The following is a 42,442-nucleotide window of genomic DNA, read 5'->3' on the forward strand; positions in this document are numbered from 1 at the left end:
AGCCCCTCCCATCACGCAAAAACAGCCCCTTCCTGAAATAGAGACAGTAATGAGGGCTTTTTATTTAACGATAGGGGGGTCAAAATTGGGTTATCGCAGGGGGTCAATTTTGGGTTGTCATTTCGAGATACTGAGGCGGCGGTTAAACACCCTGCCGCTGCCGGGGTGTTAAATATACTCCCAGGGTTCGGTAATTTCTATCTCGCTTCCGGAACAGACGAATCAAGTCAGTGGTTATACGGATTTCTTAACCTTTTAAGTTGGCCGGTTTCGGTCGTGTGGGGTATCCCGGAAGCGGCGATAGATGCCAATACCATAAATAAAAAAGAGACTGTGAATTATTACACTTTTGATATTAAAGGTAAGCAGGAATTTGAGCAATTACGCGCTAAAAATGAAGTAAGATCCAATTAAATATAGCCGGTTATCAGACCGTCTATCTATGATGCCCCCGCCCGCTAATCCGGCCGGGGGTTTTTGTTATAGCGTTGCGCACCCTATTTTTTCAAACGCTCTTATCAACCATTCGGCTCAATTTTTCCACAATCCAAACGTTGATACTCTTACCATCGGCAGCCGCGACAGTCGCTATTTTAGCGTGCAACTGTGTAGGGATTCTAAGATTAAATTTTCCGGAGAACTTTTTAACCGGGCCAACTCCCTTTTCCCGGCACATATCCAAAAAAACTTTCAACGAAATCTTCCCCTCCTTACGCAACCCCTTAATGTCTTTGGCGTAGAAATCCGCGCCTCCGTTTAATTCTATAAATTCACCCCTGAAGATTTCATTTTCAGAATCATATTGAATAACCGCTTTGTACCCATCTATTTCCATTATATTTTTCATGGAATTACCCCATTCTCTTGAAGCCATTTTCGGATACTTGACACAGCCCCTTTATCCGTATTCGGTGACGGATGGGGTCTATGGAACACCCTGATTTGTCCGAACAGAAAAACACCAATACGGGAACCCTCTCTTTCACTGACTTCTGCCCCCAGATCAATCAATAGGGCTTCAACGTCTGCCCATTTTATATTGGCGCTTACCGGTCTTGAAAAAATGAGATCCAACGTCTTTTGATGTTTCCGTTTCATAAATTTACAGTACCATATTCTGGTACTATGTCAACCCGATTCGCCAACCCGCTTTATCCCTCTCACCCGCGCCGTTTACCCGGACGGTACGATTACAATTTCGACAGAATAAACTTATTGACCGAAACACCCTCTTCTGCCGATCTGATAACAATCTCGCGATGCTTTTCAGCCGGAATCCTCAATGTTAAATGGCCACGAAAAGGTTTCATTCCAAATGGCACCGGCACGGGCTCCCCTTCCTCCAGTAGCCATTTAATCGTTTCGTTTACAACGAATTCTATTTCGCTTAAAGCCTTGGCCGGTGTATCGCCATGAGCCGATAAGGATGGAAACTCCAAGCATCTTGCGATATGGCTATTATCCTCCGCTGACCATACAATCCGGTAAGTGTATTTATCGAAATTATTCTCCATATTTCACCCCTAGTTTTTCAAGCGCCCGGATTACATCCCTCACCTGATAAGGCTTTGCATCCTTGCCATCTTTTTGAAGGTTAATCCTTGGGTCGCCTTTCCATGGCGTCTTAAAAATATGATGGCTGCCCTTAATTCTTGGCTCCCCGAAATGCCGCCGGCAAAGATTCAGCAAATCAACAAACGACACATTGGAGGCATTGCCCAAAATATTCTTTTTCATGAGCGCATGATAGCGCATACGCTATTACCTGTCAACTCTCACCCGCACCGACCCAATACGTTTGGCCGATGGAAGGCGGGGGCTCCCGACAAAAACCGATTTGGTTCATTTTATAAGTTGACAACATGAACCTTTTTGGTTTATATACCAACCATAAGCCCAACGCGAACCACTGGCAACCTTAATGGGCCGCGGTTCAACCGGGTAAAACAGCGACCTCCTGCGACAGTGCGGCGCACATCGGGGCGGTGGCAACTGTAAAGAAAAACTTGTCGGTTCGATTTATCGCCCCCGTCGCCCAGTTGATTGGGAGCCGGATTTGTAACTCGGTTGACGCAGGTTTGAATCCTGCCGGGGGCTCCAAACAAAGCACCCGGAAAACTTCACCGTTCTTGCCAGCGGCGGTCATAGTAGCCGATTTGTCCGGGTGTGCTTCCTCCATACCGAATCGGTGAAGAGCTGGCAAACTTAATCATTAACCGTGCAGCGATCAGTCCGAGAAGCGCACGGCATAGCCCCCGGGTTGGCCGGGGGCTTACTAAAAAAACACCTGGCAGGCGCAAGAATGCCCGAGTCGAGACACCCGAGTCTCGGCGGTGAGAGGGCGGGGTTTGTTCGGGAACATCCCCACGGTGCCGGTAAAAGTCGGTGTCCGGGGCGCATATCTTCGGATCTGAATCGCCCCGTCGCCGACCAAACCCATCCTTACGAAATTCCGGGATGAACACCAATAGGTGAGCTGCGTCCAGACGACGCCATGGGGGATAACTTATGCATTCAACTGGAATGACAACGAAAGAGCTGTTCGAGGATCTCGAACGAGAAATAGCTGAATACAACAAGATTATCGGAGGGGCGAATGCTGCAAAATTCAAAAAAATCAACTTTTGGGGCCGCGGTGGGAATTGCCGTGTCGTTGCTGTTGGCTATCGGAATCGTCATGGGAGTACTATTCGTTTCGACAACGATAGGCAACACACGGCCGCCAAGGCCCACATTTAATTATCCAGCGACGATCGACCGGTAAAATGTAAGCCGATTTTTCACAAATGTAACCTCTATTTTCACCCTCACACAAAGGAGTATGGCGATGTCCACCCCAAATGGAGTTTTTGAAACCCTTAATAAATACCGCGAAGGCAAGGCGAACGTCCTGGTCCCCTCTGTCCTTTTCGAGGACCCCCACGGAATATATGAGCCGGTCCTGGAAGTGATCCAACTTTCACCTGACGATAACGATAAGGATGTTTATAAAGGAACGACCGGCAAACGCCTGTCCTCTGTCGCTCTCGCCAAAATCGCCCAGTGCGGCGGCATCGAATGGAATGAGGCCGCCAGCAAGTACATGGAACTCGAACACGGCAAATACTGCACCTACAAGGCCGTTGGCGGCATCCGGAAAGCCGATGGCCGACTGATCCAATATGTCGGTTCTTATAATATTGATATGGCGATAGTCAGAGAAGAGATTGCCGCCCAACATGCAAAAAAAGAAAACCGGGATTATTTGATCGATCGAGACTTTAGGCAGAAGCGTAAATTCATGCTCCAACTGGCCGAGACCGGCGCGCGCAACCGGGTGATCCGGGCCATGTTCAGCCTCAAATCTGAATACTCGATCCAGGAGTTGTCAAAACCGTTCGTCATGTTGCGCTATCGCCTTCGCATTGATTACAGCGATCCGGAAATCCGTCGCATCGCTCAAACCGCAGCCATTCATCAGGCCCTTGGCATTTACGGCCCGCCAGCGGCTTCTCCGGCTCAACAGCTTCCAGCTCCGGAAGAACACCCGATCGATATTCCCGGCAATGACGATCTGACCGGGGCGTCATGCGCTGATCCGGCTGCAGACCCGGAATGTCCGTTTGGTGATCCGCCGAGCAACCGGGAGCTGTTCGAGGGGTTTGATTTCGAGACGCAATGCCAGTTGCTGCGGGATATGATTGCCCGGAAAAATTACACCGTAGAGGAATTATTGAAACCGGGGAAAACGATAGAGGGGCTTACAGCCGCTTACCGGCTGGCTTTCTATGACAAGGTGGAAGGGTTGCCGGTAAAGGAGGAGGTGGCGCATGCTTAAGGCCCTTCACACATCAGATTGGCACGTCCGCGACAAGGATTACGACGAATGCAGGAAGTGCCTCATGTATATGGCTCTCAACGCCCGGGAAGAGCGCCCGGACCTTATCCTAATAGCAGGGGATATCTTTGACTCCCGCGATGTCCGGCTCGACTCTCAATCAGCGAAGCTTGTTTTTGAGGTCATCTCTCGCCTGGCCGATGTTGCGCCTGTTGCCGTCTTAATTGGCACCCCGAGTCACGACGGCATGGCTGCGGAGGTTCTTTCCCACATCAGGGCGACATTCGATGTGATCGTTTCTTCCAGGCCCGAGCAAATCTATTTGACCACAACGAATCATTGGGAATCGGCGCCGGCCGCCGGTCAAGGAATTAAAGCGGTTCTCTCCATGGTGCCGACTCCAACGAAGCAGTTTTTTAAGACCGATGCCGGAATCGCTGAATCAAACGAGCAGATTGCTCAAGCCATGTCCGGGCTGTTTGCTGGTTTCGGCGCCCGGGCGGCCGCGTTTCCCTGCCCCCATATCATGGTCGGGCATTTTTCGGTAGGAGGCGCGTTTGTTTCCGAAACCCGGCAGTTGGTAGGCGTTGATATCGAAATGAACCGGGCTCAGATCGAACTCGCACAGGCCGATGTGTGCTGTTTAGGGCATATTCATCTCCGTCAGAAGATCGGATACAATATTTTTTACTCAGGCTCCATCTACAGGAAGGACTTCGGCGAGATAGGAGAACATGGTTTCTTCTACCATGAGATCAGCGAGAACCGGAAAGAGCTGGCACGTAGCCGGCCTGTCAACACCCCGACCCGCCTGCTACTCAAGATAGAAGCTGATTACACCAAAGACGGAACGGATATAACAGACCTCGATACCGTTCCCTCTCAGTACATCCCCGGGGAATTGAAGGGCGCCGTTGTCCGGGTTGAATTAAAGGTATGGCAGGAGGAAGCGGAAAAGATCGACCGGCAAAACCTGCTTGATTTATTCGGCACAACCGGCGCCGCCGATGTCGATATCCGAATCATCCGGGTGCCGCGCGAAACCGTCCGGTCCGAGCGGCTCTTGAAACTCCGCACCCTTCGGGAAAAGATTTTGGAAATGGCCACGATTAAAGGTGAGCCGGTATCAGAATCCATCCTTGCAAAGGCCGATCAACTGGAATCCACGCCGTCGGAACAAATCATCAAGACTATTGGGCTGGCAAATTGAGGGGGAAAAATGCAAATCACAAAGCTGAAACTAAAAGGGTTCTTGGGAATTAAGAAAGGCCTCGGCCTTGACGAAATAGAGTTGGACTTTGCCGGCCTTTCCGGCCTGGTCGCATTCTCCGGGCCAAATGGTCACGGCAAAACGAGTATTCTCGATAACTGCCACCCGTATCGCGCCCTTGCCTCGCGGTCCGGCGCACTTCAAAATCATTGCTTCCTTCGGGACAGCTCCAAAGAATTGTCCTTTATCCACCAGGGCGACACCTACCGCACCCTCGTCAAGGTGGATGCACAATTCGGCAAACAAGAAGGGTTTATCTGGAAAAACGATGAGCCCCAAGTAGACGGCAAGGTCAAGAATTATGACCAGTACATTGAAAACCTGTTCGGTTCCCCGGCGCTTTTTTTCAACTCAGTCTTTGCAGCTCAGGGCGGCCAAAAGCTCTCCGATTTGACGACCGGCGAACTCAAGAAACTGTTTTCCGAGTTCCTCCGGCTGGATAAACTCATCGAATACGAGGAGACGGCGAAAGCCGCTGCAAACCTGCTGGCCGGAAACATTCAAACAGTAACCCGCGACATCGACCGGGTAACAGATACGGTCAACGAACTCACCAAGTCGGCGGATCAATATTCGAAGAAAGCCGTTGAGTGCGAAATCATCAAGTCAGAAATCGACCGAACCACGGGCTGTCTAAGGGATGTCGAAAAAGAAGTGGCTACCCTTCGCGACCAGGCCGCAGCGGAAAATGCAACCAAGAAGCGTATTGCCGATATGAAAGCGGAAGCCGATCGCATCGAGGCCGAAATAACGGTCGAATGCAATCGGAACGAACAACAGCTTTTCGTTATAAATAAAAAGCTCGCCAGGACACGCCTCGAATTCGACTTCGAAAATAAGCTGTTTGCCGAAAAGGATTCCATCATCAAGGCGGAAAAACAAACGGTTGAAGCAGAGGAAAGGTTGTCTCAGGTACGGACTCAATTGACAACTGCACGGCAGGAACAAGCCGCAGCACAAACCGATGCCAAATATTACGCCCTGGAGCACCTGAAGCATATCAATATGCTTGAGCGGCTCGACAGCAATCCGGATATCGCTCAGCTTGAACAGGAAATAATCGTCAGCAAACGTGATAGCGCAGATTTGGCCCGGCGTGATCCGGCATGCCAAAGCTCCACCTGTTCGTTCATCGTTCGCGCCCTCGCAGCAAAAGATTCCCTCCCTGGGCTTGAGGGTAAACTGTCGGAACTCAAAGACAGAATCGCCAAAGAGGCAGCCGAGATCACCGGTATCACCCTGGAGCTTGGCCGGCAAAAGTCCACCGCCGGCGCGAAGCTGAAAGAGATGTCAGACCAAGTGTTTCAGCTTGAAAAAGAGGAACGACACCTGGGCGGTCTGATTGCTGCCCTGAAATCGACCGCCGATAAAGCGCCGAGGCTACGCATGGCCGAACGCAACATTGCGAAGCTTCATTCTGAGGTTACAGAAATAGAGGCTGAAATATCCCGGACCACCAATGACCATCAGAGAACGAAAACCGAAAAAACCGATCGGCTCTCCGGAATAACCAGGAAGATAGAGGCGCTGGCAAGCTCACTCGGGGACGTGGCGCAAAAGCTTGCCAAGGCAGAGAGCAACGCCGAAATGTTCCGGCAGGCCATCGAATCGAAACAAAAGTTTTTGACTGACCTCCTGGTCGAAAAGGCCGCGATCGAACGGGATATAAAAAGCCTCGATACGGCGAAAAAAGAAGTGGCTGGCCTCCAAACGCAAAAAATCGCCATGACGAACGAACAGGCCGAATGGCGCTACCTGCAACACGCTTGCTCGAAGGATGGCCTCCGGGCCCTAGAGATAGATTCGGTTGCACCCTCCATTTCCGGGTATGCCAACGATATCCTGGCAAAGACGTTCGGCCCGTCTCAGTCCGTCCGGTTTATCACCCAGGACCCGGAAACCGGCAGTGAGGTCCTCGATATTATGGTGATCCGAGAGGACGGTACCGAGACGCCGCTGGAGAATCTTTCCGGCGGGGAGAAGGTGTGGAGCCTCAAGGCGTTGCGGCTGGCGATGACCCTGATTGCCAAGGAGCGCTCCGGGCGCTCTTTCACATCCTCAATGGCAGATGAGGAAGATGGTCAGCTTGACGCCGAGAATGCACAGAACTTCATCAGGATGTATCAGGCCTTCATGTCATCCGGCGGATTCAATACCTGCTTTTTTATCTCACATAGGCCGGAGTGCGTTGCCATGGCGGATCATGTGGTCAGGTTTTCTAAGGGCGAGGTGACGGTGCAGTGAAAGGAATAAGGCCTTGGCAGATGCAGTTTGCGGGACATGTCATTATTTCGGGTGGAAAGGCTGCGTAAAGTGGTGCCGTCACCCAAAACACCCGGTTCAAATCAAGAAGTGGGGTATAGGTTGCCACGAATGGCGGGACATGTACGAGAAATACCTTCGGCCAGAAGACAAGCCAGTGCCGAGAGTAAAGATATAATACCAGCCAGCCAACACCCGGAGGGATCGACCTGAGGCCGCTCAATCGCCGGTCCGGCCAAGAACACCAAGCCGCGCTCGATTCCAAAGGGCCTTCCATATGGCGTTCGATTGCCGACAAGAAGCGCGGCAGACCGGCGGAATTTTTAATAACAAGGTGTGAAAAAATGCTGAGGAAGCATCAAGCAGAGTTTAGCGACATCATCACCCGGATTATATCAGGTTCACCAATCCGCCGTGCAATCCTGAAAGCTACCCCAGGCGGCGGGAAGAGCCTAATACCGATCGAGGCGTGCCGACTGATTGCCGCAGGCATGGCCGACGCACTGTGCTGGGTGGTCCCCCGTCAAGCACTCCAGGACCAAGGGGAGCGCGGTTTTTTGGATCCAAAATTTCGGAGCATGCTCGGACATCGGTTTACGATCCGGGCGGCGACGAACGATGCAAACCCCTGTCGGGGAACTCACGGCTTTATAACAACCTACCAGGCCCTCGGGGTGGATACCGGGAAAACCGTTCTGAATGATTTCGGGCGCCGCCGATATATCCTCATTCTCGATGAATTTCACCATTGCGAAGCGGATGGGGTATGGACAAAGGCCATAGCGCCATTGGTTGAAAGTGCCAAATTTGCGGTGCTCATGACTGGGACTCTCGAAAGAGGGGATGGCAAACAAATCGCCTTTATTGATTATGCGACCAACCGCGCCGGCCTGACACCGGATCTATCGACCGGGTCAGATACAGCCGTAATCGAATACACCCGCGCCGACGCCCTGGCAGAACAGGCCATCCTCCCCATCCATTTTAACATGCACGATGGCGCGGTCGAGTGGATGGATAACAGTGGGAACCGGATCAAGCGGGACTTGTCGAAGACGAACCGGAAAGACGCTTCGGCAGCGATTTACACCGCTCTGGCAACGGATTATTCAAAAGAGTTGTTGTCTTCAGGAATATCCCACTGGCAAAACACCATGGCGCTGACGGATTCGAAATGCCTGATTGTCACCGCCGATATCAGCCATGCCAGAGAGACCGTTAAAACTCTCCGTGGCCACGGCATTGAATGCGAAATTGCCACCAGTCACGAAAGCGCCGAGGCAAAAAAAGCTATCCATAAATTCAAATACACGCGATGCGACTGCCTGGTTACAATTGCAATGGCGTATGAAGGGCTCGATGTTCCGGCCATATCGCACCTGATTTGCCTCACCCGCATCCGCTCAACCCCCTGGATAGAACAAATGGTAGCCCGGGCCGTCAGGGTGGACCCAAACGCAGGCCCCTACGAAAACCAGATCGCTCACATTTTTTGCCCGGATGATCCGCTATTCCTGGAAATCGTGAAAAAGATCGAGCGAGAGCAGGCACCTTTCATAAAGCCAAAATTGGAGCATGAACCTCGCGCAAAACAACTCGGTTTGTTTGGAGGCGACGAGTTCGGTCCGATGGCGCCGGGTGGTATCACGCCTATAGCCTCCAGTCTCACAGGAAGTAGGGGAAAATTTCTAGGGCCAGTACCTTCCATTGCCCCGGTGATCCCAATCCAAACCGAGCGCGAAAAGGAGGAGGCGCTCCGCAAACAGATCGACCGGCATGTCAAAGCGTATGCCCGAAACAATCGATACAAGCCGCTGAAAATCAATTCGGAGCTGAAGGACTATTTCGGGAAAGCGCGCGAGGAGATGACGCGCCCGGAGCTGGAGCGACTCCAAGCGTACTTAAACCAGTATTACCGGCTTAACTCGTTCCGGGGGCACTCTGCGCCGGTACCCACCAAGGCGGTGCGGATATGACATCAAAAAACCGTGCTGAGAGATGCGTTACCCACCATTACGCCTGCGACTGCCGGGAATACCGATACGAACAAATGGAATCCGCGCTTAAGGTCATCAGCACATGGATGGACCTTGGCATCCAGAACGGAATGGTCGCGGCGGCGCCTGAACATATTTTGGCCTTGTGCAAACGCGCCCTTGGGATTGAAAAATAAAATGTTGAACCAGCCCCACCATACAATGTACCATCCCCACATAACCGAGGGGGTGTGCATGAAAGGATCAATCCATTTCAGGAAAGATTCGGGGTGGTGGTTCGTCAAGTGGTATGATGCCAAGCGCAAGAAATCGTTTTTCATTTCCCGGTATCGCGGGGAAAGGATGTACCACAAAAAGATTGCCGGTAAGCTGTTGGCGACCATGCAGGCTGACCAGGAAGCCGGTGTGTTCCGGATTGAAAAATTCACCGGCGAACAATTTACGGACGTTATCCCGTACCTGACCGAATGGCTAAATGCCGTCCGGCCAACACTCACACCGGCTACCGTCAAGGACTACAAAAATTCAATCCGGAATCACTTGGAGCCGTTTTTCCGGAAAAACAATTTTCAACTTCATGAAATCCAGTTTGACGTTCTGGTGATGCTGTTGAACTCGATCAACCGGACCGGGAAAGGCAAGCTGAATGTGATGTATTGCCTCCATGCTTGCCTTAAATACGCATGGAAGTCACGCCGCATCCCAGAAGTTCCGGCCTTTCCCGAAAAGCGCCTGTATCAGATTCAGGAACCAAGCATCACATGGTTGCCGGAGGAGCGGCAGATGGCGATCATTGATGCTATACCGGAAGAACATCAGCCTATATTTTTGTGGCTTAAATATCACCTTAGACGGCCCGCTGAGGCGTGCGTTTTAAAATGGGAAGATTGGGACCGTGAAAATGGAGTCTTTATTATCCGTCGATCAGAAAGCGCTCGCCAAATTGTTGAACGGACTAAAACCGGCGTCGAGCATATCATCCCGGCCCATTCTGAGTTTGTACGGTATTTCTCGGGGATTGAGCGAACGGTGGTCAGCCAATTCATGTTCGTCAATTCAAGGTCACGATCCGCCGGCAAGCGGTACACCAACGACGCCTTGAATTTGATCTGGCACAAAGCTTGCCGCGAGGTTGGGGAATCAATCGACCTCTATTCCGGCCTGAAACATTCGTCATGCAGCCAGTATATAAACGAAAAGGGCCTGTCAGTTTCAGACCTGCAACAGATCACCGACCATGCCAGACTTGAATCCGTCCGGAAATATGCCAAGATGGAAGTTGCCCGGAAACGAGAATTGATGGAGCGGGGGAAGGTGGTTAAGCTGGAAAGGGTTGAGAATGATAGGTGATTTTAAACTGGTTGAAAAGGTATTTAAAAACGGAAGGTGGTTTGCCGTTCTATCCGAGAGCCTTAATGGTACCCGTACTATACCATTCGCAAACTATGTTTGGTTGACCGGAAACCCATGCTTTGAAAGCATACCAAAGGGCTATGTAATTCACCATCTTGATTATGACCCAACAAACGACGATATTACGAATCTCGTCTTAATGCAAAAACATCATCACGCCGCGCACCATTGGAAAAATAAAACCATAAAACCAGAACTCAACGTCAAAATACAGTACGATTCCGTAAACAGGACCGGGTATTCACCAATAAGAAAACCCTCAATCCATAAACGGAAAGACGTTGAGCCGGAATGGTGGACAGTATCTTTCCGGGAAAACATCAACGGGAAAAACGAACGAACATTTGTCAGCAAAGATTTTGATGGAAAGAGATTCAGTAACCGAGAAGAAGCTGAAAAATTTGTCTGCGCAATATGGCGTGAATAGGGCCGCAACTGTATGGTAACCCAAAACAAACGCAACAGTCCCAACGATCTCGGCCGTAACTGTTACAAACAGCATAAAATTCATATTGAAATATTTAAGAAAAATTGAGTTAGCGGGTGGGTTCGATTCCCATGCGCTTCCGCCATAATTTATTGTAATTATTCAATAATTCATCCAACCTAATCCGGCGAAGCCGGAAGCTGAACGGCTGGACTGCTTGGCAGCCAACGACATTTTCCAAGAATACACGCTTTTTCGTGCCCATAGAAAGGCAGAGCGATCGGCTCCGCCTTTTTTCGTTTTTCAACCAAATATAATGATTCACATCCCCGATGGGCTTTTGCGCAAGGGATTTTGCGCACGGTTGAATGCAAGGGTAAAATATGTTAACGTGCCCATCGTGTGAGAAAATAACGACTTCGTAAAGTCCCATTTTTTGCATTCCGCCTGACCCCACGGTATCGCGGCCTATTTAGTATCCGCCTAGTTTCTCCGGGTTTGGTCGTCTTTTGCCCTCATTCACGGCTTGGGCGTTGTATTCATATTGCATTTTATGCGGGGGCATCCGAATTGTGGCTTTTTATATAAATAATAACATTGCGTTATATCTAACGCTGGCCAAATCCGTCGCATCTGCGCCGGCTGCGTGATCTTGGGATTATCTGTAGATTTCCTAAATCACCACGGAGGATAATGGAATAATGGAAAAAATTGCGAATCAGCTTGAGAATGTAGATCATGTAAAGATTTTCTTTACGGATTTGAACGGTAAGCTGATGAACTTGTCGGTTAATAAAAACAAATTAGGCAACGTGATTGAAAGCGGTGTCGGCTTTGACGGCAGCTCAATAGCCGGCCATGCAACCATTGAACACAGCGATCGATTGCTTTCCCCTGACCTGTCGACGTTAAAAAAGGTGAAACTAAACAACAAAACCATCGCTTTTTTCGTCGGGAATATTAACAATGAACAAGGCGGCGCGGCGGCTACGGATCCGCGGCATGTATTGCAACACATCGTGCAGACGGCCGAATCCGAATTCGGATTCAGATTTATTGTGGGACCCGAGCATGAATTTTTTTTACTGAACGGCGATGAGCTCGCTCTGACGGAAAAAAACGGATTTGACGGGCAGGTGCACTCGGACAAGGCTGGTTATTTCCACTCCACACCACACGATAAGGGTGAATTTGTTCGCCAGCGGATTGCCGAGGTTTTGTCGGAGTGCGGAATTGAATTCGAAAAATCGCACCATGAAGTCAGTCAATCCCAACATGAGATCAATCTGGAATGCACGGATGTTATAGAGGCGGCTGACAGAACGCTCCTTTTTACCTATGTCGCCCAAAAAGTCGCCGAGGAATACGGCTACTATATCACCTTTATGCCCAAGCCGTTCAAGGGTCAAAACCGGAATGCTTTTCATATCCATATTTCCGTTCAGGACGAACAGGGCCACAATCTTTTCTACAATAGCGATGAAGCGCAAAATTTGAGTAACCTCGCCAAACACTTCATCGGCGGGATTCTCAGATATGCACGGGAAACTTCCCTGGTAATGGCCTCTACGGTAAACTCTTATAAAGCCTACGTCGTAGAAAGGGAGGCACCCATCATAAGAGGCTGGGGTTTTAGAAATCGAAGCTCCATGCTGCGAATTCCTTATACCGCCTCCATGGAAGGCACTCGGATTGAGCTGCGCAGCCCCGATCCAGCCGGCAATGTGTATCTGCAAATGGCAACCCTCCTGGCTATGGGAATGCAGGGGATTCGGGAAAAGTTGCCCTGTGGAGAACCCGACAAGGGGAGCACTTATAAATGCGATTATGGTATCAAGGTTTGGGACGAGCGGTTTTTACCCCGCAGCTTTTTTGAAGCGCTGGTGGAAGCTGAAAAGAGCGAATTCCTAAAAACAGTTCTGGGCGCACGGCTCTATGAAAATTTTATGGCGTTAAAAATCAGGGAGTGGGAAGAAGATAGAACCCATATTACCTCGCGTGAAAGATGTAAGTACTTGGGTGTATAACATTGCATAGAGGCCTTTGGCCACCCCGATCCGCCATCTTGATAATCCATGAACGGGCCTGCCGGATTCAAACGAAGGAGGGTATAAAATGAACGACAACGATTATACGTTAGAGATTTTTATCAACGAAGCGGCGCCGCTTCTGGACCTGATACGAAATACGAGCTCACTGGGTAATGTGCGCCGCAAACTTTTCAACAAGGTGTCCAGCATTCAGTTTGAAGCGTTTTCGGAATCCCGAAAAGTGCCTTTTGACGAACGGCTTATCGTCCGGGATTGCGCTCGTGCATTTCGCGGCGTTTTAAAAGGAAATTCGGACAAAAAAGCCGGTTTCAGCGTCGCGCAGGCCATATGGGACATTGCCAGGGGCGTACCCCGCACAGATCTGTTGCCGGGTTTCTTCGCTGAAATGATTCACATTGTCCGGGGCATTCAGGGCCGCGCCGGCGCCATGACACCCACCGATGTGGACATAACGGAAAAGATGAAAGGCAGAAAGGCCGCACTCGCCCGCTCTGATGACCTGGACCGAATGTGGGAAAGAGTCACTTCCCTGATGGACCGATATGAGGACGGTCTTTCGGAAGAAGCCGTTAACAGGCGAGAAATAAGACGCAGTGCCATTTTAAGTGCCCTGAATGCCCTCCCCGCTGATTGGGAAAACTGGACCTGGCAGGCCAACCATGTGGTCAAAGAGCCGGGGCTCCTATCCCGAATGGTAATGCTTTCCGAGGAGGAAAATCGAAACGTGGCCCAAGCCAGGGACTTGGGAATCCCCTTCGGAATCACCCCCTATTACCTCTCCCTCATGGACGATATCGATGATATCGGTAACGACCGATGGGGCCGGGACCGGGCCGTACGGGCGCAGGTGCTTCCCCCGAAAAGCTATGTGTCGGAAATGGGCGCCGGACGTCTCGATAGGGCCAAAACCTTCGATTTTATGCTGGAACGCGATACCTCTCCGGTCGATCTCGTGACCCGCCGTTACCCGGCCATCGCCATTTTAAAGCCGTTCAACACCTGCCCGCAAATCTGTGTGTACTGCCAGAGAAACTGGGAAATCGACGAAGCCATGGCGCCCACGGCCATGGCTCACCCAAAGACACTGGAAAAGGCATACACCTATATCGAGCAGCATCCCGCCATTCGGGAAGTACTGGTAACGGGCGGAGATCCCCTCGTAATGTCCGACGACAAATTACATAATATCCTTTCCCGTATTGCCGGCATCAAAAGCGTGGATTTCATCCGTATCGGCAGCCGGACACCTGTCACCTTGCCGATGCGGATCACAAAGGATCTGGCAGCACTCCTGGGCTCCTTCCGAAAACCGGGCGTTCGAGAAGTCGCGTTGGTCACCCATGTGGAACACCCTTACGAAGTCACGCCGGAATTCGTGACGGCTGTGGACCGCTTGCGACGAGAGGGTATCGGTATCTATAATCAACATGTTTACACCTTTTTTGTTTCCCGCCGCTTCGAAGCCGCCTGTCTTCGCATGCTTCTGCGCCGTTGCGGCGTGGATCCTTATTACACCTTCGTGCCCAAGGGCAAAGAGGAAACCGCGGCATACCGGGTTCCGCTCGCCCGAATCCTTCAGGAGCAGAAAGAGGAAGCAAGACTTCTGCCCGGCACGCGCAGAACCGACGAAGCGGTCTATAACGTGCCGGGCCTGGGGAAAAACTACGTCCGCGCATTTCAGCACCGGGACATAATCTCGATTTTACCGGATGGATCCCGTGTTTATGAATTCCACCCGTGGGAGAAAATGATCGCTCGCCGAAAGCCGTATGTAGGCGTTGATGTCCCCATATTGGAATACCTGAAACGGCTTGCGACAATCGGTGAAACTATCACGGATTACGGCAGTATCTGGTACTATTACTGAAAACGTTTCGCTTCCGGCGTCTCCTTGTTAAGCAGACTTTTTTGGAACATGCTGAGCCGATTTCAATGCCGCTTGGCTCAATCCTCGCTCTCCCAAATTGCCGTAGCGATGATAATTACAACAGATGCTTTGCTGTCTCAAGTAGTGGAGAAGTTCGATGCGCCCTTCCATCAGGACCGGCGCCCGGGCGATATAGAATCCGGTTCGGGCGGCCGCGGCAAAGACTTCTTTCGGCACCCGGTTCGGCGCGGCATAGCGAATGCGATGAATCTGCGGCATCAAGTCGATCAGTGAGCCGTCATGCTGGGTCACTACGGGGGTATCTTCCAACAGAATCTTGCCGTCGGCGGTCTCGAGAAATTCCATTACCTCACCGGGCATGTCCGGCGGCGCACTGACGATACCGGCGCAACCGGAAATTTGAACAGCAGCGATTCTGGCCAACACCTCAAAGAGAGAATCCGACGGATGAAGGCGAATGAGCAGTTTTCCCACCGGCAAATACCGAAGGATATTATCCTGCCCACGCAGGTGAAAATAATCCAATTCTTTTGAGAAATGAGCTTCCATATGAAATAAATAACTTCTCACGGCGCTTGCCGCCTTCAAAATGTCCTCCTGGAACTTCGGCATTTTTCCCCAACGCACCTTCAGCTGCCAGGCATCAGCCAGTTTCAGCAGCTCGCTTTCCTTTTGCATAACGCCGACATTCGGATAGTGAAGGTCCTCAAAGTCCATGAACTGCGCCACATAATCCGGCCCGCCGGCTTTGAGTCCCGGCCCGAGGGCGGATTTTCCCATTCCCCCGAAGGGCTGGCGCAGCGTGATGGCGCCGGTGGTGCCCCGGTTGATATAGAGGTTTCCGGCCTGAATCTGCGCCTTCCATGCCGCCTGCTCCCGCTGGTCCAGGCTTTCAATGCCAGACGTAAGCCCATAACCGGTAGCGTTTACCAGCGATAGGGCGTGATTCAGATCTTCTGCGCACATCACCCCCAGCACCGGGCCGAAAAGCTCGGTCCTATGCATGAAGCTGCCGGGCCGCACGCCGTATTTGATGCCCGGTGTCCACAAACGGGGATTTCCGTTGATACAGGTCGGCGCCAGCGCCCAGGATTCTCCCGGAGCCGGCGTTGCCAGCGCCCGGGCCAGATCACCGGCGGGCGGACGAATCAGCGGTCCGACTTTATTCTGAAACTCCCACGCCGTGCCCACATGAAGACTTTTGGCCGCATCCACGAGCTGCTCCTTGAAGTGAGCATCGTCATAAACCGGTTTTTCCAGAATCAACAGAGAGGTGGCGCTGCATTTCTGGCCGCCGTTTCCAAACGCCGAATAGATCACGTTTTTGATGGCCTGATCCCGGTCCGCCATATCCGTTACGATGGTTGCGTTCTTGCCGCCGGTTTCAGCGGCCAGATACAGGCCCGGCGTCTTCTCCAACATGCAAAGCCCCGTATCCGTGCCGCCCGTTAAAATGACGAAATCAACATTGACATGCCCGGTTAAACGGGCGCCAACAGCACTGCCGTTGCAAGGCACAAATTGCAGTACGTTTCTGCTGACGCCGGCCCGCCAGAAACAGTTGCAAAGTTCCCAGGCCGTCAGCACCGCATCGGAGGCCGGTTTAAAAATGACAGTGTTGCCGGCAGCCAGCGCGACGGCAATTCCACCGCAGGGAATCGCCACCGGAAAATTCCAAGGAGCGATCACCACGCCCACCCCTTTTCCCCGTGCCGAAACCGACCCGATGGCATCAAAGGCTTTGGCAGAAAAAGGATAATACTCTGCAAAATCTATAGCTTCCGACACCTCCACATCGCTTTCCGTAAACACCTTGCCGGTGTCGGCGGCCGCAGCCCCGATCAGATTCCCCCTTGCAGCTCTTAGCTGCGCGGCCACCCGGGAAAGAATCTCATGACGTTGCCGAAGGCTCGTTTTCCGCCAGCCGTCCGGATCCAGCCGGGCCGCATTCACGGCGTCGTCAATGTCTTCTTCCGTGGCTGTTGCATACCGGGCCACCAGAATTTGATTCGGATACTGGTTCGGATCAAAACAGTCAACCATTCGACGACCGGAAACACGCGCTTCCCCGCCAATCACGATCGGAATCTCCACCGGCACATCAGGTTTCTCCTTTTTCCACTCACGCCGAATCGTCTCGGCCCATCTTCTGTTGGCGGCAAGGGACCAGTCCGTATCCGGCTCATTGGTGAACCTGTTGTCATAAAAGGTTCCCATCAGTAAAACGCTTTCATGTTGCCGATTCTGGGTCCGGTTGGGACCGAGGCGGGCTTTCTCCATAGCGTCACAGGAAAGAAGAAATTTTTCTTTTAAATACGCCCATTCTTCCGATTCAACCGTCAACTCCGGCGCATAGCGAAGAAAGTTCCCGGGCGTCGTATTCTCGTCCAGCCGCCGAATCAGATAGGCGATGGCGTTTATGAATTCTTCCCTGGCCGCCACTGGTGCATACAGAAGCACATCGGCCATCTCTTCGGATAGCGCCCTCCGGACATGATCCGCCATGCCTTCCAGCATTTCAAAATAAACGTATTTTTCCACCCGGTACGCCTTGGCCAGACAACCGGCGTACGCCAGCTCAAAAAGATTGTGCGAGGCGATTCCCAGATTCACCACTCCGATGTTCTCAGGCTGCATGCCATAGCAGACCATTCGCTTATAGTTGGCGTCCACTTCAAGCTTGTTGTCATAAGGGGCTTGCGGCCAGTTGAACAGCGAGGCTTCAAGCAGCTCCATTTCCATGTTCGCACCCTTGACGATGCGAAGCTTGATCGGGGCGCCGCCCGCAGCCACCCGCTCCCTGGCCCACGCGGTCATCTCCTTTTGAATGAGAAGAGAATCGGGCAAATAGGCCTGCAAAACGATACCGGCGGAATAGTCTTTGAATTTTTCCCGCGAAAGCGTTTGAGTAAAGGCACGGTAGGTGATCCAAAGATCGCGATACTCTTCCATGTCGAGATTGACGAATTTGGTGACTCGCTCGCCGTTGCGGCGGGTAAAGTAATTTTCTTTCGCCACCCGGTACAGCACGGCGAGACGATTCGACAACACTTCCACGGCGTGATCAAACGCAAAAGAGCTGATCTGTGAATAAATGGTGGAGATTTTTATCGAGATATACTCGATGGCCGGATCTTTCAGATCCCGAATGTAGGTCTCCAGCCGCTCCTTCGCTTCCGCCTCTCCCAACACGGCTTCGCCCAGGTGGTTGATGTTCATTCGAATGCCCTGAGCGCTTCTTTTTTGCAGGTGGGCATGCAGCGCATCGGGCTCTCCCGGAATAATCGCCCGGCTGCTGGTATGGCGCATGCGGTCAATCATTTTGGGCACCAGAAGATCGGGGAAAAAGCGCCCCAGCCCCTGAAACATCTGCATCAATAATTTTTCCACGCGGGAAAAAAAATCGGGCGCGCCGTAGTGCCGCAGCAACTCTTCGACCTGATCCGCCACCCGGCTGTTGGAATGAGACCGAAAGCTCTGATCGATCAGGCGGGTCAACACCACCTTATCCATCGGATGGCTTAAAAGTCGCTTCATCTGCTTTTGAATTGCTTTTTCCTCATGCGTCAGCAGCGCATTGGCCCGATTCAGCCAGGACGCCGCCTGAGCGACCGCTTCCGGTATAATGGCGTTTTCGTTTATCGTTTCCATTGGTTCGCTCCATTTTACAGCTTCGAACACCGGTGCTTTTAAAACTTTTCCCCTCAGAGGGGGCGGCATCTTGCTTTCCTGCCGAATATAACGGGTAAAATTAAGATTATCCTTGCCCCGCATGTCTGATACTACAAAGGATGACGAAACATTCTCAAGATAAATTTCATTCACATTATTTTTGTTTGACTTTTTAAACAAAAGGGACTCTGCAAACAACCCTACTTGCTTCAAAAAAATGTTATAAAACAGTCTATGGTTGTTCTGCTGAGCTCGAGTGACTCAAACTGATGCGGACGCTGAATTGCTGCCAGGCGCATCTCTTCCATACAGCAATTCAGTGATTACACATTGGGCCCCCATCCCAACCGCTAACAGCCGAATCCATTCATCAGACCCGTTCAGTTGTAATTCACCAAAACGGGGATGTACGCGTATTCCTCCGATATCGGGGACAGAGACGGTAATGCACACGAGGTGACAGTGGGAGACGCGCTCGGGTTCAAACAGGCCGAGGTCGTCGAAATCGAAAAAGCCGGATACCTCCCTCTTTTCCACGGCGAAAACCTCGGTCTTCGGGTAAACATATCCCCGGCGGATACTACCTTTACCGTGCCGGGGATATATAGAGTGATTGAAGAATTCTCGGCCTTCCCGTAAAAGTCGTCATGGCAGGGGGTGCCTATTGGCCATTTTGTTTATGAGATGCCCCTGAATGATGCAATATCACCGGAATATTGTAACAACTCAGGAATACGGAATAATGCACTAACCACCTGAATCTTCATTCAACTATATTAATCCGGCTGCCTTCAGTTGTTTTTATTCTGAATTCTGGATTCTGTCTCCTGGCTACCTATCAGTTACGGAATATTTATCTGAAAAAGGGTCGAAATTGTTTTGGCCATAAGCCAAAACGACAGCACCGGCAGCATCACCACTTGAATCAAAAAAATCCCGACATACAGAAAAGTCAGTTTGAGAAGATTTTCGATGATATCTCCCGCATTCTCAATCGCGGCGACAAGGGCATTTTTAAACTCAACGGATTTTCGTTTAAGAAATGAGGTGCTATTCTCGATAGTACCAAGCACGCCGGCAATTTCCGGAAGAGAGAAATCCTTTAATTTATCGATCTCAACCGTCCCGAGTGCCAGCGCCTTATTGGCTGCAGATATCTGCTCCGCAAAGAAATGGGTATGGACGAACGCATTTGCTGCAGCGGATATGGGTAGACAAAGGCGGGCAATGGCAACAAGCAACAAAAACCGAAGGATATTTCGCCGAAGGGGGGGTAATCTCTCATGCTCGAACCATAGCAAAATCGACCAGATGAAAAGAAAGACGGAAATGATCGGGGGTACAAGGGATACGCTGATTTCATATGCCAGTTTCTGAACCCCTAATGACGTGATCGCCGTTATGATCACATCGGACACCCGCTCTGTCATGTCATCAATCGGGTCCAATGCTTGCCCTATCGCCAATGATACACCTACCCCTGCGGGCTGCAGTTGCAAACTCGACGCCTTTAACATTGAAACAGAGGCATTGATCACCCGGCATGTCGCATAAGCGATGCCGGCTTTGCTGATGGCGACCCGAAAGTAATCGTCCGTCCGGGCATCTAAAAGCGGTAGCTTGATGCCGGAAGAAAAGAACAGCAGTATCGATATCAAAACACCGACACATGAGCTGATTGCCTTATGCATATTTGTTTTTTTCATTGTTTCACCAACTAACGCCGTCTCTATGATACGAGTTGTATTGTCATATATTGGCTCGGCCGAGCTGACCGCAAGCGGCACGAATATCAGCGCCTTTGGCGCTTCGCAAGCGTACAAAAACACCCTCTGCGACAAGGGCGCAATGAAAACGCGCCACATCCTCGGGGGTCGGCGCCAGGTAGGGTAGATTGGGTCCGGGATTGAATAAAATCAAATTAAGCTTGGCCGGAAGTCCCTTCAAATACGCGGATAGCTGCCCGGCATGCGCGGGCTGGTCGTTTTGCCCCTTAATCAGCACATATTCGAAAAACAAGGCATTGCCCCGCGCCAGGGGATAGTCCTGAAGTACCGATTTGAGTTGGGACAACGGAAAGCGATGATTGATCGGCATCAGCCGGTTTCGCACGTCATCATTGGGGGCGTTCAGGGAGACCGCCAGTTTAAGCTGGGGCCAGTTTTGCGCCGCCAGTTTCCGAATGCCTTCGACGAGGCCCACCGTGGAAACCGTCATATGGCGTTTGGCGATGTTCAACCCCCGCTGATCCTCCAAGATACGAATCGCCCGAATCAGCGCATCGAAATTATCCAGCGGTTCCCCCATGCCCATAAAGACCACATTGCGCACATTTAATCCCATCAAAACTTTCACCGCATAAACCTGTGCCACGATCTCATCAGCCCTCAGATTGCGCTGAAAGCCCATTTGCCCCGTCCGGCAAAACCGGCAACCCATACGGCAGCCGGCCTGGCTGGAAAGGCACAGGCTGGTGTGATTGGCCATGGGAACCACCACCGATTCGATTTCCAACCCATCGGCCAGGCGCAACACCAGTTTGGTCGTCCTTTCGCATGTCTCCTGCCGAACAACCTCCGGCAACCGAATGGACAAATCCGCCCCCACCTCTTCGGCCAGCCCCCCGGAAGCCGCAAACTCGGGCAGCTTGCCGATATCAAAGCAGGGGTCACGATAAAACGCCCGGTACACCGCCGCCGCATGAAAAAGGCCACGTCCATAGCGCCTGCGAAACATCTCTGTCAATTCGTCGCATGTAAGCCCAAGTAAATTCATAGCATTCGGAGATCGATTGCCGGATTTCAAAAAGGGATAACCGACACATAGCTTCCTTAAATCCACCTGATGGTTATTCGCGTTTAAGTTGCACAAGAATTTTTTCTTTTCCAAATGCTACCACATCACCCGAAACGATTTTTTTCCGTTTTCTGGTTTCAATTGTTCCATTAACGAAAACCCGCCCTTCAGAGATCACATATTTCGCCTCGCCGCCGCTATCGACCATATTTCCGAATTTCAATAGCTTATAGAGATCAATCGGCTCTTTGGATATTTCAATTTCTTTCATTCTGCAGAATACTCGGTTCAGAGGTTCGTTAACCACGCGCGCCACAATCCAGCTTCGCCGGGTTAGGCCTTTGTCAGAAACATACACGAAAAAGCATGGCTGATGGAAGGGGTAATATTGGATCACTCTTCCCGCGATTGTTTAGATACCTGTGTTTAAATCCACGCCCCCGCGCGGGGGGGGGGACCGTCACTTTCAAAATCCTTATTTTTCTCACCTTTCACGGCTATTTTTGCGAGCCTCCTTTTTGTATAAGGGTAATTTTCTAAAAACATAGGGGCGTATATAAAAAAGCTGTCCGCTTGGGGTTCGCGCAGGCCCATTCATACAATGAGTGGCCCTTCTTGATCGATATAGGGGTGCATGATCTTTTCCTGCTTGCGCTTTTGATAAGCGGTAAGCAGGTTTTTCCGGGTTTCGTCATCCATTACCACCGCACCGGTCTCCATCATTTTGAAGCTTTTGCGCGAATCTGGCCAAGATTAATGAGAGAAAGTGCCAATCGGTCGGCCAGAAACGGACGGAATTCTTCCATGATATCCAGTGCGAGCCCTCGCCTCCCCGGCCGATCCCGATGAAGAAAGCCAACCGACCGACCGCTTCCAGCGCCGCGTTCACATCATGCCTCAGCAGGGTGTAGCGAAAGGACAGCAAACAGTTGACCCGGTCAAGCGATGGTCGTCGGTTTCTTCCCGAAAACCGGAAATCTTCCTTCTGACCAACGATCAGATGATCGAAAACGCCAAAATAAACATTTGCCGCTTCACCTTCAAAACCACGGACCCTCTCAAGGGGCAGGTCAGTCTGCAGATGCATGAGGGTGGCGGTCACCACGGACCGGGCCACAAAAACGACAATAACTTTGCCCGAAAGGCGTAATCGGCACCTATTTTTCATCTTTCGGCGCCACTCTATACAGACATGCCGAAGGTGTGGAACGAAAAAAGTTGTACCGAGCTTCCGGACTCACACCGAAGTTCATCCTAAAAGCCCGAAATGGCCTTTTCGGGCTTTTCCTGTTTGTAAATGCCTGCGATGCTATTGTCCATCCCTGCTTTGAAATCGCAGGATTAAGGGGTGGGGTTTTCAGATTCTGTTGAGACGAAAAACGGCGGGATATGCGGGGTAAATTAAAAACTCGGGGGCGGGGTATGGCGGCGGGGTGAAAAGCGTTACACTATTTGAATCTTAACAAACGAGTCAGTTTATCAATCCGATTTTTAAAACCATATGCAAGAAGGTGGTTCGCAAAAGATTATATTTGCCTTATGATTTCGATAAAAACTGGAGGTGCATATGGGTGGACGTGGTTCCGGATGTTGGCGCCGGGAAATTTTTTCTATGCCGTCCCTGCTGTGACCTCGCATACGCCAGCCAGCAGGAAAGTGAGCTTGACCGACTTATGCGAAAAGCCTGGAAAATAAGGGATCGGTTGGGAGCAAGCGCCGATTTGACAAAACCCATCCTGTTCAAGCCGAAAAACATGCATCAAAAAACTTTCGATCGCCTGCGGCGGGAGGCTGATAATGCAAGCCATCGGTCATGGGTATAAATGGGGCAGTGGATAGGAATCAAAAAATAAAGACCCATTATCATTTTAAGATGTGCCCTATCCGTAATATTACAGACATATCAAAGGTTTCATGATGTGATTGATATTTAGGTTTTTTGAGTCGATATCTCAGGAATCGTCAGGCTTAAGATTATTAATCCACCACCGCCCCCGAAAATGTCCGCAGAATCGTGTCAAGGATCTTACGAGGCAAAAACATTATAGGAGAAGAAAATGAATCTGATTCAAATCAGTAACGACGGACCGGAGATCCTTTCGACAAACTATTGGGAAACCGAGCATGCCAAGAAAGGATTCCTTTACATGTCGATCAATGCCGGTGCCTTTCGGTTATTACCCCAATCCAGCGTCCCGAAAAAAACAACCTAGGATATGCGATCGCCCTGTGGTGTTTCCAATTTGAGATTGATTTTAAATCGAAACGATGAGAGCATCATTATTGACAAAAACCATTATCATTTGAACCCGATGTACCATATCGGCCGGTATGGCAACGGCTTGCCTAAACGAATGCAACGGTAGCGGCTTGCTTGCAACACAAAAGCGCATGGCGGTAATTTTTTTTCCTGCGTGAATAGGTCGCTGGGCATCGGGATAATCAGTCTGTTTTGCATTCCGATCCGATTTTAACGAATGCTATTGAATTGACGACACCATGTTTTATATTTTGCTCCAAACACGCGTTGCTATCGTATTCTTCATGTTTGGGTAACCAAGGTCGTTATACCTTATTGGAATCCACCGCAACACCGTTCAAATGAATTGAATGCGTGATCGGGTGGAAATCATCTAACCGCATACAAAGGGAGGCTACCATGGACGTGAAAGACTATTGCAAAGGCCTGGAAAACGAAATGACCGCTTGGAAAGCAAAGTTTTACGATGTGATACGCAAAGTGGATCGTTTGGGCAGTGCTGAAAAAGAACGTATTCTGCAAAATGTGGAAGATTTGCACATTTTATTGCAGGAGATGACAGATAGGGTTGAGCAGCTGCGAACGGAATGCCCTTCGGATTGGAGTCCGGTCAAGAAACAGATTGAGGAGGGCACGATCAATATGCGTGGTAAATACGAAGAAACCATTGAATACATTGGAAAATATGCACCTGTGTCGATTCCAGGATAATACCATCGGCGCATGGTCGGTTGCAAGCGGCTGATCGGTCTTTGATACCGATCGGCCGTTAATTTTCAGAACACATGTAATTCTAAGGAATTGTTTAATGGCGTAGGCCCATGTGCTGGTAACAGGAGCAACGGGATATGTCGGCGGACGCTTGATCCCTCGTTTTTTGGCTCTTGGTGTCGGACGTGGGGCAGCAATCCGCGAGTAATATTGGTTCAGGGAGATGTGCTGGATGAGAGCTCATTGCTACGCGCCGCCATGATTCTTGGATCGGGCAGCGCGTCGTTTGAGATACTACGCTATTTGGTTGAACGGCTACCTTGGATGATTACTCCGAGATGGGTCAATACCCTGACGCAGCCGATAGCTATTTCCAATGTTTTAGGGTACCTGATCGGTTGCTTGTGCAACACGGCCACTTATGGTCAGACTTTCTGATATCGGCGGCCCGGAAGTGGTCACCTATAGAGAGTTGATCCGCATTTTTGCTGACGAGGAGCGGTTGCTAAGACGCCGTATCATACCCCTGCTGGTATTGACACCCACATTAAGCGCACACTGGATCCAGTTGGTGACACCGGTGCCATCGGGCATTGCCTTGCCTTTGACACAGGGGTTTAGCATTCCGTGTTCTTCCGGCAGGCGTGCGCAATGAAATTTTTTTCAGTTATCGGGCGACCGTTTATAGAGCAGAGAGTCGAAATTACCGGCAGAAGCCAACAAGGCCGCTGCCGGTATGAAGGTTAGGGATGTTGAGGGTTATAATTCCAAGTTTCACGGTTTGTTGATGAATGAGATTGGATGACGCAACAGATGGAAGTCTTAAAAATAGATCAAACTCGAAACCCTGATCAGTTGCGACTTCCACAAGCCAAGGGAACATATGTCCTCATCTTGTACGCATCTCAGACCGTTGATCTGGGAATTGGTAAGCTGGGAATTTTTCGTTTCGCTTCCGGTTATTACGCCTACGTTGGGAGTGCCTTTGGTCCCGGTGGACTGGTTGCCCGTATCCGGCACCACTTGAAGCTATCAGATCGGCCCCATTGGCATATAGATTACCTCCGTGCTAAAACCCAAATTATTGAAATCTGGTATCACACTGAAAATGTAGAGCATATCTGGGCTGAGTTTCTTGGTCTTCTAAAAAAGGCGCAAACACCAGTGAAAGGCTTCGGCTGCTCTGACTGTCGATGTTCGTCCCATCTATTTCATTATCCGGATAAGCCCTCTTTTCGGGGTTTCAAAACAAAGGTGGGATAGAGATTTTCTGAATCAGCTCCGGCCCATTGTTTTTTACCGGATTTACGGCTTTTGAAACCGGATAGTATGTCATTTCCTGAACGGCGCCGCTTTGCAATATTCGCCTTAGTTCGCCGACATCCTCCAATTCGGGATTAAGCCAGGCATCATAATACCGAGGGTCCAGTATCAACGGCATTCTGGTGTGAATATGCTCTATGGCAATGCTTGCCGCTGTTGTTACGATCGTACATGAATCAAATGGCGAACTGTCAGGGGCTTCTTTGTCGGTCCAGCGCTCCCATAAACCGGCAAAGCCAAACAGCACCCCGGTAGTTGGCGTAATGAAATATGGCTGTTTATTCCCCTTATCCCCTTTCCATTCGTAATACCCATTTACTGGAATTAAACATCGCCGCTTCTTGAAAGCGTTTCGAAAACTCGGCTTCTCTGAAATGGTTTCAGATCGGGCGTTAATCATTCTCGTCGCCGCTGATTTATCTTTTGCCCATGAGGGCACCAGGCCCCAGTGCATTTTCGTCAGGATGTTTTTACCATTTTTATTACGTACCGCCGGGATATGTTGTGTCGGACAGACATTATAATTCGGTGTGATATCTCTATCCGTAAAATCAATCGCGAATGATTTTTTAATAAAATCATATGAGCTGGATATAACGAAGCGTCCGCACATAAGGTCCCTCCGATTTTCTGGAATATTGATCCCCCCAAAAATGTTGCGACGGGGCAACATCATGCTGTTCGCAGTTCATCTTTTTTGGCGAATCTCCGAATATTTCCAAAGAGCCTGATCGAGTTCTCTCATGCTCACGCCGGCTTTAAGTGCAAGGATCCGGCAAAAGCCGGCATAAGCTGACCAAAACGGATATGTATATTGTGTTGGCATCTCAATATTCAGAGACTGTAGCTCTCGGAAGTCTATAATTGGGTACATGTTCGGGAAGGCGAAATGGAGGAAGACGGACGCTGTCGGCCATTTAACGCCGGCAAGAAGTGTCCAGATCTGAATTCGCAATTGCTCTGAGGCCGTTGTTTTGGCGATAGCCGATATTTCCCAGATCAGGTCCTCATCGTTTGATTCACACAAAGGTTTTGAGCGTGATGTCTTCCACGAGCACACAGTGAGGAACTCATCTTTCCTGAGAAATCCCTTTTGCACATAGGAAGGAAACACCTTTTGCGTGATTATTTCAGTAAGGCCTCTGTCCCTCTCGCCCATCTCGCTGGTGTACTGGGCGGCCAAGCTGCGTATTTCAGACTCCGGAAAGCGCAGTTTCATCATTCATCATCTCTGTTGAGGGAACAATGGAAAAACCCGGTTTCCGGGTTTTCCGCCTGTAGCCGTTGTTTTTCGATTTGTTATGCCGAAATAGTCGACAAACCCAAAAAACTAAAATATTTGACCTGTTAGCTGCTTAAATACTTTTTAACTTTTTAATTTGCAACAACCCAATATCACGTATTATTCTCGTATGGCAGCTTTTGCATATTTTATGGTATCTTTACAAGTACCCAAAAATTGGAGGATATTTTATGGCCCTATCGGTGGTCGATCTTTATGCAAAGGTCCTTCCGCGCACCAACTGCGGCGATTGCGGCTACCCGAGCTGCTTGGCATTCGCCAGTATGGTCGTCTCTCAAAAACTGCCCCTCGCCGGTTGCCCCCATCTCTCGGCAGACACCCTGACGCGTTGCCAACCCGAACTTGATGCTCAGCATGCGGCTGGCAAATGGACTCGCCGCGACCTGGCCGCCGATGCACTTCTCTGGGCCAAACAGCGGGCCGCCTCTATGGACTTGAAGGACCTCCCGGCGCGCATTGGCGGTGAGCTGGCCGTCATTAACGGCGAGACGGTTCTGGTTCTGCCCTATTTTGATTCCGCAATTCACATTCGTCCCGAGTCCATCCGCCACGCCGACGGGAGGGAACTCGGCCGCTGGGAACAGGTTTTTATCTTCAATCACATGGCCCATGGCGGTTCAAAAACACCCACCGGGCGATGGAAGTCCCTTCAGGATTTTCCAAATACCGTCTCCAAAATCAAGTCCATGCGGAACCATGTGGAAGCGCCCCTGAAGGATCATTTCGCCGGCCGTCCCGAGGAACTGACTGCTGCGGCCATTCGAATCGGTGGCAAAAATGTTACAGCTGAAAACCAGTCGGCCGATCGGGCCTTTCGCTTTTCCCCCCTCCCCCGAATCCCGGTAATGCTGTTTTTCTGGGACGGTGACAGCAGTTCCGGGCTTGATGCGGAAATCAAACTGGCTTTTGACGAAACGATAACAGAACACCTGGATATCGAATCCATCATGTTTTTGAGCGAACACCTCGCCAAACTGCTGCTTGAATAATAAACCACCGCATCAATGGGTGCAGCTGATAGAAAATTTCCCCATAGGGAGGACGATCAGACAACCCAATTCAAGGAAAGCGGTAAGCCGCCTTCACGGACATGCCCGGCGGAGACCAGCTTTGCCCTCGCCTTTCAAGTGGGGATTTCTGTTTAAATAAAATGGTGCCCTTTTAGCATGATTTTATTCTCTCATATTAAAAGTTCATATAAAGCCGTGAACTCCATGAGCAATCACAGTTTTTTGGATTCCCCGCTCCACACCCCAACCTGATGAGTGGGCTGCACCAAATAAAGCGTGGAATAGGTTTGCCAGTCTTCCTTTTTAACCCATTAATATCAAGAAAGAATGATAGCCACATTATTGCACTGGCCTGTTTTTAGGCGCACCATAACATGTTGTAACCATTGAGTTTGTTTTTATTTCTCAAACAGTGACGGTTGAAGTATCCTTTTGAGCAGCCCTTAACATATGATTTTTCAGCGAGGTGGAATGACAAAGGCAGAGCGAATGAACGGCTCTGCCTCATGGTGTTTCAAATATTTTGCCGGATTATTTTTTCATTTTCTTTCTGGCAACGCCGGCAAGCCCGACTAAACCAAAACCGAGAAGAATCATGGTTGAGGGTTCGGGGACTGGGTTGTTTCCGTTCACTTCGAAAGGAAACGAATAATAGCTACCGAATACATTTCCCACTTGATCGAGCAAAACGTTCCCAGCAACTGCGAGATATACATGCCCCCCATTATCCAAGCCATCTCCAAAGGTATCCCCCATCTCAAGCAGGTAATCACCTGCACTCAAATCCCAGTTGAAAGTGTAATTGGTGTACGATGCCATGGTTCCTGTGGCCATCCCCGCTGACCAGGACCCGCCTGTTAACTGATCGATGGCCCATGATGTTTCATAGCCAAATCCACCAGCATTGATCTCAAAATCCACTGGTGTTGCATACACTGATGCGGAGATAAAACATAATAAAAACAATCCTCCAAAAACCAATAATAATTTTTTCATTTCACTGCTCTCCCTAAATAGACTGTCTCAAAATGTGATTATTTCAGTTCATGACAAGTTTTCCATTTAAAAAATTGGGGGCACCTCCTTCCTCCAAGATTGGAAAAATACGGCAAGCTGGTTCCTTATGTTTTTGAATTTCATTGGTATGTCCGGAGCAAGGCCCATAATGATATAAAACATATGGCTGCTGGATATAGTTTATCGAAAGCAATCAACAGAAAAGCAACAAGTGTGCCAGAACCACATAATATTTAAAGATAAAATATTAGCTGTTTGTTATCAACGTATTGTAATGTGTTATCAAGAGTTGGCAATTTTGTTATATGAAACATTTCTTAAATATTGTTACCTGTTCTTCATAAATATTGTTACTTATTTTACATAGTGTCCATTCATTAATCGGCCATTTTTGTCTTTCAGCCAGCCTTAACCGAATCCAGTTTTGCCTGTCAATTTTCCTATTGCCGTTTTCAGTTGCCGTGGGGGTCAGCTCCAAGTGGTCATTTCTTCTTGGTTTTCCCTAGCTTCAAGCAAGACTGTATCCGCCAGGCCACACAGCCAGAAAAATCGCAATAGTCCATTTCCGCAATCTATCTCCGGCTTGGTCCTATACGCATTCCAAAATGTTCTATTTCAGGTTTTTTTTAACCCATCCTGCTTAAGCATAACTATCCATTAAGTTTGGTGAAATCATTATTTGGCTTCCAGGCTCCCTGTCCAGTCAACGATCGCCTTTCGTTCCTGGCCGCTACCCTCGAAATATAGATTTGCCTTCTTCTTCTGTTTTGGGAAAAGCAGCATGATTTTAATTTCAGAAATAAAGGTGACGGTCACCGGGTGTCCGTTGGCACCGGAAAATTCAGGATCAAATTTGATCTCTTCTAAATTCAAGGTCAACGCTTCAGTCGTCATGGGCAACATTACCAGTAATCCTTTTCTCCCGATTCGAAGACGGCGGATATTCAGAAGATCCGTGATGACCTGATATTTATATGGAAACTGTTGGGCAGTCCTAAGGGGTTCCCTTTTTATGCGGTTGTGTTACCCCTCTCTCAGACAGTGGCTTTCAATAAGATTGCGACACTCCCGAAAAGGAAAGAGGCAATGGCCAATGCTGTGTGAAACGCATTTTTAAACGAAGCGCTCTTTAATTTTTAAAAGCATGAATTACAGTAAAATGATATTCTGCGGATCGGTAGCAATGATTCCGTGGCCCGTTTCGTAGGTGATGAGGGCGCTGTCCAGCCATCTTCTTGAATCGTGAATTTTGATCCTGACTATAGCGAATGCTACAAGCGGCTCTTGACCGAGGCTATGCTGGCACGTGTTTTCCGGCATTAGACAGAACAATTCAAAGTGCCTAATGTCCCCTGAGCTGGGCTCTGTGTTTATCCGAAAGAATGAGGATTATCGCTTAACACAACTGCTGGATTGTAATGCTCTGGTAAAAACCGCCTGCTGGCCTTCTTTCAAAACCTTCAGCCATTAAACGGCATTGGGGCTGCGTGGACTCCCATCGATAATCTTCTAAAAGCCGGCGACCGGCGAGGAAAATCGATGCCGAAAAGATTTTTAGGAATTTTCGGCCTGTCCGGAACGAGTAGAACTTAAACGGCCTGATTCGCTTCCCCGATCTGAATATTCAAGGTCCAGTAATCGTAAACGATGCCCACCAGAAAGAGTCCGCCGGACAAAAGGTAAATGACCCCGGTGAACCATTTTCCGAGATAAAATCGGTGGATACCGAGTAACCCGAGGAAGGTCAGAAGTACCCACGCAATGTTATAATCCTTGGGCCCGGGGGTGTATTTGATGCTCGCCTCGCGATCCATGGAAGGAATTAAAAAAAGATCTACAATCCAGCCGATGAAAAGTAACCCCAGCGTGAAAAAATAGAGGGTGCCGCTTACCGGCCGGCCGTAGTAAAACCGATGAGCCCCCATAAAGCCGAATATCCATAATAAATACCCGATTGCCTTGCTGTGCATATCCATTTGCCCCTTGTCATTTTTCCAGCAGTGAAAACTTCCCTACCGCCGCTGCGGCCCAAATTGCGTTACGAACCGATCACCCTCGGCAACATGCTTGCCGCAGTCTTTCAACCACAAATATCAACAGAATGACCCAGACTGCAACTGCCGGTCGTTAGTTTTTAAATGAATGGCAGTTACCGCATAGGGTGGTCTGAAGCGGATTGATAATCTGAATGTCATACGATTCCTGAGAAATCAATTCAAAAACTGCCATCTCCAAAAACCTATGATATGTCTTTAATATTTTTGCTTATATGATCGAGTTTTTTAAAGCTCACCCCTTCAACGGGTGGAATGAGAAAGCAACCGCTACAGGAGCCATTGTCGTTTGTCTTCTTTCCGCCGCGTCAGGATTTGCAATTGGGCTGGGTGCTCGAACGATAATCAATCTGTTCCGATAAAGGAGGCCCATATGATTGAATGGGTTGTTACCGCCCTCAGCATCATCGGAGCCATCCTCAACGCCCGCTGCAAAGTCAGCGGGTTTTATTTTTGGACCATCGCAAATCTCAGCTGGGTCGTTATCGATTTCAACCGCGGCCCACACGCCCAGGCGGCTCTGTTTCTGTTTTATTTTGCCACTTGTCTTTATGGAATTTATTCCTGGAAAAATAGATCCTGAAGTCAGAATCTCACAGAATCCGAAATTTTACCTAATAATTAGTGTGATGGATTGATACCGGGGTTCGTACATCGGGTATTCATTTTTTTCAATCACAAGCCTATTTCGCTATGTGATCCAAGACGGACCAAATCAAGGTGCTCGTTGTCGGGCTTGCGGTATATGAGAATCAGATCTGGTTTAATATGACAATCCCGATAATCCGACCATTCGCCGGAAAGCGGGTGGTCAAATTTATTTCGAGGTAATGGGGAGTCGCTGGAAAGAACTGTTACAACTTCTTTCAAGGCGGTATCTAATACTTTACCGTGTCGCCCTGATTTTTCCCGTTTATAATCACGTTTAAAACGACTGGTATGCCTAATCGTCCGCATTTAGCGTCGCCAATAGGTTGTCAATCTTCCCAACTGTGATAAGTTCGCCGCGTCTGGCCGCTGTCATTGCTTCGATGGTTTCCTTGTTGGGGATAAGCGGTTCAAAGGGCAATGCCTTTTCCGCCGCTATCCGCATCATCATCATTCTGAAAGCATCGGAAACGGTAAGCCCGATAGAGGCAAGCACGGCCTCGGCTTCACTCTTGGTTCGCCCGTCAATCCGGGCGCGAACAACAGTTTTTTGAGTCGCAATCATAATTTTTTCTCCTTTGAGCCACAAAGTAGCCCAATATGTGTTTGGTGTCAATGGCCATACTTTAAAAAGGCGCCAGCCGGGGTACTTTTGATTCAAAAATGCCAAAACGTAGCCGAGCGCCTTTATATCCTTGGTTTTAGCGGGGTTTTGTAGGTATCGAACCGGGGGTATCTCGGAAATATAATTTTTGGCGGGTTTTTCGGCATGCTGATTGTCGATCCCGCCACCGGCGCCATGTGGAAGTTGCCGGAAAGTATTGATACCAGTCTATACCCGACCGTAGTAAAATAGCAGGATATTCGCCCCACCCCTTCTCCCGGGTGGTGCACTTTTTTTGTGTCCAATCTGCAATGCTTTTTCCTTGCATTCCTGCCAAAAAGAAGTAATATTTTATCGAAAAAATGAGAAAGGAATCGCATATGGCTGCCTCACAGTACACGCTTTCCCCCGCTGAAGTTAGAAAACTCATATTCAACTGCGAAACCCTTCGGGAGCGAATCATCATCCGATTGATGGTCCATTGCGGCTTGCGCCGGGAGGAAGTGGCTCGGCTCCTTATCGACAAGATCGACTGGGAGCGAAACCGAATATCCTTCATCGGCAAAGGTCGGCAGGCCGGCATGGATATCGAGACCGTGCAAGGGCTGGTCCGTCACAAGAGCTTCAAAACCACCTACGACCTTTATGGGACATTAGGCTTCGATGAAATCCAAAAAAGCTACGAGAAAAAATTCCTTGATCGCAACTAATTTTATGATTGACATGGGGCCGCCGGTAAGAGTCCGGTGTAACCGATGCAAGGGCTGGTGCGAGAGCATCGAGCTGACGGACTTCACCATGTTTTTCTGCACCAATCACCTTTGCGTCAACGTGCATGAGCTGCGGCATATGACTGATGGTTCGTGGACGACGCATGATTATGGGACGGTGGTGGAAGCGCCAGAGGTGATGCAGGAGTTTAAGGCGTTATTGATGAAGCCGAGGCCAACCTATCCGAAGTTATCCGTAATAAAATGAACCTTTGGGGCTGAACCCAGCTTTTCCTCATGCCTTTTCGATTTCGACCTTGATTTCAAAGCCGGAACCATCTATAAGCAATCGAAAGCGAATTGAAAAACGGTCACACAAGAGTTGCTGTACCTGTTAAGAATGATTGCTGGACGGGTCAAAATCATCAGACCGCCGTTTTTATGATAGCTTCACATCATAACACCCCAACTTTACGGCGAAAAGAACCAAAACGCCCTTTTCAGCATCATTCCCTGTTCCACAAGATAATTTGAAGTATGGGTGAGTGTTTCATTCACAGCGCAATTATCACCGCCCGTTTTGGCTCTTAGAAAAAGATGTATGGACAGGGCTTATTACATGCCAATATCAAAATAGCCGGGAAAATTGACATTGATCTCATAATATCTGGACGATTGTGGCCGAAAATAGCTTTATTATCAATTTTTCAGGTCAAATTGACCTGATAAGCGATTTTCGCACGTGAATCGATGGCGAGCCGAAATCGGCCACAAAGGCCACCAGATCCAGATAGCTGACTTTTTTAATGGAATGGCATTTTTCCTGTTTCAAATAGGCGCTCAATTCCTTCAGGCGGGCAGATAGCGCCTGAATGGAGCGACCGGAAAAATTGGCCATCCGGCAATTGTCTAAAAATTGGTCGATAAGGTCGATAAGCTGGTGAAGCCATGCGAGCACCTCCCTTGTTGCCGGTTACATCATGCCTCATTACCAATAGCCTAATTTTTCAACCAAATTGCGCTAACCGCGGGGTTTGGCGGCTATGTGAAGACTGAAGAGTTGTAGAAAATGATTACTGGAAATGTATTCGTAGAAATAGCCGCGATTTTAGGACTTGCGACGCTGACTGGAATCATAGGGCAGAAATTACGACAGCCCTTAATCATCATGTTTCTGGCAACGGGCATTCTGGCCGGTCCGTCGTTTTTTGGCATCATACACAGCTATGAGCAGATTGAACTTCTGGCCCATATCGGCATAGCCCTTCTGTTGTTTATCGTTGGGCTTAAACTCGATCTGAATCTGATTCGAACTACCGGTCCGGTTGCCTTGGCAACTGGCCTCGGACAGATCGTGTTTACGTCGCTTATCGGGTTTGTCATTGCCATTGCCATGGACATGTCATATATCAGTGCGGCTTATGTTTCGGTTGCGCTTACTTTTTCAAGTACGATCATCATCGTAAAGCTCCTGTCCGACAAAAAAGAAATCGACTCTCTCCATGGCCAGATTGCTCTTGGCTTTCTAATCGTTCAGGATATCGCCGCCATTTTGGCTTTGGTCGGCCTGACGACATTGGGGTCATCTGTTACCGGGGACGCGCCCAGGTATTTCTCGGTTTTGATTATTGTCGCAAAAGGGTTGGGACTGTTGGGCGCGGTTGCCCTGCTGATGAAATATGTCATTCCTTACCTGACGCAGCGTCTCGCGCATTCGCTGGAACTGTTGACGCTATTCGCAATCGCATGGGCGGTCCTTCTCGGAGCGGGCAGTGAGCTGTTGGGATTCAGTAAGGAGGTCGGCGCATTTCTGGCCGGTGTCTCACTGGCCTCCACTGCCTTCAGGGATTCGATTGGCGCGCGGCTTACAGGCCTTCGGGATTTTCTCCTTCTGTTTTTCTTCATCGATCTTGGCGCACGACTGGATTGGTCCATGGTGAGCTCACAATTGGGCGCATCGTTAGTTTTTTCCATCTTTGTGCTTGTCGGCAACCCGCTCATTGTTCTGATGATCATGGGCGTCATGGGATATCGCCGTCGCACCGGTTTTCTCGCCGGTCTCACGGTGGCCCAAATCAGCGAGTTTTCGCTTATTGTAGCGGCCTTGGGGCTGAGTATCGGCCACATTACCAAAGAAACGATGGGGCTGATCACCCTGGTGGGGGTGGTGACCATATTCCTGTCCACCTACATGATCCTCTATTCCTACCCGCTTTATCGTTTTCTATCCTCCCCCTTGAAAATTTTCGAAAGGCGTAATCCTTACCGGGAGGCGGCCATAGACACCTTCGCGGATACCGGCGCAGTCGACGTCATTTTAGTGGGTTTAGGTAATTATGGCAGCGGGCTGATGGAACATCTTCTCCGGCGAAAAAATGCCATAGTGGGGATCGACTTCGATCCCAGCACTTTAGAGAAGTGGCGCAAGAGAGGGGTGCCTGTTCTTTACGGGGATATGGCGGACCCGGAGATGCATGAGCTATTGCCGTTGAAAAAGGCGCGATGGGTTATCAGCACCGTTCGTTCCAAAGAGATGAATTTGGCACTAATCCATAATCTCAAGAAGGACGGTTATATTGGAAAGTCGGCCTTGACGGCGACAAACAGCCAAGAAGCTGCTGAGTTCGAAAAAGCCGGCGCCAATTTGGTATTTCGGCCTTTTAAGGATGCAACGGAACTAGCGGCCGACGCGTTAGCTTATGCGATGGACTTCCTTCCGGATAGCGTTGATTGGCCTCTCTCCTTTCTCGATTTACGTATTCGTTCGGATGCTTCAGCCGCCGGACAGACCATAAAAGAACTCCCGTTATCGGTTTTGGGAATATCTATTCTGGCGGTCAGTCGAGGAGGACGCATTTTTCATGAGCCGAAGCCGGATTTCAGGATTTTCCCGGCCGACCGGCTACTCCTTATGGGACATCCGGCTGGCTTGAAAGATGCTGAAAGCATACTGAATCATCTTGAGGCGCAGGAAGACGCAGGGGGCACAGACCGCTTTGAAATCGCCGAACTCAAGGTGTCAGAGGAATCGGACCTTTTAGACAAGTCTTTGGCGGAGCTTCATTTTCGGCAAAAGTTCGGCGCCACTCTGGTCGGCATACGCAGAGGCCAGGATCAGATTACGACGATCAACCCTGCGGAGCGCCTTCAGGGAGGGGATTGCCTGATCGTTATCGGCAAGTCGAGCACTATCCAAGAGCTCAAAAACCTCGCCCCTGTTTAGCGGCTCGAATATGACACACGAGGTGATCCATGAAGCGTTTCAAAAACATCCTTTACCTAAACGAACCGACCGTGGACCAGGAATCGGCGATTGCGCGTGCTGTTTCGCTGGCGGCAAACAATCAGGCCAACCTGACAATTGTCGATGTAATCCCGTCTCAGGTCGTCACAGCAGGTATTGGTCTGCCGCCGGAAGGACCGATATCCGACGAGCTGCGAGCCGCCGTAGAATCCGATCATCGCAAGGCGATGGAATCTATGGTTCAATCCTTCAAAGAACGCCTGCAAATCCGGCTGGAAGTATTGGTTGGAAAGACCTACCTTGAGGCGATTCGAGCCGTATTGAAAAATGGGTATGATCTGCTCATCAAACCAGCGGAAAACCCGACTTGGACGAATAGGCTGTTCGGCAGTGACGATCTGCATCTTCTTCGGAAATGTCCATGTCCGGTTTGGCTTATGAAACCGCCTGAAAAACACAATTACAGTCGCATTTTAGCAGCCGTTGATTTTAATCCATTAAATCCCACGGCACTAGAGCAAGCCCTCAACACGGAGATTGTGGAGCTTGCCGGTTCGCTCGCGCTGACCGACTCTGCCTTCTTGCATCTGGTCCATGCCTGGGAGGCGTTTGCCGAAAGGGCCATGCTTTCGAGAGGCGACATTTCACATGATGGCATTGAAGCGCATGTCGAAAAACAATACTCGCTCCACCAAAAAGGACTGTACCAACTGGGTGATGCGCTACGAGACCGGATCGGCCCCGAGGCGTATGATCGAATATCCCCGCGCTTTCAACTGCTCAAGGGACCGGCAAAGAAGGTTATTGCAAACTTGGCGGCAGAGCTGCAGGCGGACATTGTCGTCATGGGGACGGTCGCCCGTACCGGTATTTCAGGGCTGATCATCGGCAACACCGCCGAAGCCATTCTCGATCAGCTTTCATGTTCGGTGCTTGCCATAAAGCCTCCTGGGTTTAAAACGCCGGTGAAATTTGATGAATGACGCTTTTTGTGGATTCTGTTGTGGCTATCATAAAGTCAGAATGACCACATAACCCCCTGAACCGGAGCGGTATATAGTGCGGCTCTTCGCAAAAGCACCGCACGCCACCCGGTTAGGGCAACGTTAGCTTGCTTAGGAGAACTATTCTAAGTGGATGCAAGAAAGGCTCATAGACAATCATGCAGCAAATGTAAGGAGGCGATATATCAGATACTGGTAGAGGCTTTCGGTTCTTGTAATATTCGCCAGCAATATCGCCTTGGCATCCTCAGTACTCTGCAAGGATACAAAGAACACCCTAATTTCTCGACCCTTGAGATGATCGAGTCGGATTTGAAAACGTATCGGGGCTTCAGGCAGTTTGTGTCACGGCGCAGCTTGCCCCCTGTCGATTATTTTGTGACTTCAGTCGGCCTAATCGTGGAGTTCGATGAGGCACAGCATTTCACCAGACCGCGAGCACTCACTCTTGAGCGGTATCCTGCATCACTCCAAGTGGGGTTTAGCCGTCAGTATTGGCTTCAGCAATGTGCGAAGCTCAATCGGCATGACAATTCACCTCCATACCGGGACTAGCAGAGAGCCTGGTTTGACACATTGAGAGATTTTGCCCCTGCGTATCTTGGTCTTCAGCCGATTGTGCGCATTTATGCAGGGGCTGCTGTATGGTGCCGCTTAGATCTCAGCAGGGGCATGGAAGCGGTAATGTCCTATGTCCCACAACTGGCTCAAATCGTCGGTACCAGCAATCAAAACATTCAATCAGAGAGCAAAAAGCGTGCGCCCGCTGAAGAGCGGAGATAGCAACATCAACCTTCTTCGGAGGCAACTATGAACAAAAACTGCAGCCCTTTTTTTTACCGCTACTTTTATCTCTGCTCCTGGTGACCCCATCTACATTCGCAGATTCAAATCCAGTTGACGGAACATATGATGCTCGTGTCAAGACTGACAGCGGAACATATCGAGTTCCCGTAGAAGTAGAAGATGAAGAAGTTACATCCATCCGCTGGCATAATGGTGGCCGCATGAAGCTTATTGGTGCGGAAATCGAAAACGGTGAGGCTGTGGGTCTTAGTTCTGACGGCGACAGATTAAGAATCGAAATTGATGACATAGAATGTGAGAACCTCGAAGAAACGGAATATGAGTAGGATTGAAATGCCCAAGAAATAAGGATCGATCGCAAGAGCGCAGCGATTCACGATCTTTTCCTATGGTTGGACCCGCCGGCAATTTTGCGGTGTCCTTAATATATGCTAATACCTTTTTCGAGGATGAGGTTCCAAAGCGGCTCATCCTTAACGTTTTGCCAGAGGGTAGAAAGACAAATAGACCATATGCAAAAACAGGGTAATGTCGAAATAGCACCAAGCCATCTAATCATCGTTCCGGGCCACGCCATCTACATTGGTACGGACCGCAGCCAGGTGTATTTCACAGGCCCACGGAATTGGGTCGGCACCTACACGGGTTACCGGTACGAGGATGAAGTCCCTTTGTATGTTGACCACATCCGCAGGGGTGTCGTGGAGGCCAGTTTCGATCCTGCGTCAGTCCTCGTTTTCTCAGGCGGGCATACCAGAGCCCTTGATTTGGTTCCAGCGGGAACATCTCCAGTTTCGGAAGCGCAAGGATACTGGAACCTTGCCGAGCAATGCAATTGGTTCAACTGCATGCCGGTGAAGGCCAGGACCAAGACGGAGGAGTTCGCCCGTGACTCCTACGAAAACCTGCTCTTCAGTTGGTGCCTTTTCAGGCAGGAATTTCGCGTTAATCCAGAGAAGGTTACGGTGTGCGGGCTCATGTTCAAGAAAGCGCGGTACGAACACCACGCTGCTGTGATCCGACGGGACCTGGATGTTGGGTCATTTCGCTTCAACTACTTATCCGTCAACGACCCTCCGGAGTATGTCCTTGACGCCGGCTCACGGTTGGGCGAGATGGAGACGATGGCAGCCTTCCAGGCAGACCACCATGGAGAGGGTGACTTTCTTGATGGAACGCGGAAGGGTCGCGACAAGGTCCTGCGCCCCTTTGCATACCAACTGCCCCAGAAGAAAAAGGCCAAGCAAGTCGTTGCAGAACTATGCTTGGATTAGCAAATGGTAGTGGGAGACCGGATAAATATCAGAGTGGATATCTGACACTGACAACCGGGCTTTCGTCCTCGGACGTAGCAATTATCAAGCGTGAGCTGGGGACGGCGAGGAGCATGCCGCCCCAGATACGCGGCGTTATGACTCAGTAGAATCGAGGGTAAGCATATAATATGGCATGGACTTATTTAATAGTAGCTGGTTTGTTCGAATGTTTTTGGGCAATCGGTCTTAAATATACGGATGGGTTTACTAAACTCATTCCGTCACTTCTCACTGTATCAGCTATGACGATTAGTTTTTTATTGCTGTCTGTTGCCATGAAAACAATTCCAGTGGGCACAGCCTATGCGGTTTGGACAGGGACTGGGGCCATCGGGGTTGCAATTATGGGCATGATACTGTTCGGCGAATCACGGGATATTCTGAGAATAATGTGTTTGTTATTAATCGTAGCTGGAATAGTTGGCCTTAAATTGGTTTCTTCTTCGCAAGGCGCCTCATAACCATGCCTTCCAGCGGACACAAAAAACCGCGCAGTTGATTAGGTTAAGCGTCGCGGGAGGAACCAACGTTGCCGTATCAAGCTCTCGCAGACACGGTCTTGCTGCTCCACTTCGGAGTCGTTTTGTTCGTCGTTGCGGGGCCTCCGGTCATTCTTGTTGGCAAAAAGTTCGGCTCGTCCTGGATAAACAGCCTTTGGTGGCGGTTGGCTCACCTCGCGGCCATCGGTGTAGTGGTCCTTCAGGCAAGGCTGGGCCAACACTGCGCGCTCACAAAGCCTGAATCCGCCCTGCGGGAGCGAGCAGGGCAAGCCGGGTACGAACGCAGTTTCGTCGAGCACTGGGTACAGCGTGTCCTGTACTACGAGGCGCCAATGTGGATCTTTGCTCTGGTGTACACTGGATTTGGGCTATTTGTCGTCTGGACATGGTGGCGCTTCCCGCCCCGGGTGGGCAATGGCAAGAACAGCGATGCCTAACAAATAAGGATAGATCGTGAGAGCGAAGCGATCCAAAAATTGATTCGTTTCGGCCTGATTCATGGCATACCTTTTTTTGGGTTTAATGGTGCCCGGAATTGGGCAATACCTGGAGTTATAGACAGTTATGAGGTTTTTTCCGCGCGGAACGGCTTTGTCCAACCTCCCATTGGAGGGGATGCAAATAACTTGCGGTCTTCGTAGGGTGCACTGTACGCGAACCCCTTCATTTTAAGTTATGACTTAGAACTGGAGAAAAAAATGAATGCATGCCTAATCTTGATTGACCTTCAAAACGACTATTTTGCTGGTGGTAATATGGAGCTTGTCCATATCAAAAAAGCTGCTGCAAATGCACAACAGCTATTGGAGAAATTTCGAAACAAGAAATTGCAGATAAGAGCGTTGTATTCCACATTGTCAGTAACGATTCTGGATTCAACGGCCTTGTCAACCATCTTAAAAAGATCGGGCGAACCAGCAAAAAAGTATTAACAAAGGCAGTATCGCCGAACCAGCCGGTCTTGCCCGCGCTTTCTGAAAACGCATCAATGGTTGTTTCCAAGCTTAAACAGCTTGACGGGAGAAAGCGTCCAAGGAAGATGGCCAGCTTTCTTAACTGGATCAAGTCGCAGTGCAAAGGGCTGCCGAATTCAGCATCACCAGAATCAGTTTTTCAGGAACTTTTAAAGGCAAAATTGGTGCGGGAATCTGGGTTGGATATTTCTTATGAAATCGAGCGCTAACGCTGCGCTCAACCGGCCCTGCGTAAACGGCCACACAGTCCGGTTAGCTTTACGTTAGGCCGTGACCGAATCTATTCACACCCATAAGGGGATTTCCCGAAATGGACATTCCACGGATCTTCAACATCACCGAAAGTGCTCACCGCATCCATAACCCGTTCACACCCGAAAAGCTCGCCACTCTCGGCGCGGCGCTGCGTCTGGAAACGGGAACCCGAGTGCTCGACCTCGGCTGCGGTTCGGGGGAGATGCTGTGCACCTGGGCACGCGATTACGGAGTCATCGGCACCGGCATCGACATGAGCCGGTTGTTCACCGAGCAAGCGAAACTCCGCGCTGCAGAACTCGGCGTCGCCGATCAAGTCAAGTTCATCCATGGCGATGCTGCGGGTTACGTCTCGGACGAAAAGGCCGGTGTGGCAGCTTGTGTCGGCGCCACGTGGATCGCTGGGGGAGTCGTCGGCACGATCGAGCTTCTGGCGCAGAGCCTCCGCCCCGGAGGGATCATCCTCATCGGCGAGCCCTACTGGCGGCAGTTACCGCCGACGGAAGATGTCGCCAGGGGGTGTCTTGCCGGCGCAATCTCCGACCTTCTCCTGCTTCCAGAACTTCTCGCGTCTTTCGGCCACCTCGGCTACGACGTCGTGGAAATGGTTTTGGCAGACCAAGACAGCTGGGACAGATACGAGGCGGCCAAGTGGCTCACCATGCGCCGATGGCTTGAAGCCAATCCCGACGACGAGTTCGCGAAAGATGTTCGAGCCAAACTAACCTTGGAACCCGAGCGCTACGCCGCTTACACGCGTGAATACCTGGGCTGGGGCGTGTTCGCGCTGATGACGCGGTGATGAGGGGATTGCCGGGCGACTCAGAAAGTGGGGAAAATCCAATCATGCCTAACCAGCAAAATGCAGCGGACCCGTCAGTCCGTGGGCAGTCGAAAGACAGTGGCGAAAATAGCGAGTCCGTGCAGTCTCAGGCGGTCCGCTGATTTTGGTCGTTGGACCGGTCAAAACCACTGCCGTAGACTCAATGCCGTTTCCTTAACAATTTGTTTTGTATTCATAGAAAAATCGATGTTGTTTGACCCTGTGTCGCCTTGGAAATTTTCTGTTGGGTCTCACGGATTCTGTCGTCTGAATGAATATGGTTCTT

Annotated in this window: 45 protein-coding genes, 1 tRNA gene and 1 pseudogene; 29 read left to right on the top strand and 18 right to left on the bottom strand. The window is 50.0% G+C overall.

Annotation, left to right across the window (positions count from 1 at the left end; all coding sequences use genetic code 11):
- Nucleotides 1-114: 114 nt before the first annotated feature.
- On the top strand, nt 115-414 hold the full coding sequence (locus tag RBT11_19205; GenBank protein MDX9788912.1) for a hypothetical protein: 300 nt from the start codon (nt 115-117) through the stop codon (nt 412-414).
- Between the two features lie 91 nt (nt 415-505).
- On the opposite strand, the gene RBT11_19210 is transcribed toward RBT11_19205, so the two are convergent.
- The 3 genes from RBT11_19210 to RBT11_19220 all read right to left on the bottom strand — a co-directional run bounded on the left by RBT11_19210 (nt 506) and on the right by RBT11_19220 (nt 1,755).
- Entirely contained in the window at nt 506-874 is a 369-nt protein-coding gene (locus RBT11_19210) for a type II toxin-antitoxin system HicB family antitoxin (protein ID MDX9788913.1), read from the bottom strand.
- A 316-nt stretch (nt 875-1,190) separates the two neighbouring features.
- Entirely contained in the window at nt 1,191-1,514 is a 324-nt protein-coding gene (locus tag RBT11_19215; GenBank protein ID MDX9788914.1) for a toxin-antitoxin system HicB family antitoxin, read from the bottom strand.
- Nucleotides 1,504-1,755 carry a type II toxin-antitoxin system HicA family toxin gene (locus RBT11_19220; GenBank protein MDX9788915.1) on the bottom strand — a complete coding sequence of 84 codons (252 nt, stop codon included), beginning with the start codon at nt 1,753-1,755 and terminating at the stop codon, nt 1,504-1,506. Before RBT11_19220 ends, RBT11_19215 begins: the two co-directional genes overlap by 11 nt.
- A gap of 269 nt (nt 1,756-2,024) precedes the next feature.
- Between RBT11_19220 and RBT11_19225 the strand changes: the two genes are divergently transcribed.
- The 11 genes from RBT11_19225 (at nt 2,025) to RBT11_19275 (ending at nt 15,104) form a co-directional block, all read left to right on the top strand.
- Nucleotides 2,025-2,100: transfer RNA gene (locus RBT11_19225), tRNA-Thr, on the top strand.
- Nucleotides 2,101-2,508: 408 nt separating this feature from the next.
- A complete protein-coding gene (locus RBT11_19230; GenBank protein MDX9788916.1) occupies nt 2,509-2,739 on the top strand; it encodes a hypothetical protein in 231 nt (76 codons plus the stop codon).
- Between the two features lie 88 nt (nt 2,740-2,827).
- Nucleotides 2,828-3,817: a hypothetical protein gene (locus RBT11_19235; GenBank protein MDX9788917.1), complete on the top strand. Its 990-nt coding sequence runs from the start codon at nt 2,828-2,830 to the stop codon at nt 3,815-3,817.
- The gene (locus RBT11_19240; protein MDX9788918.1) at nt 3,810-5,027 is read left to right on the top strand and encodes a metallophosphoesterase; all 1,218 of its coding nucleotides are present in this window, start codon (nt 3,810-3,812) and stop codon (nt 5,025-5,027) included. The genes RBT11_19235 and RBT11_19240 overlap by 8 nt, the downstream gene beginning before the upstream one ends.
- Nucleotides 5,028-5,036: 9 nt before the next feature.
- Entirely contained in the window at nt 5,037-7,331 is a 2,295-nt protein-coding gene (locus RBT11_19245) for an AAA family ATPase (GenBank protein ID MDX9788919.1), read from the top strand.
- Nucleotides 7,332-7,693: 362 nt separating this feature from the next.
- Nucleotides 7,694-9,325, top strand: a complete 1,632-nt coding sequence (locus tag RBT11_19250; protein MDX9788920.1) for a DEAD/DEAH box helicase family protein — start codon at nt 7,694-7,696, stop codon at nt 9,323-9,325.
- Entirely contained in the window at nt 9,322-9,522 is a 201-nt protein-coding gene (locus RBT11_19255; protein MDX9788921.1) for a hypothetical protein, read from the top strand. The genes RBT11_19250 and RBT11_19255 overlap by 4 nt, the downstream gene beginning before the upstream one ends.
- 58 nt (nt 9,523-9,580) lie before the next feature.
- Nucleotides 9,581-10,696, top strand: coding sequence for a tyrosine-type recombinase/integrase (locus tag RBT11_19260; GenBank protein MDX9788922.1), 1,116 nt, complete (start codon nt 9,581-9,583; stop codon nt 10,694-10,696).
- Complete coding sequence (locus RBT11_19265; protein ID MDX9788923.1) at nt 10,686-11,186, top strand: HNH endonuclease; 501 nt, start codon at nt 10,686-10,688, stop codon at nt 11,184-11,186. Before RBT11_19260 ends, RBT11_19265 begins: the two co-directional genes overlap by 11 nt.
- 701 nt (nt 11,187-11,887) lie before the next feature.
- Nucleotides 11,888-13,213: a glutamine synthetase family protein gene (locus RBT11_19270; protein ID MDX9788924.1), complete on the top strand. Its 1,326-nt coding sequence runs from the start codon at nt 11,888-11,890 to the stop codon at nt 13,211-13,213.
- 88 nt (nt 13,214-13,301) lie between these two features.
- Entirely contained in the window at nt 13,302-15,104 is a 1,803-nt protein-coding gene (locus RBT11_19275) for a KamA family radical SAM protein (protein ID MDX9788925.1), read from the top strand.
- A 27-nt stretch (nt 15,105-15,131) separates the two neighbouring features.
- Here RBT11_19275 and RBT11_19280 read toward each other — a convergent pair whose 3' ends face one another.
- On the bottom strand, nt 15,132-18,776 hold the full coding sequence (locus RBT11_19280; protein ID MDX9788926.1) for a bifunctional proline dehydrogenase/L-glutamate gamma-semialdehyde dehydrogenase: 3,645 nt from the start codon (nt 18,774-18,776) through the stop codon (nt 15,132-15,134).
- Between the two features lie 426 nt (nt 18,777-19,202).
- On the opposite strand from RBT11_19280, the gene RBT11_19285 reads away from it, so the two are divergent.
- On the top strand, nt 19,203-19,436 hold the full coding sequence (locus tag RBT11_19285; protein MDX9788927.1) for a hypothetical protein: 234 nt from the start codon (nt 19,203-19,205) through the stop codon (nt 19,434-19,436).
- Nucleotides 19,437-19,639: 203 nt separating this feature from the next.
- Here RBT11_19285 and RBT11_19290 read toward each other — a convergent pair whose 3' ends face one another.
- The 6 genes and pseudogenes from RBT11_19290 to RBT11_19315 all read right to left on the bottom strand — a co-directional run bounded on the left by RBT11_19290 (nt 19,640) and on the right by RBT11_19315 (nt 22,761).
- Nucleotides 19,640-20,503, bottom strand: coding sequence for a hypothetical protein (locus RBT11_19290; protein ID MDX9788928.1), 864 nt, complete (start codon nt 20,501-20,503; stop codon nt 19,640-19,642).
- Nucleotides 20,504-20,546: 43 nt separating this feature from the next.
- On the bottom strand, nt 20,547-21,572 hold the full coding sequence (gene rlmN / locus RBT11_19295) for a 23S rRNA (adenine(2503)-C(2))-methyltransferase RlmN (protein ID MDX9788929.1): 1,026 nt from the start codon (nt 21,570-21,572) through the stop codon (nt 20,547-20,549).
- 73 nt (nt 21,573-21,645) lie between these two features.
- Nucleotides 21,646-21,864 carry an RNA-binding S4 domain-containing protein gene (locus tag RBT11_19300; GenBank protein ID MDX9788930.1) on the bottom strand — a complete coding sequence of 73 codons (219 nt, stop codon included), beginning with the start codon at nt 21,862-21,864 and terminating at the stop codon, nt 21,646-21,648.
- Nucleotides 21,865-22,187: 323 nt separating this feature from the next.
- The gene (locus tag RBT11_19305) at nt 22,188-22,316 is read right to left on the bottom strand and encodes a hypothetical protein (protein MDX9788931.1); all 129 of its coding nucleotides are present in this window, start codon (nt 22,314-22,316) and stop codon (nt 22,188-22,190) included.
- A complete protein-coding gene (locus RBT11_19310) occupies nt 22,313-22,399 on the bottom strand; it encodes a CRISPR-associated endonuclease Cas1 (GenBank protein MDX9788932.1) in 87 nt (28 codons plus the stop codon). The genes RBT11_19305 and RBT11_19310 overlap by 4 nt, the downstream gene beginning before the upstream one ends.
- Nucleotides 22,400-22,515: 116 nt before the next feature.
- Nucleotides 22,516-22,761, bottom strand: a pseudogene (locus RBT11_19315) (CRISPR-associated endonuclease Cas1).
- 889 nt (nt 22,762-23,650) lie between these two features.
- Between RBT11_19315 and RBT11_19320 the strand changes: the two are divergent.
- From RBT11_19320 to RBT11_19335, 4 genes are all read left to right on the top strand, one after another.
- Nucleotides 23,651-23,806 (top strand): hypothetical protein, encoded by a 156-nt coding sequence (locus RBT11_19320; protein ID MDX9788933.1) that lies wholly within the window; start codon nt 23,651-23,653, stop codon nt 23,804-23,806.
- A 446-nt stretch (nt 23,807-24,252) separates the two neighbouring features.
- Nucleotides 24,253-24,564, top strand: coding sequence for a hypothetical protein (locus RBT11_19325; GenBank protein MDX9788934.1), 312 nt, complete (start codon nt 24,253-24,255; stop codon nt 24,562-24,564).
- 421 nt (nt 24,565-24,985) lie between these two features.
- Nucleotides 24,986-25,219: a hypothetical protein gene (locus RBT11_19330; GenBank protein ID MDX9788935.1), complete on the top strand. Its 234-nt coding sequence runs from the start codon at nt 24,986-24,988 to the stop codon at nt 25,217-25,219.
- Nucleotides 25,220-25,365: 146 nt separating this feature from the next.
- Nucleotides 25,366-25,827, top strand: coding sequence for a GIY-YIG nuclease family protein (locus RBT11_19335; protein ID MDX9788936.1), 462 nt, complete (start codon nt 25,366-25,368; stop codon nt 25,825-25,827).
- On the opposite strand, the gene RBT11_19340 is transcribed toward RBT11_19335, so the two are convergent.
- A complete protein-coding gene (locus RBT11_19340; protein MDX9788937.1) occupies nt 25,808-26,563 on the bottom strand; it encodes an SOS response-associated peptidase in 756 nt (251 codons plus the stop codon). The genes RBT11_19335 and RBT11_19340 overlap by 20 nt on opposite strands.
- A 12-nt stretch (nt 26,564-26,575) precedes the next feature.
- Nucleotides 26,576-27,109, bottom strand: a complete 534-nt coding sequence (locus RBT11_19345; GenBank protein ID MDX9788938.1) for a hypothetical protein — start codon at nt 27,107-27,109, stop codon at nt 26,576-26,578.
- Between the two features lie 251 nt (nt 27,110-27,360).
- Here RBT11_19345 and RBT11_19350 point away from each other — a divergent pair, with 251 nt between their 5' ends.
- On the top strand, nt 27,361-28,179 hold the full coding sequence (locus RBT11_19350) for a DUF3786 domain-containing protein (protein MDX9788939.1): 819 nt from the start codon (nt 27,361-27,363) through the stop codon (nt 28,177-28,179).
- 552 nt (nt 28,180-28,731) lie between these two features.
- On the opposite strand, the gene RBT11_19355 is transcribed toward RBT11_19350, so the two are convergent.
- The 3 genes from RBT11_19355 to RBT11_19365 all read right to left on the bottom strand — a co-directional run bounded on the left by RBT11_19355 (nt 28,732) and on the right by RBT11_19365 (nt 31,187).
- Nucleotides 28,732-29,196 (bottom strand): PEP-CTERM sorting domain-containing protein, encoded by a 465-nt coding sequence (locus RBT11_19355; protein ID MDX9788940.1) that lies wholly within the window; start codon nt 29,194-29,196, stop codon nt 28,732-28,734.
- A 696-nt stretch (nt 29,197-29,892) separates the two neighbouring features.
- Nucleotides 29,893-30,120, bottom strand: coding sequence for a hypothetical protein (locus RBT11_19360; GenBank protein ID MDX9788941.1), 228 nt, complete (start codon nt 30,118-30,120; stop codon nt 29,893-29,895).
- Between the two features lie 686 nt (nt 30,121-30,806).
- Nucleotides 30,807-31,187, bottom strand: coding sequence for a TM2 domain-containing protein (locus RBT11_19365; protein ID MDX9788942.1), 381 nt, complete (start codon nt 31,185-31,187; stop codon nt 30,807-30,809).
- Nucleotides 31,188-31,644: 457 nt separating this feature from the next.
- On the opposite strand from RBT11_19365, the gene RBT11_19370 reads away from it, so the two are divergent.
- The gene (locus RBT11_19370; GenBank protein MDX9788943.1) at nt 31,645-31,854 is read left to right on the top strand and encodes a nicotinamide mononucleotide transporter; all 210 of its coding nucleotides are present in this window, start codon (nt 31,645-31,647) and stop codon (nt 31,852-31,854) included.
- Nucleotides 31,855-31,946: 92 nt separating this feature from the next.
- Here the strand turns inward: RBT11_19370 and RBT11_19375 are convergent, their stop codons facing one another.
- Together RBT11_19375 and RBT11_19380 are read right to left on the bottom strand one after the other, a co-directional pair.
- On the bottom strand, nt 31,947-32,228 hold the full coding sequence (locus RBT11_19375; protein MDX9788944.1) for a type II toxin-antitoxin system YafQ family toxin: 282 nt from the start codon (nt 32,226-32,228) through the stop codon (nt 31,947-31,949).
- Complete coding sequence (locus tag RBT11_19380) at nt 32,215-32,484, bottom strand: type II toxin-antitoxin system RelB/DinJ family antitoxin (GenBank protein ID MDX9788945.1); 270 nt, start codon at nt 32,482-32,484, stop codon at nt 32,215-32,217. Before RBT11_19380 ends, RBT11_19375 begins: the two co-directional genes overlap by 14 nt.
- Nucleotides 32,485-32,903: 419 nt before the next feature.
- Here RBT11_19380 and RBT11_19385 point away from each other — a divergent pair, with 419 nt between their 5' ends.
- A complete protein-coding gene (locus tag RBT11_19385; protein MDX9788946.1) occupies nt 32,904-33,233 on the top strand; it encodes a tyrosine-type recombinase/integrase in 330 nt (109 codons plus the stop codon).
- Nucleotides 33,220-33,501, top strand: a complete 282-nt coding sequence (locus tag RBT11_19390) for a hypothetical protein (GenBank protein ID MDX9788947.1) — start codon at nt 33,220-33,222, stop codon at nt 33,499-33,501. The genes RBT11_19385 and RBT11_19390 overlap by 14 nt, the downstream gene beginning before the upstream one ends.
- A 444-nt stretch (nt 33,502-33,945) precedes the next feature.
- Here RBT11_19390 and RBT11_19395 read toward each other — a convergent pair whose 3' ends face one another.
- On the bottom strand, nt 33,946-34,191 hold the full coding sequence (locus RBT11_19395; GenBank protein ID MDX9788948.1) for a hypothetical protein: 246 nt from the start codon (nt 34,189-34,191) through the stop codon (nt 33,946-33,948).
- Between the two features lie 111 nt (nt 34,192-34,302).
- Between RBT11_19395 and RBT11_19400 the strand changes: the two genes are divergently transcribed.
- From RBT11_19400 to RBT11_19435, 8 genes are all read left to right on the top strand, one after another.
- The gene (locus RBT11_19400; protein ID MDX9788949.1) at nt 34,303-36,456 is read left to right on the top strand and encodes a cation:proton antiporter; all 2,154 of its coding nucleotides are present in this window, start codon (nt 34,303-34,305) and stop codon (nt 36,454-36,456) included.
- A 29-nt stretch (nt 36,457-36,485) separates the two neighbouring features.
- Nucleotides 36,486-37,460, top strand: coding sequence for a universal stress protein (locus RBT11_19405; GenBank protein MDX9788950.1), 975 nt, complete (start codon nt 36,486-36,488; stop codon nt 37,458-37,460).
- Between the two features lie 1,028 nt (nt 37,461-38,488).
- The gene (locus RBT11_19410) at nt 38,489-38,614 is read left to right on the top strand and encodes a hypothetical protein (GenBank protein ID MDX9788951.1); all 126 of its coding nucleotides are present in this window, start codon (nt 38,489-38,491) and stop codon (nt 38,612-38,614) included.
- Nucleotides 38,615-38,800: 186 nt separating this feature from the next.
- The gene (locus RBT11_19415) at nt 38,801-39,562 is read left to right on the top strand and encodes a hypothetical protein (protein ID MDX9788952.1); all 762 of its coding nucleotides are present in this window, start codon (nt 38,801-38,803) and stop codon (nt 39,560-39,562) included.
- Nucleotides 39,563-39,732: 170 nt separating this feature from the next.
- Nucleotides 39,733-40,065 (top strand): quaternary ammonium compound efflux SMR transporter SugE, encoded by a 333-nt coding sequence (gene sugE, locus RBT11_19420; protein ID MDX9788953.1) that lies wholly within the window; start codon nt 39,733-39,735, stop codon nt 40,063-40,065.
- 68 nt (nt 40,066-40,133) lie between these two features.
- Nucleotides 40,134-40,541 carry a DUF2784 domain-containing protein gene (locus tag RBT11_19425; protein ID MDX9788954.1) on the top strand — a complete coding sequence of 136 codons (408 nt, stop codon included), beginning with the start codon at nt 40,134-40,136 and terminating at the stop codon, nt 40,539-40,541.
- Nucleotides 40,542-40,802: 261 nt separating this feature from the next.
- Nucleotides 40,803-41,036 (top strand): isochorismatase family protein, encoded by a 234-nt coding sequence (locus RBT11_19430; protein ID MDX9788955.1) that lies wholly within the window; start codon nt 40,803-40,805, stop codon nt 41,034-41,036.
- A gap of 352 nt (nt 41,037-41,388) precedes the next feature.
- Complete coding sequence (locus RBT11_19435) at nt 41,389-42,135, top strand: class I SAM-dependent methyltransferase (GenBank protein MDX9788956.1); 747 nt, start codon at nt 41,389-41,391, stop codon at nt 42,133-42,135.
- The last annotated feature ends 307 nt before the right edge of the window (nt 42,136-42,442 follow it).

The sequence above is a fragment of the Desulfobacterales bacterium genome, assembly GCA_034003325.1.
Lineage (GTDB): Bacteria > Desulfobacterota > Desulfobacteria > Desulfobacterales > JAFDDL01 > JAVEYW01.

Bases quoted from the DNA above. Each gene is read 5' to 3' on its own strand.
- RBT11_19370 (MDX9788943.1), top strand. From the start codon at position 31,645: ATGATTGAATGGGTTGTTACCGCCCTCAGCATCATCGGAGCCATCCTC.
- RBT11_19345 (MDX9788938.1), bottom strand. From the start codon at position 27,109: ATGATGAAACTGCGCTTTCCGGAGTCTGAAATACGCAGCTTGGCCGCC.
- RBT11_19220 (MDX9788915.1), bottom strand. From the start codon at position 1,755: ATGCGCTATCATGCGCTCATGAAAAAGAATATTTTGGGCAATGCCTCC.
- RBT11_19245 (MDX9788919.1), top strand. From the start codon at position 5,037: ATGCAAATCACAAAGCTGAAACTAAAAGGGTTCTTGGGAATTAAGAAA.
- RBT11_19410 (MDX9788951.1), top strand. From the start codon at position 38,489: ATGAAGCTTATTGGTGCGGAAATCGAAAACGGTGAGGCTGTGGGTCTT.
- RBT11_19240 (MDX9788918.1), top strand. From the start codon at position 3,810: ATGCTTAAGGCCCTTCACACATCAGATTGGCACGTCCGCGACAAGGAT.
- RBT11_19380 (MDX9788945.1), bottom strand. From the start codon at position 32,484: ATGATTGCGACTCAAAAAACTGTTGTTCGCGCCCGGATTGACGGGCGA.
- sugE (MDX9788953.1), top strand. From the start codon at position 39,733: ATGGCATGGACTTATTTAATAGTAGCTGGTTTGTTCGAATGTTTTTGG.
- RBT11_19290 (MDX9788928.1), bottom strand. From the start codon at position 20,503: ATGAAAAAAACAAATATGCATAAGGCAATCAGCTCATGTGTCGGTGTT.
- RBT11_19400 (MDX9788949.1), top strand. From the start codon at position 34,303: ATGATTACTGGAAATGTATTCGTAGAAATAGCCGCGATTTTAGGACTT.
- RBT11_19415 (MDX9788952.1), top strand. From the start codon at position 38,801: ATGCAAAAACAGGGTAATGTCGAAATAGCACCAAGCCATCTAATCATC.
- RBT11_19210 (MDX9788913.1), bottom strand. From the start codon at position 874: ATGGCTTCAAGAGAATGGGGTAATTCCATGAAAAATATAATGGAAATA.
- RBT11_19270 (MDX9788924.1), top strand. From the start codon at position 11,888: ATGGAAAAAATTGCGAATCAGCTTGAGAATGTAGATCATGTAAAGATT.
- RBT11_19430 (MDX9788955.1), top strand. From the start codon at position 40,803: ATGAATGCATGCCTAATCTTGATTGACCTTCAAAACGACTATTTTGCT.
- RBT11_19355 (MDX9788940.1), bottom strand. From the start codon at position 29,196: ATGAAAAAATTATTATTGGTTTTTGGAGGATTGTTTTTATTATGTTTT.
- RBT11_19435 (MDX9788956.1), top strand. From the start codon at position 41,389: ATGGACATTCCACGGATCTTCAACATCACCGAAAGTGCTCACCGCATC.
- RBT11_19230 (MDX9788916.1), top strand. From the start codon at position 2,509: ATGCATTCAACTGGAATGACAACGAAAGAGCTGTTCGAGGATCTCGAA.
- RBT11_19325 (MDX9788934.1), top strand. From the start codon at position 24,253: ATGGACGTGAAAGACTATTGCAAAGGCCTGGAAAACGAAATGACCGCT.
- RBT11_19320 (MDX9788933.1), top strand. From the start codon at position 23,651: ATGAATCTGATTCAAATCAGTAACGACGGACCGGAGATCCTTTCGACA.
- RBT11_19265 (MDX9788923.1), top strand. From the start codon at position 10,686: ATGATAGGTGATTTTAAACTGGTTGAAAAGGTATTTAAAAACGGAAGG.
- RBT11_19235 (MDX9788917.1), top strand. From the start codon at position 2,828: ATGTCCACCCCAAATGGAGTTTTTGAAACCCTTAATAAATACCGCGAA.
- RBT11_19340 (MDX9788937.1), bottom strand. From the start codon at position 26,563: ATGATGTTGCCCCGTCGCAACATTTTTGGGGGGATCAATATTCCAGAA.
- RBT11_19260 (MDX9788922.1), top strand. From the start codon at position 9,581: ATGAAAGGATCAATCCATTTCAGGAAAGATTCGGGGTGGTGGTTCGTC.
- RBT11_19275 (MDX9788925.1), top strand. From the start codon at position 13,302: ATGAACGACAACGATTATACGTTAGAGATTTTTATCAACGAAGCGGCG.
- RBT11_19360 (MDX9788941.1), bottom strand. From the start codon at position 30,120: ATGTTGCCCATGACGACTGAAGCGTTGACCTTGAATTTAGAAGAGATC.
- RBT11_19255 (MDX9788921.1), top strand. From the start codon at position 9,322: ATGACATCAAAAAACCGTGCTGAGAGATGCGTTACCCACCATTACGCC.
- RBT11_19365 (MDX9788942.1), bottom strand. From the start codon at position 31,187: ATGCACAGCAAGGCAATCGGGTATTTATTATGGATATTCGGCTTTATG.
- RBT11_19305 (MDX9788931.1), bottom strand. From the start codon at position 22,316: ATGATGGAGACCGGTGCGGTGGTAATGGATGACGAAACCCGGAAAAAC.
- RBT11_19280 (MDX9788926.1), bottom strand. From the start codon at position 18,776: ATGGAAACGATAAACGAAAACGCCATTATACCGGAAGCGGTCGCTCAG.
- RBT11_19330 (MDX9788935.1), top strand. From the start codon at position 24,986: ATGGTCAGACTTTCTGATATCGGCGGCCCGGAAGTGGTCACCTATAGA.
- RBT11_19405 (MDX9788950.1), top strand. From the start codon at position 36,486: ATGAAGCGTTTCAAAAACATCCTTTACCTAAACGAACCGACCGTGGAC.
- RBT11_19385 (MDX9788946.1), top strand. From the start codon at position 32,904: ATGGCTGCCTCACAGTACACGCTTTCCCCCGCTGAAGTTAGAAAACTC.
- RBT11_19300 (MDX9788930.1), bottom strand. From the start codon at position 21,864: ATGAAAGAAATTGAAATATCCAAAGAGCCGATTGATCTCTATAAGCTA.
- RBT11_19310 (MDX9788932.1), bottom strand. From the start codon at position 22,399: ATGGAAGAATTCCGTCCGTTTCTGGCCGACCGATTGGCACTTTCTCTC.
- RBT11_19375 (MDX9788944.1), bottom strand. From the start codon at position 32,228: ATGCGGACGATTAGGCATACCAGTCGTTTTAAACGTGATTATAAACGG.
- RBT11_19250 (MDX9788920.1), top strand. From the start codon at position 7,694: ATGCTGAGGAAGCATCAAGCAGAGTTTAGCGACATCATCACCCGGATT.
- rlmN (MDX9788929.1), bottom strand. From the start codon at position 21,572: ATGAATTTACTTGGGCTTACATGCGACGAATTGACAGAGATGTTTCGC.
- RBT11_19285 (MDX9788927.1), top strand. From the start codon at position 19,203: ATGTACGCGTATTCCTCCGATATCGGGGACAGAGACGGTAATGCACAC.
- RBT11_19215 (MDX9788914.1), bottom strand. From the start codon at position 1,514: ATGGAGAATAATTTCGATAAATACACTTACCGGATTGTATGGTCAGCG.
- RBT11_19335 (MDX9788936.1), top strand. From the start codon at position 25,366: ATGACGCAACAGATGGAAGTCTTAAAAATAGATCAAACTCGAAACCCT.
- RBT11_19350 (MDX9788939.1), top strand. From the start codon at position 27,361: ATGGCCCTATCGGTGGTCGATCTTTATGCAAAGGTCCTTCCGCGCACC.